Origin of the sequence: Streptomyces sp. NPDC048473 (assembly GCF_043200155.1) — a bacterium.
In the GTDB taxonomy this organism is placed as follows: Bacteria; Actinomycetota; Actinomycetes; order Streptomycetales; family Streptomycetaceae; genus Streptomyces.
Map to the genome: position 1 here is coordinate 56863 of NZ_JBICXE010000023.1, position 54520 is coordinate 111382.

Annotated in this window: 55 protein-coding genes, 1 pseudogene and 2 riboswitches (2 of these 58 running past the window's edge); of the genes and pseudogenes, 27 read left to right on the forward strand and 29 right to left on the reverse strand. The window is 69.8% G+C overall.

Going from position 1 to position 54520, the window contains the following annotated elements; translation table 11 throughout:
• Positions 1 to 326, reverse strand: partial view of a zf-HC2 domain-containing protein gene (locus ACGFU7_RS30070; protein ID WP_393700028.1) — the 5' portion only. It extends 274 nt beyond the left edge of the window; 326 of the gene's 600 nt are visible here — the first part of the coding sequence; the start codon lies at positions 324 to 326; the stop codon falls past the left edge of the window.
• Positions 327 to 445: 119 nt separating this feature from the next.
• Between ACGFU7_RS30070 and ACGFU7_RS30075 the strand changes: the two genes are divergently transcribed.
• The 4 genes from ACGFU7_RS30075 to ACGFU7_RS30090 all read left to right on the forward strand — a co-directional run bounded on the left by ACGFU7_RS30075 (position 446) and on the right by ACGFU7_RS30090 (position 4329).
• Entirely contained in the window at positions 446 to 1198 is a 753-nt protein-coding gene (locus ACGFU7_RS30075; protein WP_393699886.1) for a LytR/AlgR family response regulator transcription factor, read from the forward strand.
• 64 nt (positions 1199 to 1262) lie between these two features.
• Positions 1263 to 1625, forward strand: a complete 363-nt coding sequence (locus ACGFU7_RS30080) for a hypothetical protein (protein ID WP_389793782.1) — start codon at positions 1263 to 1265, stop codon at positions 1623 to 1625.
• Positions 1622 to 3103: a cation acetate symporter gene (locus ACGFU7_RS30085; RefSeq protein ID WP_393699887.1), complete on the forward strand. Its 1482-nt coding sequence runs from the start codon at positions 1622 to 1624 to the stop codon at positions 3101 to 3103. The genes ACGFU7_RS30080 and ACGFU7_RS30085 overlap by 4 nt, the downstream gene beginning before the upstream one ends.
• Positions 3100 to 4329: a sensor histidine kinase gene (locus ACGFU7_RS30090; protein WP_393699889.1), complete on the forward strand. Its 1230-nt coding sequence runs from the start codon at positions 3100 to 3102 to the stop codon at positions 4327 to 4329. The genes ACGFU7_RS30085 and ACGFU7_RS30090 overlap by 4 nt, the downstream gene beginning before the upstream one ends.
• A 19-nt stretch (positions 4330 to 4348) precedes the next feature.
• Here ACGFU7_RS30090 and ACGFU7_RS30095 read toward each other — a convergent pair whose 3' ends face one another.
• Positions 4349 to 4858 (reverse strand): hypothetical protein, encoded by a 510-nt coding sequence (locus ACGFU7_RS30095; protein ID WP_393699891.1) that lies wholly within the window; start codon positions 4856 to 4858, stop codon positions 4349 to 4351.
• Positions 4859 to 4983: 125 nt separating this feature from the next.
• Here ACGFU7_RS30095 and ACGFU7_RS30100 point away from each other — a divergent pair, with 125 nt between their 5' ends.
• Positions 4984 to 5181 carry a zf-HC2 domain-containing protein gene (locus tag ACGFU7_RS30100; RefSeq protein ID WP_393699892.1) on the forward strand — a complete coding sequence of 66 codons (198 nt, stop codon included), beginning with the start codon at positions 4984 to 4986 and terminating at the stop codon, positions 5179 to 5181.
• On the opposite strand, the gene ACGFU7_RS30105 is transcribed toward ACGFU7_RS30100, so the two are convergent.
• The 7 genes from ACGFU7_RS30105 to ACGFU7_RS30135 all read right to left on the reverse strand — a co-directional run bounded on the left by ACGFU7_RS30105 (position 5115) and on the right by ACGFU7_RS30135 (position 10167).
• A complete protein-coding gene (locus tag ACGFU7_RS30105) occupies positions 5115 to 5684 on the reverse strand; it encodes a sigma-70 family RNA polymerase sigma factor (RefSeq protein ID WP_393699894.1) in 570 nt (189 codons plus the stop codon). The genes ACGFU7_RS30100 and ACGFU7_RS30105 overlap by 67 nt on opposite strands.
• Positions 5685 to 5951: 267 nt before the next feature.
• Positions 5952 to 7400 (reverse strand): amino acid permease, encoded by a 1449-nt coding sequence (locus ACGFU7_RS30110; protein ID WP_393699896.1) that lies wholly within the window; start codon positions 7398 to 7400, stop codon positions 5952 to 5954.
• 109 nt (positions 7401 to 7509) lie between these two features.
• Positions 7510 to 7971 (reverse strand): universal stress protein, encoded by a 462-nt coding sequence (locus ACGFU7_RS30115; protein ID WP_393699897.1) that lies wholly within the window; start codon positions 7969 to 7971, stop codon positions 7510 to 7512.
• 149 nt (positions 7972 to 8120) lie between these two features.
• Positions 8121 to 8384, reverse strand: a complete 264-nt coding sequence (locus ACGFU7_RS30120; RefSeq protein WP_393699898.1) for a hypothetical protein — start codon at positions 8382 to 8384, stop codon at positions 8121 to 8123.
• A 159-nt stretch (positions 8385 to 8543) separates the two neighbouring features.
• Positions 8544 to 9077, reverse strand: a complete 534-nt coding sequence (locus tag ACGFU7_RS30125) for a hypothetical protein (RefSeq protein WP_393699899.1) — start codon at positions 9075 to 9077, stop codon at positions 8544 to 8546.
• A 175-nt stretch (positions 9078 to 9252) separates the two neighbouring features.
• Entirely contained in the window at positions 9253 to 10020 is a 768-nt protein-coding gene (locus ACGFU7_RS30130; protein ID WP_393699901.1) for a hypothetical protein, read from the reverse strand.
• 15 nt (positions 10021 to 10035) lie between these two features.
• A complete protein-coding gene (locus tag ACGFU7_RS30135) occupies positions 10036 to 10167 on the reverse strand; it encodes a hypothetical protein (RefSeq protein WP_393699903.1) in 132 nt (43 codons plus the stop codon).
• A gap of 561 nt (positions 10168 to 10728) precedes the next feature.
• On the opposite strand from ACGFU7_RS30135, the gene ACGFU7_RS30140 reads away from it, so the two are divergent.
• The 3 genes from ACGFU7_RS30140 (at position 10729) to ACGFU7_RS30150 (ending at position 14910) form a co-directional block, all read left to right on the forward strand.
• Positions 10729 to 11718 (forward strand): SCO0930 family lipoprotein, encoded by a 990-nt coding sequence (locus ACGFU7_RS30140; RefSeq protein ID WP_393699905.1) that lies wholly within the window; start codon positions 10729 to 10731, stop codon positions 11716 to 11718.
• 202 nt (positions 11719 to 11920) lie between these two features.
• Entirely contained in the window at positions 11921 to 12739 is an 819-nt protein-coding gene (locus ACGFU7_RS30145; RefSeq protein ID WP_393699906.1) for an SAM-dependent methyltransferase, read from the forward strand.
• Positions 12736 to 14910, forward strand: a complete 2175-nt coding sequence (locus ACGFU7_RS30150; protein ID WP_393699908.1) for a putative bifunctional diguanylate cyclase/phosphodiesterase — start codon at positions 12736 to 12738, stop codon at positions 14908 to 14910. The genes ACGFU7_RS30145 and ACGFU7_RS30150 overlap by 4 nt, the downstream gene beginning before the upstream one ends.
• Positions 14911 to 15068: 158 nt before the next feature.
• Here ACGFU7_RS30150 and ACGFU7_RS30155 read toward each other — a convergent pair whose 3' ends face one another.
• Positions 15069 to 15959, reverse strand: coding sequence for a LysR family transcriptional regulator (locus tag ACGFU7_RS30155; RefSeq protein WP_393699909.1), 891 nt, complete (start codon positions 15957 to 15959; stop codon positions 15069 to 15071).
• A 95-nt stretch (positions 15960 to 16054) separates the two neighbouring features.
• On the opposite strand from ACGFU7_RS30155, the gene ACGFU7_RS30160 reads away from it, so the two are divergent.
• The 3 genes from ACGFU7_RS30160 to ACGFU7_RS30170 are packed head-to-tail and all read left to right on the forward strand — an operon-like array spanning position 16055 to position 19456.
• Positions 16055 to 16762 (forward strand): succinate dehydrogenase, encoded by a 708-nt coding sequence (locus ACGFU7_RS30160; protein WP_393699911.1) that lies wholly within the window; start codon positions 16055 to 16057, stop codon positions 16760 to 16762.
• 1 nt (position 16763) lies between these two features.
• Positions 16764 to 18713, forward strand: a complete 1950-nt coding sequence (locus ACGFU7_RS30165; RefSeq protein ID WP_393699912.1) for a fumarate reductase/succinate dehydrogenase flavoprotein subunit — start codon at positions 16764 to 16766, stop codon at positions 18711 to 18713.
• On the forward strand, positions 18710 to 19456 hold the full coding sequence (locus ACGFU7_RS30170; protein ID WP_393699913.1) for a succinate dehydrogenase/fumarate reductase iron-sulfur subunit: 747 nt from the start codon (positions 18710 to 18712) through the stop codon (positions 19454 to 19456). The genes ACGFU7_RS30165 and ACGFU7_RS30170 overlap by 4 nt, the downstream gene beginning before the upstream one ends.
• A 72-nt stretch (positions 19457 to 19528) precedes the next feature.
• Here the strand turns inward: ACGFU7_RS30170 and ACGFU7_RS30175 are convergent, their stop codons facing one another.
• The 3 genes from ACGFU7_RS30175 to ACGFU7_RS30185 form a co-directional block, all read right to left on the reverse strand.
• Entirely contained in the window at positions 19529 to 21292 is a 1764-nt protein-coding gene (locus ACGFU7_RS30175) for a glycosyl hydrolase family 18 protein (protein ID WP_393699915.1), read from the reverse strand.
• Between the two features lie 251 nt (positions 21293 to 21543).
• Complete coding sequence (locus tag ACGFU7_RS30180) at positions 21544 to 23967, reverse strand: ABC transporter (RefSeq protein ID WP_393699917.1); 2424 nt, start codon at positions 23965 to 23967, stop codon at positions 21544 to 21546.
• Positions 23968 to 24135: 168 nt separating this feature from the next.
• On the reverse strand, positions 24136 to 25506 hold the full coding sequence (locus tag ACGFU7_RS30185; RefSeq protein ID WP_393699918.1) for a polysaccharide pyruvyl transferase family protein: 1371 nt from the start codon (positions 25504 to 25506) through the stop codon (positions 24136 to 24138).
• 261 nt (positions 25507 to 25767) lie between these two features.
• On the opposite strand from ACGFU7_RS30185, the gene ACGFU7_RS30190 reads away from it, so the two are divergent.
• A complete protein-coding gene (locus tag ACGFU7_RS30190; protein ID WP_393699920.1) occupies positions 25768 to 26847 on the forward strand; it encodes a hypothetical protein in 1080 nt (359 codons plus the stop codon).
• Positions 26848 to 26860: 13 nt separating this feature from the next.
• The gene (locus ACGFU7_RS30195; RefSeq protein ID WP_393699921.1) at positions 26861 to 27349 is read left to right on the forward strand and encodes a hypothetical protein; all 489 of its coding nucleotides are present in this window, start codon (positions 26861 to 26863) and stop codon (positions 27347 to 27349) included.
• Positions 27350 to 27400: 51 nt separating this feature from the next.
• Here the strand turns inward: ACGFU7_RS30195 and ACGFU7_RS30200 are convergent, their stop codons facing one another.
• Positions 27401 to 27616, reverse strand: a complete 216-nt coding sequence (locus tag ACGFU7_RS30200; RefSeq protein ID WP_393699923.1) for a dodecin — start codon at positions 27614 to 27616, stop codon at positions 27401 to 27403.
• Positions 27617 to 27817: 201 nt separating this feature from the next.
• On the opposite strand from ACGFU7_RS30200, the gene ACGFU7_RS30205 reads away from it, so the two are divergent.
• From ACGFU7_RS30205 to ACGFU7_RS30215, 3 genes are all read left to right on the forward strand, one after another.
• Complete coding sequence (locus ACGFU7_RS30205; protein ID WP_393699925.1) at positions 27818 to 29074, forward strand: extracellular solute-binding protein; 1257 nt, start codon at positions 27818 to 27820, stop codon at positions 29072 to 29074.
• Positions 29075 to 29268: 194 nt separating this feature from the next.
• Positions 29269 to 30084 carry a GNAT family N-acetyltransferase gene (locus ACGFU7_RS30210; RefSeq protein ID WP_393699927.1) on the forward strand — a complete coding sequence of 272 codons (816 nt, stop codon included), beginning with the start codon at positions 29269 to 29271 and terminating at the stop codon, positions 30082 to 30084.
• Entirely contained in the window at positions 30081 to 30989 is a 909-nt protein-coding gene (locus ACGFU7_RS30215) for a lysophospholipid acyltransferase family protein (RefSeq protein WP_393699928.1), read from the forward strand. The genes ACGFU7_RS30210 and ACGFU7_RS30215 overlap by 4 nt, the downstream gene beginning before the upstream one ends.
• On the opposite strand, the gene egtD is transcribed toward ACGFU7_RS30215, so the two are convergent.
• From egtD to egtA, 4 genes are read right to left on the reverse strand one after another with little or no spacing between them, the layout of a single operon-like run.
• On the reverse strand, positions 30932 to 31894 hold the full coding sequence (gene egtD / locus ACGFU7_RS30220) for an L-histidine N(alpha)-methyltransferase (RefSeq protein ID WP_393699929.1): 963 nt from the start codon (positions 31892 to 31894) through the stop codon (positions 30932 to 30934). The genes ACGFU7_RS30215 and egtD overlap by 58 nt on opposite strands.
• Entirely contained in the window at positions 31891 to 32646 is a 756-nt protein-coding gene (egtC, locus tag ACGFU7_RS30225; RefSeq protein WP_393699931.1) for an ergothioneine biosynthesis protein EgtC, read from the reverse strand. Before egtC ends, egtD begins: the two co-directional genes overlap by 4 nt.
• On the reverse strand, positions 32646 to 34007 hold the full coding sequence (gene egtB / locus ACGFU7_RS30230) for an ergothioneine biosynthesis protein EgtB (protein ID WP_393699933.1): 1362 nt from the start codon (positions 34005 to 34007) through the stop codon (positions 32646 to 32648). The genes egtC and egtB overlap by 1 nt, the downstream gene beginning before the upstream one ends.
• A complete protein-coding gene (gene egtA / locus ACGFU7_RS30235) occupies positions 34004 to 35323 on the reverse strand; it encodes an ergothioneine biosynthesis glutamate--cysteine ligase EgtA (RefSeq protein WP_393699934.1) in 1320 nt (439 codons plus the stop codon). The genes egtB and egtA overlap by 4 nt, the downstream gene beginning before the upstream one ends.
• Positions 35324 to 35473: 150 nt before the next feature.
• Between egtA and ACGFU7_RS30240 the strand changes: the two genes are divergently transcribed.
• Complete coding sequence (locus ACGFU7_RS30240; protein WP_393699935.1) at positions 35474 to 36310, forward strand: TIGR02452 family protein; 837 nt, start codon at positions 35474 to 35476, stop codon at positions 36308 to 36310.
• On the opposite strand, the gene ACGFU7_RS30245 is transcribed toward ACGFU7_RS30240, so the two are convergent.
• From ACGFU7_RS30245 to ACGFU7_RS30255, 3 genes are all read right to left on the reverse strand, one after another.
• Positions 36295 to 36762 carry a type II toxin-antitoxin system PemK/MazF family toxin gene (locus ACGFU7_RS30245; RefSeq protein ID WP_393699937.1) on the reverse strand — a complete coding sequence of 156 codons (468 nt, stop codon included), beginning with the start codon at positions 36760 to 36762 and terminating at the stop codon, positions 36295 to 36297. The two genes, ACGFU7_RS30240 and ACGFU7_RS30245, sit on opposite strands and share 16 nt — an antisense overlap.
• Before the next feature lie 124 nt (positions 36763 to 36886).
• Positions 36887 to 38401, reverse strand: a complete 1515-nt coding sequence (locus tag ACGFU7_RS30250) for a flotillin family protein (RefSeq protein WP_393699939.1) — start codon at positions 38399 to 38401, stop codon at positions 36887 to 36889.
• Between the two features lie 138 nt (positions 38402 to 38539).
• Entirely contained in the window at positions 38540 to 38758 is a 219-nt protein-coding gene (locus ACGFU7_RS30255; protein ID WP_393699941.1) for a hypothetical protein, read from the reverse strand.
• A gap of 49 nt (positions 38759 to 38807) precedes the next feature.
• Between ACGFU7_RS30255 and ACGFU7_RS30260 the strand changes: the two genes are divergently transcribed.
• Both ACGFU7_RS30260 and ACGFU7_RS30265 read left to right on the forward strand, forming a co-directional pair.
• A complete protein-coding gene (locus ACGFU7_RS30260) occupies positions 38808 to 39830 on the forward strand; it encodes a LacI family DNA-binding transcriptional regulator (protein WP_393699942.1) in 1023 nt (340 codons plus the stop codon).
• A 71-nt stretch (positions 39831 to 39901) separates the two neighbouring features.
• Entirely contained in the window at positions 39902 to 40195 is a 294-nt protein-coding gene (locus ACGFU7_RS30265; RefSeq protein ID WP_393699944.1) for a hypothetical protein, read from the forward strand.
• Positions 40196 to 40298: 103 nt separating this feature from the next.
• On the opposite strand, the gene trxA is transcribed toward ACGFU7_RS30265, so the two are convergent.
• The gene (trxA, locus tag ACGFU7_RS30270) at positions 40299 to 40670 is read right to left on the reverse strand and encodes a thioredoxin (RefSeq protein WP_393699945.1); all 372 of its coding nucleotides are present in this window, start codon (positions 40668 to 40670) and stop codon (positions 40299 to 40301) included.
• 115 nt (positions 40671 to 40785) lie between these two features.
• Between trxA and ACGFU7_RS30275 the strand changes: the two genes are divergently transcribed.
• Entirely contained in the window at positions 40786 to 42228 is a 1443-nt protein-coding gene (locus ACGFU7_RS30275) for a dihydrolipoyl dehydrogenase family protein (RefSeq protein ID WP_393699947.1), read from the forward strand.
• Here the strand turns inward: ACGFU7_RS30275 and ACGFU7_RS30280 are convergent.
• The 5 genes and pseudogenes from ACGFU7_RS30280 to ACGFU7_RS30300 all read right to left on the reverse strand — a co-directional run bounded on the left by ACGFU7_RS30280 (position 42182) and on the right by ACGFU7_RS30300 (position 47344).
• The gene (locus ACGFU7_RS30280) at positions 42182 to 42547 is read right to left on the reverse strand and encodes a hypothetical protein (protein ID WP_393699949.1); all 366 of its coding nucleotides are present in this window, start codon (positions 42545 to 42547) and stop codon (positions 42182 to 42184) included. The two genes, ACGFU7_RS30275 and ACGFU7_RS30280, sit on opposite strands and share 47 nt — an antisense overlap.
• Positions 42507 to 42758 carry a hypothetical protein gene (locus ACGFU7_RS30285; protein WP_393699950.1) on the reverse strand — a complete coding sequence of 84 codons (252 nt, stop codon included), beginning with the start codon at positions 42756 to 42758 and terminating at the stop codon, positions 42507 to 42509. Before ACGFU7_RS30285 ends, ACGFU7_RS30280 begins: the two co-directional genes overlap by 41 nt.
• 142 nt (positions 42759 to 42900) lie before the next feature.
• Positions 42901 to 43761 (reverse strand): annotated as a pseudogene (locus tag ACGFU7_RS30290) (family 16 glycosylhydrolase); the annotation flags it as partial.
• Positions 43762 to 43977: 216 nt separating this feature from the next.
• Positions 43978 to 46308, reverse strand: a complete 2331-nt coding sequence (metE, locus tag ACGFU7_RS30295) for a 5-methyltetrahydropteroyltriglutamate--homocysteine S-methyltransferase (RefSeq protein ID WP_393699952.1) — start codon at positions 46306 to 46308, stop codon at positions 43978 to 43980.
• Between the two features lie 163 nt (positions 46309 to 46471).
• Positions 46472 to 46690, reverse strand: a riboswitch (cobalamin riboswitch).
• Between the two features lie 60 nt (positions 46691 to 46750).
• On the reverse strand, positions 46751 to 47344 hold the full coding sequence (locus ACGFU7_RS30300; protein ID WP_393699953.1) for a histidine phosphatase family protein: 594 nt from the start codon (positions 47342 to 47344) through the stop codon (positions 46751 to 46753).
• 110 nt (positions 47345 to 47454) lie between these two features.
• A riboswitch (adenosylcobalamin (AdoCbl) riboswitch) is annotated at positions 47455 to 47603 on the forward strand.
• 3 nt (positions 47604 to 47606) lie between these two features.
• Here ACGFU7_RS30300 and ACGFU7_RS30305 point away from each other — a divergent pair.
• A complete protein-coding gene (locus tag ACGFU7_RS30305; RefSeq protein ID WP_393699954.1) occupies positions 47607 to 47822 on the forward strand; it encodes a CbtB-domain containing protein in 216 nt (71 codons plus the stop codon).
• A gap of 28 nt (positions 47823 to 47850) precedes the next feature.
• A complete protein-coding gene (locus ACGFU7_RS30310; RefSeq protein ID WP_393699956.1) occupies positions 47851 to 48624 on the forward strand; it encodes a CbtA family protein in 774 nt (257 codons plus the stop codon).
• A 113-nt stretch (positions 48625 to 48737) separates the two neighbouring features.
• Here ACGFU7_RS30310 and ACGFU7_RS30315 read toward each other — a convergent pair whose 3' ends face one another.
• Entirely contained in the window at positions 48738 to 49244 is a 507-nt protein-coding gene (locus tag ACGFU7_RS30315) for a GNAT family N-acetyltransferase (RefSeq protein WP_393699957.1), read from the reverse strand.
• A gap of 233 nt (positions 49245 to 49477) precedes the next feature.
• Here ACGFU7_RS30315 and ACGFU7_RS30320 point away from each other — a divergent pair, with 233 nt between their 5' ends.
• From ACGFU7_RS30320 to ACGFU7_RS30330, 3 genes are read left to right on the forward strand one after another with little or no spacing between them, the layout of a single operon-like run.
• Positions 49478 to 50224 (forward strand): SDR family oxidoreductase, encoded by a 747-nt coding sequence (locus ACGFU7_RS30320; protein ID WP_393699959.1) that lies wholly within the window; start codon positions 49478 to 49480, stop codon positions 50222 to 50224.
• 59 nt (positions 50225 to 50283) lie between these two features.
• Positions 50284 to 51174, forward strand: coding sequence for an SDR family NAD(P)-dependent oxidoreductase (locus ACGFU7_RS30325; RefSeq protein WP_393699961.1), 891 nt, complete (start codon positions 50284 to 50286; stop codon positions 51172 to 51174).
• Positions 51175 to 51187: 13 nt separating this feature from the next.
• Positions 51188 to 51916 (forward strand): TetR/AcrR family transcriptional regulator, encoded by a 729-nt coding sequence (locus ACGFU7_RS30330; RefSeq protein ID WP_393699963.1) that lies wholly within the window; start codon positions 51188 to 51190, stop codon positions 51914 to 51916.
• Here ACGFU7_RS30330 and ACGFU7_RS30335 read toward each other — a convergent pair.
• Positions 51913 to 52278 (reverse strand): tetratricopeptide repeat protein, encoded by a 366-nt coding sequence (locus tag ACGFU7_RS30335; RefSeq protein ID WP_393699965.1) that lies wholly within the window; start codon positions 52276 to 52278, stop codon positions 51913 to 51915. The genes ACGFU7_RS30330 and ACGFU7_RS30335 overlap by 4 nt on opposite strands.
• Before the next feature lie 175 nt (positions 52279 to 52453).
• On the opposite strand from ACGFU7_RS30335, the gene ACGFU7_RS30340 reads away from it, so the two are divergent.
• Positions 52454 to 53419, forward strand: a complete 966-nt coding sequence (locus ACGFU7_RS30340) for a pirin family protein (RefSeq protein ID WP_393699966.1) — start codon at positions 52454 to 52456, stop codon at positions 53417 to 53419.
• 597 nt (positions 53420 to 54016) lie between these two features.
• Positions 54017 to 54520, forward strand: the 5' portion of a protein-coding gene (locus ACGFU7_RS30345) for a GNAT family N-acetyltransferase (RefSeq protein WP_393699968.1). The gene runs 15 nt beyond the window's last position; only the first 504 of its 519 coding nucleotides appear in the window; the start codon lies at positions 54017 to 54019; its stop codon lies beyond the right edge, outside the window.

Here is a 54520-nt window from a genome sequence, read left to right on the forward strand (position 1 = left end):
CGGTCCGCCCCCGCCCACCGCTGCGTCGCCGCCCCGCCCGACCCCCCGGCCACCGCGAACGGCCCGCCCACCGCCAGGACCACCGCGACCGCCACCAGCGCGATCCGCCGCCCCCGGCTCCGGCGCCGCCGGGCCGCCGCCGCACCCACCGCGCGCCGCAACAACTCCGGGCCCGCCCGCTCCACCGGACCGACCCCCGGCGGTGTCAGCCGGGCGTACCGTTCAAGCACGGCCGCCACCCCGGCGAACTCCGCCGCCATGAGCCGGCACCGGGCACACTCCGCCAGATGCTCCTCGAATCGGAAGGCATCGGCGGCGCCGAGCACACCCAGTGCATGGGCGCCGACATCGCGATGAGGTTCCAGGGTGCGCATGCTGTCCGGTACGGAAAGAAGCGGTGAATCACTCAGCCCGCCACCCCCGTGTACGCCCTAAACTCCGGCCCATGCTGCGCGTACTCGCCGTCGACGACGAAGAACCCGCCCTGGAGGAACTCCTCTACCTCCTGCGCGCCGATCCCCGCATCCGCAGCGCCGAGGGCGCCACCGGTGCCACCGAGGCGCTGCGCCGCATCGGCAGCGCCGTCGAGGCGGGCCCCGACGACCCGTCCGCCATCGACGTCGTCTTCCTCGACATCCACATGGCCGGCCTCACCGGTCTCGACGTCGCCCAGCTGCTGGCCGGATTCGCCGCACCCCCGCTCATCGTCTTCGTCACCGCACACGAGGGCTTCGCCGTCCACGCCTTCGACCTGAAGGCCGTCGACTACGTCCTCAAGCCGGTACGCCGCGAACGCCTCGCCGAAGCGGTACGCCGCGTGGCCGAACAGGTCGGCGACCGCTCCGCACCCGTACCCGACACCGCGAACGACCAGATACCGGTGGAGCTCGGCGGAGTGATCCGGTTCATCCCGATCGACGACATCGCCTATGCCGAGGCCCAGGGCGACTACGCCCGGCTGCACACCGACAACGGCAGCCACCTCGTCCGCGTCCCCCTCACCACCCTGGAGGAACGCTGGCGCTCGCGCGGCTTCGTACGCATCCACCGCCGCCATCTCGTCGCCCTGGGGCGGATCGACGAACTCCGCCTCGACGCGGGCAGCATGAGCGTGCGCATCGGCACCGCGGAGCTCGCCGTCAGCCGTCGCCACACCCGCGCGCTGCGCGATCTGCTGATGCGCCGGACCGGCCGCTGACCAGGGCCTACCCGGGCCCGAACCCCTTCCCACGGGGGACCGGTGCTGCGTACACTCCGGGCCCATGTCCGCAGAGCCAACGCCCCGGCGTGAAGTGGTGACGGGGGAGCCCCGGCGGGTGCGCCCGCTGCCGCGCTACCGCACCCAGTCGGAGATCGACGAGCAGACCGCACTCGGCGGCGCGTACGTGCGTTCGCTGATGCGCAGCCAACTGCGCGCCGGGCTCACCGCGTTCACCGTCCTCGCCGTGGTCGTCGGCACACTGCCGCTCGTCTTCGAAGCCCTGCACAGCGCCGCGCTCGTCTGGGCCGTCCTCGGGTTCGCCGCCTATCCGCCACTGACTCTGACCGCCTGGTGGTACGTGCGACGGGCCGAGCGCAACGAACGCGACTTCGCCCGGCTCGTGGAAGGCCGCCCCGCACAGTGAGCCGTACGTACGCGGTGACGGCCGTCGCCGTCGTCGTTGTCGCGACCGTCCTCGTCGGCGGTTTCGGGCTGCGCATCTCCCGTACCACCTCCGACTTCTACGTCGCCTCACGCACCGTACGGCCCCGGCTCAACGCCGCGGCGATCAGCGGCGAATACCTCTCCGCCGCATCCTTCCTCGGCATCGCCGGCCTGGTGCTCGTGCACGGCCCGGACATGCTCTGGTATCCGGTCGGATACACCGCGGGCTATCTGGTTCTGCTGGTCTTCGTCGCTGCACCGCTGCGTCGCTCGGGGGCGTATACCCTGCCCGACTTCGCCGAGGGGCGGCTGGAATCGCGGCAGGTGCGCAGGCTGGTGAGCGTCTTCGTCGTCGCGGCGGGCTGGCTCTATCTCGTACCGCAGCTCCAGGGCGCGGGACTGACGCTCAAGACCCTGACCGGGGCGCCCGGCTGGCTCGGTGATGTGCTCGTGGCGTCCGTCGTCGTCATCGCCGTCGCAGCGGGCGGCATGCGGTCCATCACCTTCGTGCAGGTCTTCCAGTACTGGCTGAAGCTGACCGCACTCCTCGTTCCCGCGATCTTCCTGGTGCTCGCCTGGCAGGGCGACGGGCAGCCCCGTGTCGCCTTCCACGAACAGCTCTCCGTCTTCCGCGCCGACCATCCGCTGTACGCCACCTACGGGCTGATCGTCGCGACCTTCCTCGGCACCATGGGCCTCCCGCATGTCGTCGTCCGCTTCTACACCAGCCCCAACGGCCGCGACGCCCGACGCACAACGGTCGCCGTCCTCGCCCTCATCGGCGTGTTCTATCTGCTGCCGCCGGTCTACGGCGCACTGGGCAGGCTGTACGCCCCCGAGCTGATCCACGGCGGGGATGCGGACGCCGCCGTCCTGCTGCTGCCCGGACGGGTCATCGGCGGGCTCGGTGGGGATCTGCTCGGCGCGCTCATCGCGGGCGGCGCCTTCGCCGCGTTCCTGTCGACCGCCTCCGGCCTCACGATGGCCGTCGCCGGAGTCATCACCCAGGACGTCCTCCCGTCGCGCGGGGTACGGCACTTCCGGCTGGCCACCGTCCTCGCCATCTGCGTACCGCTGGCCGGTTCGCTGATGGTCAGCCGGGTGCCGGTGGCCGACTCGGTCGGAATGGCGTTCGCCGTCTCCGCGTCCTCCTTCTGCCCGCTGCTGGTCCTCGGCATCTGGTGGCGGCGGCTCACCCCGCCCGGCGCGATCGCCGGGCTGCTGCTCGGCGGCGGCTCCGCGTTCCTGTCCGTCGCCATCACCGTCAGCGGCGCGGTACGCCCGCCCGGCTGGCCGCACGCCCTGCTCGCCTGGCCCGCCGTCTGGTCGGTGCCGGTCGGCTTCCTCGCCATGGTTCTGGTGTCCCTCGCCACCTCCGGCCGGATACCTCCCGGTACGAACGCCGCCATGACCCGCTTCCACCTGCCGGAAGCGCTGACCTCGGGGAGACACCGATGACCGGGGCCGGATACGCCGCAATCCTCCTGCTCGTCCTCCTGCTGCTCGGCGCGGGCTTCCTGCTCGGCCGCCGCACGGCCCGCCCCGTCCGTACCAGCGATGTCGGAACCCCCGTCGAGCACGCCACCTTCGAGACCCTGCACACCGCCTCGCTGGCCGCGCCGCCACTGCGCGCCGGACTCACCGAGGAGAGCGCCCGCAAATCCGCCCGCAGGCTCCGCTCCCTGCTCGGCACCGACGCCCTCTGCCTCACCGACCGCGACCGGGTGCTCGTCTGGGACGGCGAGGGCGAACACCATGGCCGGCACGTCATGGACCAGGTGCAGGGCCTCCTCGCCAGCGGCCGCGACACCGCTTTCCACAGTGACTGCGACGACCTCGACTGCCCGCTGCGCTGGGCCGTCGCCGTGCCGCTCACCGTTGACCACCGGGTCCTCGGCACCCTCATCGCCTACGCCCCGCGCGAATCCGCGGTGCTGGCCAGAGCGGCCGGCGAGGTGGCCCGCTGGGTCTGCGTACAGCTGGAACTCGCCGAACTCGACCGATCCCGCACCCAGCTCATCGAGGCCGAGATCAGGGCGCTACGGGCCCAGATCTCCCCGCACTTCATCTTCAACTCACTGGCCGCCATCGCCTCGTTCGTCCGCACCGACCCCGAGCGGGCCCGCGAACTCCTGCTGGAATTCGCCGATTTCATCCGCTACTCGTTCCGCAGCCACGGCGACTTCACCACCCTCGCCGACGAACTCCACTCCATCGACCAGTACCTGGCACTCGTACGGGCCCGCTTCGGCGAACGGCTCGCGGTCACCCTCCAGGTCGCCCCCGAAGTGCTGCCCGTCGCCCTGCCGTTCCTCTGCCTCCAGCCCCTGGTCGAGAACGCCGTCAAACACGGCCTCGAAGGAGCCGTCGCCCTTCCCCGAGCTCTCAACTCCGTTCGAGCAGGGGAGACCCCGACCCGCATCACCATCCGCGCACTGGACGCCGGCTCCGAGGCCGAGGTCGTCATCGAGGACGACGGCACCGGAATGGACCCGGAACGCCTGCGCCACATCCTGCGCGGCGAGGGCGGCCGTTCCACCGGAATCGGTCTGCTGAACGTCGACGAACGGCTGCGCCAGGTGTACGGGGACGACTACGGACTCGTCATCGAGACGGGCATCGGCGCCGGGATGAAGATCACGGTACGGCTGCCGAAGTACCGTGCGGGGGTGCACGGTTCCTGACCACCGGGCGGAGCGGCGATCAGTGGAGATGGATCGCCAGATGCCCCAGCGGCAGCCCCAGCTGCCAGGCCGGCGTCCACACCTGGGCCGCCTCCTCCGCGTCCGCCTTGCCGCCCATCGGTTCCCAGGGCGGCGGACCGATCGCATCGAGGTCGGCCGCGAGCAGCTCGGTCTCCTCCAGCCAACGCCAGGCCACGCGGGCCAGCGCCAGGTCGGTATCCGCCCCGGGCCCCGGCGCCGCCTCCAGCACGTCGAGCCGCTCGCAGACCCAGCCGCGCCAGGCCGCCCCGTACGCCGTCAACAGCCGCAGCTCATCCATCCGGGCCGCGGGCAGGGCATCGGGCACCCCGCCGTCGGAGAGGAAGACGGTGAGCGCGAGCGCGTCCCGCCCCGCGCGGTACTCCAGCGTGGACGGCTCCATCAGATCGCCGGTCCGCAGCAGCTCGTCGGCGATGTACTCGGCGTACATCCAGGCCATCGGGACCAGCAGCCCGCCCCCACTGGTTCCATCCTGACGTTCCGGGCACATCCCGTATCGCCTCTTTCTCTTCTCGGCTCCGGGCTTCACGGAGCATTGAACCGGGGGAGCGCGCCCCGCGTGGCCAGAAGGACAGGATCCGTCACGACCCGATCCGTCCACGACACGAGGATGCGATGACCGCCGATCCCGGGGAGGGCCCGCACGTGCGGCAGTTGCTCGGCGCCTATGTTCTCGATGCGCTCACGGCCGGCGAGACCCGCACGGTCTGTCGCCATCTGCAGTCCTGCGACCGCTGCGCCGCCGACTATGTGGAGGTCGCGGAGGCCGTGTCGCTGCTCGCCCTGCTCAGCGAGGAGGACCTGCTGGAGTAGCCCGGCAGGTTACGGGAGAGCTGACGCAGCGCGTAGTAGGACCGGGACTTGACCGTGCCCGCCGGAATACCGAGAGCCCGGGCCGTCTCGCCCACGCTCAGCCCGCGGAAATATATCTGGACGAGGACCGCACGGTGTTCCGGGCCGAGGGCGCGTACCGCATCGCGCACATCGAGGGCGGAGACCGTGGACTCGGCGGTGTCCTCCTCGCCCGCGGCGGCCTCCAGCACGACGTCACTGACCTCGGTCGGCCGGGCCTGCCTGGAGCGGCGCGCATCGATCGCGAGGCGCCGCGCGACTGTGAAGAGCCAGGGCCGCATCGAGTCGTACGGGGCGTCGAATGCCTCCGGATGCTGCCAGGCCCGCACCATCGTCTCCTGGAGCAGATCCTCGGCCCGCTGCCGGTCGCCGAAAGTCAGCCCGAGCAGGAAGTGGTACAGGGCGGGACCGTGCTCCCGCTGGAGGTCCGCCAGGGCCCGCTCATCGGTCGTCGTGGTGGTCATCGTGAACGCCCTTCCCCGCAGTGGCCCTGCCGCTTCGCTGCCGACTGCCGTATACGAACGCATCGGGGCGCCGAGGAACAGGCGAAGGGCGGCTCCGTGCGACGAGCGGTCGCACAGTGCGGCGAATGGTGCGGTGAACGGTCGGGCGGCGGTCGACGGGGTGTTCGTGGGCGGTGGGCGGCACGGTGTTCGTACGGGCGGCGGGCGGGCGGTGCGCTGCCCCTGGCCGCCTGGCCGCCTGGCCGCCCGGGCGCCCCGGGCGTCAGATCAACCCGTTCCCGTTCCCGCTCCCGTGTCCGGCGTCTTCGCCATCTCCGACTTCCGGTATGAGTATCCGAAATAGATCACCAGACCGATCAGGAACCACACCGCGAACCGCACCCACGTCTGCCACTGGAGGAAGGTGATCAGCCAGATCGAGAACACCACACCCAGGGCCGGCACGAACGGCATGCCGGGGGTGCGGAACGTACGCGGCAGATCGGGCTGCTTGTAACGCAGCACGATCACCGCGATGCACACCACCACGAACGCCAGCAGAATGCCGATGTTCGTCAGCTCGGCGGCCTGGCCGATCGGCAGGAATCCGGCGATCACGGCTGAGGCCGCGCCGACGATCCAGGTCACCCGGGTCGGTACGTGCCGGGTCGGGTGGGTCTTGGCGAACCACTTCGGCAGCAGCCCGTCGCGGCTCATCGAGAACCACACCCGGGTCACGCCGAGCATGAAGGTGAACATCACCGTGAGGATGCCGATGATCGCGCCCACCGCGATCACATCGGCGAGCCCGCTGAGCCCCACCGACTTGAAGGCCGTGGAGAATCCGGACTCCGGGTCGATGTCCTTGTAGCTCTGCATCCCCGTCAGCACCAGACACGCCGCCACATAGAGCACCATGGAGATCGCGAGGGAGTACAGGATCGCCTTCGGCATGTGCCGCTGGGCGTCCTTGGACTCCTCGGCGGCCGTCGACATGGCGTCGTACCCGAACACCGCGAAGAACACCGTGGCCGCACCGGTGAAGGCGCCGCTGACCCCGAACGGGAAGAAGGGGTTGTAGTTGGCGGTGTTGATGTGGAACACGCCGACGCCGATGACCAGCAGGACGACCAGGACCTTCAGGACGACCACGACGGTTTCGAAGCGGGCCGCGTTCTTGATGCCGAGGGTCAGAAGGTACGCCACGAGCAGACAGAGCAGCGCGGCGAACAGGTCCACCCGATGGCCCGACCCGGTGCCGGGCGCTCCCAGCATCCACTTCGGCAGTTCGACCCCCATCTCCCCGAGCAGAAAGCTGAAGTAGCCGGAGATGCCGATCGCGACCACGGCCACGATCGCCGTGTACTCCAGCAGCAGGTCCCAGCCGATGAACCAGCCCACCAGCTCGCCGAGTACCGCGTAACCGTAGGTGTAGGCGGAGCCGGCCTTCGGGATCAGGCCGGCGAACTCCGCGTAGCTGAACGCTGCCGCCGCGCTCGCCACACCCGCGATCAGGAAGGAGATCAGGACCGCGGGCCCGGCGGTGCCGTTCGCCACCGTGCCGGCGAGGGTGAAGATTCCCGCACCGATGATGCCGCCCACGCCGATCGCCGTGAGCTGCCACAACCCCAGCGTTCTGGTGAGCTGAGTGGTGGCGTCCCCCGCCGGCCCCTTCTCGTCGATCTGCTCGATCGGCTTGCGGCGCAGTACACCCTCGCCCACTCGGAGCCTTGCCATGAGTCACCTCTCCGCTGACGGCCGTCTCTGACGGGCGCTCATGATGGCCCAGGCGAGGCCGGTACGAAAGACGGCGTGCCGTCTCACGGAGGTGAGGGTTCCGCGACGGTTACGGGACTACCGTGACGGGCCAACGGCCTGCCTTCACCAGCCGGATCGCCACCGATCCGATGAATCGGTGCCCGGCCGACTCCGACGCTCCCACCACGACGGCATCGGCCTTCAGCTCGTCCGCCGCGGTCACGAGCCCGTTGTAGGGATCACCGCGGAAGGTGTGGAACTCCCAGCGCACATCCCATATGTCCTTCATCCGCTCCGTCGCCTCCCGGATCTCGCTCACCAGCCCCTCCGCGACCTCTCCGGTCGTATCGGCGACCGGTGCACCGAGCGCGGCCCCCGCGGGCAGCACGGGCTGGACATAGACGAGGGCGAGCATGGCCCCCTGACGACGGGCGAGCCCCGCCGCGTACGCCGCGGCATGCATGGAGGAATCGGACCCGTCGAGGCCTGCGACGATCACTCTCGGGCCGTCTGTGCCACGTTCGAACTGGTGAGGCTGTTGGTCTGTCACGGCAGTGAGGCTATCCGCTCCTGGCGCCGGCCCAGGCCCGGGCTGCGGCAAGGTCCCGGACGGAGCTGCCGGTTGCCTCGGAAGCGGTCCCTCCATCGGGTGCAAAACCCTCCGTAGCCGGTGTCGTCGACCGGAGAGGGGCTACCGGATCAGGGTGCCGCGGCGCCGATGAGTGTGCGGCTGCCATGGAGAGGCACCGGCCCCGCCGGATCCGGCTTCGCGGCGGCACCCGCCACAGGTACTCCGGGAGCTGCCCGATGGAGGTCGACCGAGGTTGCGGCGACCAGCCGGGGAGGGCCCAGGGAAAAGTCCGCGCCGCCTTGCGTCAGTGCCAGGCCGGTGAGCAGCACCAGGGCGAGGGCGCCCCACGGCGACTGCCTGGTCCGTTCGACGCGCCAGTTGTCCCGGCCCATGATTCTCCCTTCGTCGCGACGCTTGGAACGCTAAGCGCGGGACGGCCGGGCGGCGATCAGGGAGGGGCGAACGGGTGGCGCGGGCCCGTTACGCCCGTCGCCCCGAGTCCTGCAACAGGACTCGGGGCGACGGGCGTAACGGGCCGCACTGCCCTGCTCTCAGTGCGGGCGGCTCTCCTTGCGCTCACGTACGACATAGATGGTGCCGGTGGCCGTGACCACCGCCAGCGCCGTTCCGGCGGCGATCTCCGCGGCGTTCATCCTGTCGACGCTGCCGCCGAGTCCGCCCTCTGCACCGGCAGACGAGACCGGGGTACCCGTGGTCGGTGCGCCGGAGGCCGCGCCGACCGTGAGACCGGCCTTCGCCGTGGAGCCGGGTGATGTGTTGCAGATGAACGTCACCTCGTAGGCGGCGCCAGGTTTTGCGTCCCAGTCGACCGTGGCCGCGACGGCCCCGCCCCTGGGAATGGTGACCGTGTCGAACACTCCGGAGCCGGCCGTGGCGGTTGTAGAGCACCCCCGGGCGGCCAGGGTGACCTGGCTCCCCGGCGCGATCACCGACGGAGTGACGGTGTATCCGGTCGCGGAGGACGCGCCTCCCGACGTCTCGGCGTATGCGATTGCAGCCGGAGCGGTCAGGGCGAGAGCGGCGGCGCCGAGCAGGGCGACGGGTGCGACACCTATTGCGCGCATGGGTGAATCCTCCGGGTCCCCGAGGAGCAGTTGCGGAACGAATTTCCACATGGCGTCAGAAATGCACCTCGACGCGCCAAACGCTAGAAGTCGCGCATTTCGCTCGCGATCCGAGTGCGCCGCACGGGGCACCGGTTTCCCCCGAGCGGCGCACCGACCGCATTTCGGCGGACCGCTATCCGCCCGCCGCGCCGGGGAACAGATCGAGGAACGGCGCCGCGGTGGCCGAGATGCCCCGGCCGAAGGGGGAGTCGAAGTCCCAGATCAGGAAGAGCAGAAAGGCGATCAGGACGCTGAAGAGGCCGGCCAGGAGCAGTTCGCGGAAGGTTCTGCGGATCTGCAGCGTGAAGATCAGCCCGACGGTCACCAGCGCCCCGGTGATCAGGCCGAACCAGACCACGCCCGGCATGGTCGCACCGGCGCTCTGTCCGCGTGCACTGCGCGCGTCATCGGCTGCGGCGACCTGATCGACCAGTGGCTGATAGGCCTGCCCCTCGTGATCGTTCCTCGGCCGGTAGTCGGTGACGTCGGTGCGTACCTTGCCGAGGAGCCGGGCCCCCTCGTCGGTGAGTGAGCCGTGTTCGGTCATCGACCGCCACTCGTCGTGGACGACGTGGTGGACGTAGGCGTCGACATCGGCGCGGATGCGCGTACGTACGCCGGCCGGGTAGACGGAGGAGCGGACGTTCACCTCGTGCAGCGCCTGGGCCTCCTGGCGTACGTACTCCTGGGCCGCGCTGCGGCCCTCCCAGACGCCCGCGATGGCGAGGCCCAGCACGATCGCGTAGACCACGCCGATCATCATCGTCATGTACTCGATGACGTCAGGTGTCTCGGACGGGTCGTCATCGTCTCCGATCCGGCGATTGTTGAGTACGGCGATGGTCAGGACGACGGCGCTCGCCGCGACCATGGCGAGGGTGAGAACAAGCCATTCCGACATGGGTTCCTCCGGAGGTCATCGGGAGCGGGGACGCAGCACGGCGACGGCGAACACCGCGGGGGCTGTGATCAGCAGGGTGAGGGTGACCAGGGAGGAGCCGCGGCGCGGGACCTTGCGCGGCGGCTTGCGGTAGGCGGGGAGCGCCACGGGCCGGGGCGCGGGAGGTGCGGGGCGTACGGAGGGCGAGGGCGAGGGTGAAGGGGGCGGTGGCACAGGCTCCGGTTCCGGACGCGGCGGTGCGGGGGGCGGTGGTGGGGGTGGCGGTGGTGGGGGTGGAGGTGGTGGAGGTGGCGGGGCGGGCGGTGGCGGGGCGGGCGGTGGAGTCGGCTTGGGCGCCGGGCCGGCGTGACAGTGACCGTTGCCCGATGTGGCGACCGCCGAACTCCCGCCGTCCTCCCCGATGGAGGCGTACGCGCAGTTGTCCGCCACCGCGGGTGCCGGGGCGGTCAGCATCCAGAGAAGTACGACGGCTGCCGTGAGCCGCCCTATGAGTGATCCGTACACGACGGGGAGCATGTTCCGGCCGGTCGCGCGGCACGCCCTGGGCGGACCGGATTCCCCTGATGGTGGGGACATGGGCCGCCGGGGGTTTGCGGCTCAGGGAAATTCTGTGAACGCGTTGAACAAAGAGGGGTCCGCCGCCCGTACCTAGGGCCATGGACGGCGCGAGGGCGCGTCACAACTGGCTTCATATGAACGGGAGTTGACATGAACACCTGGCGGAACGCCTCGCTCGCAGTCACGGCGGCGGCCCTGTTGGCGCTGACGACGGCGTGCGGTCAGGACAAGGGGACCGAGACCCCCAACGGGCAGAACGTGGGCAACGCCAGCCCGGCCGGCCAGGAGGCGGGAAGCGGCTACGGATCGGACAGCGGCTACGGCTCCGGCAGCGGCTACGGCTCGGACGGCACGGACGGCACGGACCAGGGCGCCACGGGCAAGCAGGCCGGCCGGCTCGGGGTGTGGAACAGCAAGAAGCTCGGCAAAGTCCTTGTCGACAGCGAAGGATTCACGCTCTACCGTTTCGACAAGGACACCGCGAGTCCGCCCCAGTCGAATTGCGAAGGCGACTGCGCGAAGATCTGGCCGGTGGTGCCCGCGGGCAATGTCACGGCGGTGGCCGGTACCGATCCCGCTCTGATCGGCAAGGTCACCCGCTCCGACGGCACCCAGCAACTCACCATTGCGGGCTGGCCGATGTACCGCTATGCCAAGGACACCGCGCCGGGCGACGCCAATGGGCAGGGCGTGGGCGGCACCTGGTTCGCGTCCGCACCGGACGGCAAGAAGGCCGCGGTGAACGCCGACAGCCCGGCCGGCGCCGAACCGGCCGAACTCGCGGGGCTTTCGGTCCGCGAGGATCCGAAACTCGGAGAGATCGTCGTGGACAAGCGCGGCATGACGGTCTATCGGTTCAAGAAGGACGTCGCATGGCCGATGAAGTCGGCCTGCACAGGTGCCTGCCTCTCGAAGTGGCCGGTCGTTGCCCCATTGGCAAAGAATGACGTCAAAGGCGTCACCACCAAGGGCTTTGTCACCTTCAATCGGCCCGACGGAATCAAGCAACAAGCCATCGACTGCTGGCCGATCTACACCTTCTCCGGCGATGTGAAGCCCGGAGACACCAACGGCCAGGGCGTCGGGGGGACATGGTACGCGGTGTCACCCGACGCCAAACTGGTGGGCGCCCCCAAGTAGCCGGACAACACCTGTCCGGGGCCGGTCCGTCGTCGAATGTCACACGCAGCGACGGGCCGGTTGCACATGCCACTGGTGTGTGACCAATAACGGACGACTAATTTCCGTTTCCGCTCGCTCTCCTGGCGGTCGATCAGTAGCCTCTGGTCAACACTGACCATGAACATGGCCGGACCGCCGTGGCGACTTGTTGGAGACATCGATGGAGCGTCCCGCCTGGGCACCGCAAGGCATAGACATTTCGGTGCCGAGCGTGTCTCGCATGTACGACTTCTATCTGGGCGGATCGCACAATTTCGAGGTGGACCGGGAAGCGGCTCGCAAGGCCATGGAGTTCATGCCGGGACTCCCCAAGATCATGCAGGCGAATCGCGCCTTTATGCGCAGGGCCGTGCGTTATGCGGCGAGCGAGGGCATCACCCAGTTTCTGGACATCGGTTCCGGAATACCGACTTTCGGCAATGTGCACGAAGTCGCACAGGCGGCCGCCCCCGAGGCCCGGGTGGCGTATGTCGATCACGACCCCGTTGCTGTCGCGCACAGCCGGGCCGTACTCGAAGGAAACGACCGGGCGGTGATCGTCGCCGCGGATCTGCGCCGCCCGCAGGAGATCGTGAAAAGCCCGGCGATCTGCGAACTGCTCGACCTGGACCGACCGGTGGCCCTGCTGCTCGTCGCCGTACTCCACTTCATCGAGGACTCCGACGACCCGCACACCGCGGTCGCCGAGCTGCGCGAGGCACTCGCCCCCGGCAGCCTCATCGTCATCACCCACGCCTCGTACGAGGGGATTCCGCTGACCCAGGAGCAGGCGGGCGGCACCGTCGGCGTCTACAAGAACATCCGCAACCCCCTGGTCATGCGATCGCGCGACGAGGTCGCCCGCTTCTTCGAGGGGTACGAGATGGTCGAGCCCGGACTCGTGTCGATGCCGAACTGGCGCCCCGACACCCCTCTTCCGGTGGAGCACGAGGACCCATTTGCCTTCTCGGGCTTCGCAGGAGTGGGACGCAAGGCGTGAGCATTCCCGCCCAATCGTCCGGAGCGCCCGACACGGAGCCCGACGGCCCCGAGGACCGGCTCCGAAGATTCGCCACGATCTGGAGCCGGGCCATCTTCCCCTCGACGGCCACCTCCATGACGCGCTCCGAGTTCGAACAGCATCTGCTGCCGCTGGCCCGTGGGCTCAGCGACATCCTGCACGCCCGGCCCTTCGACTCGGCGCCCGCGAGCGAGGTGGGCGTCGCCCTCGTCACCGCGCACTGCACGGACCCGGACGCGCTCAGCAGCACGCTCGGCGTCATCGACTCGTACCTCGTGCTCTACTGCGGCAGCAACGGTGCGACGGCGCTGTCGACCGAGGACAGCAGGGCCCGCTGCGCCCGGATACAGCACGCCCTCGCGGGCGGCTTCACCCAGGCGCTGCGCGAGCGGACCCTCGCCGAACAGGAGGCCATCGCCCGCTCGGCGCTCACCGCCCGCTCGGACGCCGAGCAGGCTCTGCACGCCACCGAGGCACGCTTTCGCGCCGTCTTCAAGGACGCGGCCGTCGGCATCGGGATCGCCGACCTGGACGGCAATGTGCTGGAGGTCAACGACACGCTCACCCGGATGTTCGGCGGGCTCGAACACCATGTGCGCAGCCACAAGGTCAACGAGTGGGTCCACCCCGAGGACTCGCCGCAGGTCTGGAAGTACTACAACGAGCTGGTACGCGGCGAACGCGAGCACTACCGGGTCGAGAAGCCGTACTACCGCAACGACGGCACCGTGCTGTGGACCAATCTGACGGTGTCACTGTTGCGTGACTCCGAGGGCAGACCGGAGTATCAGCTGGCGCTGTTGGAGGACACCACGGAGCGCCGGCTGCTCAACCTGCGGCTGCGGTACGAGGCCACGCATGACGCGCTCACCGGGCTGCCCAACCGGACGCTGTTCTTCGAACGGCTGGAGAAGGCGCTCTCCGCCGACGACGGCAGCCGCTTCGGCCTGTGCTACCTGGACCTCGACGGCTTCAAGGCGATCAACGACAGCCTCGGCCACGCGTCGGGGGACCGGCTGCTGGTCGAGGTGGCCGACCGGCTGCAGAGCTGTGCGACCGCGCCCGGCGAGATGGTGGCGCGGCTCGGCGGCGACGAGTTCGTGGCCCTGACCACCGGCCCCGACACCCGGACGGAGGTCGACGAGCTGGCCTGCCGCATCCTCGGCGTGCTCGGAACCCCGATCCGGCTGGAGGGCCGTGAGCTGACCGTACGCGGATCCATCGGGATCGTCGAAGGGCCGGCCGGCGAACGCAGCGCCGCCGAGGTGCTGCGCAGCGCCGACATCACGATGTACCGGGCCAAGTCGGCGGGCGGCAACCGCTTCGAGCTCGCCGACGCCGAGGCGGATGCCCGTGCCATCACCCGGCACGGGCTGACCACCGCACTGCCGGCCGCGCTGGAGCGCGGTGAGTTCTTCATCGAGTACCAGCCCCTCGTGCACCTCGGCGACGGCACGGTGCACGGCGCGGAGGCACTGGTGCGCTGGTGCCACCCGCAGCACGGGGTGCTCGGTCCCGACCGGTTCATCCCGCTCGCCGAGCACACCGGGCTGATCGTGCCGCTCGGCCGCTGGGTGCTGGAGGAGTCCGTGCGCCAGGCCAACTTCTGGCAGGAGCGGCACACCGACGGCGGTCCGCTGCGGATCAATGTCAACCTCTCGCCGACCCAGCTGCACCATCCGCGGCTGGTCGCCGAGACGGTCGACGTGCTGGAGCGGTCGGGGCTCGAACCCGGGGCCCTGTGCCTGGAGGTCACCGAGTCCGCGCTCATCGGTGCGGACGACGATCTGCTCAAGCCGCTGCGGCAACTGGCTGACATGGGCGTCGACATAGCGCTCGACGACTTCGGCACCGGGTACTCGAACCTGGCGAACCTGCGCCGGCTTCCGGTGAGCGTGCTCAAGCTGGACCGTTCCTTCACGCAGGGCATGCAGCGGCATCCGGCGGACCCGGTCGATCTGAAGATCGTCGAGGGAATCGTCTCGCTGGCGCACAGCCTGGACCTCGCGGTCACGGTGGAGGGCGTGGAGACCGGGGCCCAGGCGGAGCAGCTGCGGGAGCTGGGGTGCGACACGGCCCAGGGGTGGTACTACGCCCGCCCCGGTGCGCCCGACCGGATCCACTCACTGCTGCTGGCTGACGCGGTGTGAGGGCCGGACGGGCGTGACCGGCCCGTCCGGCACCCGCAGGAGAAGGCCGGTCCGGGAAAATCAAGCCCGCCGAGGGGGTCTCCCATGCCCTTGAGGCCATGGGGGAGATCGAGGACAAAGCGCGGCCGGCGGCCGCGTGACCGGCGGCCCGGGCCGACTCAGCCCGTCCGGCTCGCGAGCAGCACCTTCTGCAGCTCGCGTGCCGCGCGCGGCGGAGCCACATCGCTGCGGTGCGCGAGCGCGATCGTGCGCCGCAGGCCCGGGCGGGCCAGCGGTGTGGTCCGCAGGTCGTGGCCGGCCCGGACGGCGACCATGCTGGGCACCACCGCGATCCCGAGCCCCGCCCGGACGAAGCCGAGCACCGCGTCCATCTCCCCGCCCTCCACCGTGAACGACGGCTCGAAGCCCTCCGCCCGGCAGGCGGCGACCGTCAGTTCGCGCAGGTCGTAGCCGTGCCGGAACATGACCAGGGATTCCCCCTGAAGGTCGGCGATCCGCACGCTCCCGCCCCGGCCGGGCCGCGGCGCCCGTGCCGACGACACCACGACCAGGTCCTCCTGGAGCAGCTCGACCGTGGTGAGCGCGGGGGACGCCGCGGGCAGCGGCAGCACGACGAGGGCCAGATCGAGTGAGCCCCGCGCCAGCTCCCGTACGAGGTCGAGCGAGCCGCCCTCCTCCAGCAGCAGCTGGATCCCCGGATGCCGGTCGTGGAAGGCGCGCAGTACGTCGGGGAGCAGGCCCGTGCAGAGGCTGGGCGTCGCGCCGAGCCGGACCCGGCCCCGGCGCAGCTGAGCCAGCTCCTGCACCTCGTGGCGTGCGGTGTCGGCGTCCGCGAGGATGCGCCGGGCGAGCGGCAGCAGGGCCTCGCCCGCATCGGTGAGGGTGATGTTGCCGCGGGCCCGGCTGAACAGCTCCGCCCCCAGCTCGTTCTCCAGCGCCCTGATCTGCTGGGAGAGCGAGGGCTGCGAGACATGCACCTCCTCAGCGGCACGGGTGAAGTGACGGGTCTCGGCCACGGCCACGAAGTACGTCAGCTGCTGGAATTGCATACACTCAGCTTAGCGGTCACGATAGCCCATGCCTATGAAGATGAGCAGCTCCATGTCTTGGACTGATGGGGCCTTTCGGCCCTAGCGTCGTGTTCATGGCACTGGCAACACGGACGGACCGACGGCCGTCCATGACACGTACGCTCTGGGACTCGTCCGTCGGCAAGAAGACGATCATGGCCGTGAGTGGCCTGATCATGCTCCTGTACTTGGTTGTCCATATGATCGGCAACCTGAAGATCTTCTTCGGATCCGGCGAGTTCAACCATTACGCGCACTGGCTGCGGACCATGGGCGAGCCCTTCCTGCACTACGAGTGGGCCCTGTGGATCGTCCGCGTCGTGCTCGTCGCCGCCGTGGTGCTGCACGCCACCTCCGCGTACCAGCTGAGCCGCCGCGACATCAGGGCACGCCCCGCCAAGTACGTTCACAAGAAGCCGCGCGCCACCTATGCCACCCGGACCATGCGCTGGGGCGGGATCATCCTCGCCCTGTTCATCGTCTGGCACATCCTCGACCTGACGACGGGCACCGTGCACTCCGGCGGATTCCAGTCCGGGCACCCGTACCAGAACGTCATCGACACCTTCTCCACCTGGTACGGCAACACCGTCTACATCGTCGCCATGCTCGCCCTCGGACTCCACGTCCAGCACGGCTTCTGGAGCGCCGCCCAGACCCTCGGCGCGGGCAGAGCGACCCGTGACCGTGCACTCAAGACCATCGCCAACGTCCTCGCACTGGTGCTGACGGTGGGCTTCATCTCCGTACCCGTCGCCGTCATGACCGGAGTCGTGAGCTGACATGACCGACTACTCGCATTACGGGACGGGCGCGCCCGTCGTCGACACCAAGGCCCCCGAGGGGCCCGTCGCCGGACGCTGGGACACCCGCCGCTTCGAGGCCAGGCTCGTCAACCCGGCCAACCGGCGCAAGCACACCGTCATCGTCGTCGGCACCGGCCTCGCCGGCGGTTCGGCCGGGGCGACGCTGGCCGAACAGGGCTACCACGTCGTCCAGTTCTGCTTCCAGGACTCGCCCCGCCGCGCCCATTCCGTCGCCGCGCAGGGTGGCATCAACGCCGCGAAGAACTACCGCAACGACGGCGACTCGATCCACCGGCTGTTCTACGACACGGTCAAGGGCGGCGACTTCCGCGCCCGCGAGTCCAATGTCCACCGGCTCGCCCAGATCTCCGTGGAGATCATCGACCAGTGCGTCGCCCAGGGCGTCCCCTTCGCCCGCGAGTACGGCGGCCTCCTCGACAACCGCTCCTTCGGCGGCGTCCAGGTCTCCCGTACCTTCTACGCCCGCGGCCAGACAGGCCAGCAGCTCCTCCTCGGCGCCTACCAGGCGCTGTCCCGGCAGATCGCCGCCGGCAACGTCGAACTGCACGCCCGCACCGAGATGCTCGACCTGATCATCGTCGACGGCAAGGCCCGCGGCATCGTCGCCCGCGACCTCGTCACCGGGAAGATCGACACCTACTTTGCCGACGCGGTCGTCCTGGCCAGCGGCGGCTACGGCAACGTCTTCTACCTGTCGACGAACGCCATGAACTCCAACGCCACCGCCATCTGGCGCGCCCATCGTCGCGGCGCCTATTTCGCCAACCCCTGCTTCACCCAGATCCACCCCACCTGCATCCCGCGCACCGGCGACCACCAGTCCAAGCTGACGCTGATGAGCGAGTCGCTGCGCAACGACGGCCGTATCTGGGTGCCGAAGGCCAAGGGTGACAACCGCCCCGCGAACGAGATCCCCGAGGACGAGCGCGACTACTACCTGGAGCGCATCTACCCCGCCTTCGGCAACCTCGTACCCCGGGACATCGCCTCCCGCGCCGCGAAGAACGTCTGCGACGAGGGCCACGGCGTCGGCCCCGGCGGACAGGGCGTCTACCTGGACTTCGCCGAAGCCATCCAGCGGATGGGCAGGGCCAAGGTCGAGGAGAAGTACGGCAATCTCTTCGACATGTACGCGCGGATCACCGCGGAGAACCCGTACGAGACCCCGATGCGGATCTACCCCGCCGTGCACTACACGATGGGCGGACTCTGGGTCGACTACGACCTCCAGACCACCATTCCCGGCCTCTTCGCCATCGGCGAGGCCAACTTCTCCGACCACGGCGCCAACCGGCTCGGCGCCTCCGCACTGATGCAGGGCCTCGCCGACGGCTACTTCGTCCTGCCGTCGACCATCAACGACTACCTGGCCCGCAACCCCCACCACGACGAGGTCGACGCCTCGCACCCCGCCGTGGAAGAGGTCGTCGCGGACACCGAGGACCGGCTGAACCTGCTGCTCTCCGTCGACGGCGACCGCACCCCCGACTCCTTCCACCGCGAGATCGGCGAACTCATGTGGGAGTACTGCGGCATGGCCCGCACCGAGGAAGGGCTGCGCAAGGCGCTCGACCGGATCCCGCAGATCCGCGAGGAGTTCTGGCGCCGCATCAAGGTCCCCGGCACCGGCGAGGAGTTCAACCAGTCGCTGGAGAAGGCCAACCGCATCGTCGACTATCTGGAGCTCGCCGAGCTCATGTGCCTCGACGCCCTGCACCGCGCCGAGTCCTGCGGAGGCCACTTCCGCGAGGAGTCACAGACCCCGGACGGCGAAGCCGCCCGCCGGGACGAGGAATTCTCCTACGCCGCCGCCTGGGAGTTCTCCGGCACCGGCGAGGCCCCCGTCCTGCACAAGGAAGACCTCGTCTTCGAGTACGTCCACCCCACTCAGCGGAGCTACGCATGAAGCTCACCCTGCGCGTCTGGCGCCAGAAGAACGCCGACGCCCCCGGCGCCATGTCCACCTACCAGGTGGACGGCATCTCGCAGGACATGTCGTTCCTGGAAATGCTCGACACCCTCAACGAGGAACTCATCCTCGCCGGCGACGACCCCGTCGCCTTCGACCACGACTGCCGCGAAGGCATCTGCGGCGCCTGCAGCCTCGTCATCAACGGCGACGCCCACGGCCCCGAGCGCACCACCACCTGTCAGCTCCACATGCGGTCCTTCGAGGACGGCGACACGATCGACATCGAACCGTGGCGCGCCTCTGCCTTCCCGGTCGTCAAGGACCTGGTCGTGGACCGCTCGGCCTTCGACCGGATCATCCAGGCGGGCGGCTACATCTCCGCCCCGACCGGCACCGCCCCCGAGGCGCACGCCACACCGGTGCCCAAGCCGGACGCCGACTTCGCCTTCGAACACGCCGAGTGCATCGGCTGCGGCGCCTGCGTAGCGGCCTGCCCCAACGGCTCGGCGATGCTCTTCACCTCGGCGAAGATCAACCACCTCAATGTCCTGCCGCAGGGCGCCCCCGAGCGCGAGACCCGGGTGCTCGACATGGTCGGGCAGATGGACAGCGAGGGCTTCGGCGGCTGCACGCTCACTGGGGAGTGCGCCACAGCCTGCCCGAAGGGCATTCCGCTGCCGTCGATCTCGGCCATGAACAAGGAGTGGCTGCGGGCGACCCGCAAGGTGCACCGCTGAGCAGGCGGACGGGTTCCCGGCCCCGGAGGCCGCCCGCCTCCGGGGCCAGGAAGTCTCAGATGCTCCGGCAGGTCAGGACGTCACCGAGATGTCGTCGCCGTAGACCGTGCCCTGCGCGTACCAGCCGTGCAGATAGACGGTCACCGTGCCGGTCGAGCCCGTGGTGAACGCCACCGACTGCTTGGCATAGCCGCTCGACGAACCCCAGGTGCTCGCCGAGGCGTCGCCCCGCACACCGAGGTAGCCGTAGTTGCCCTGCACCCAACCAATCAGTGTGTACTTGGTGTTGGGAGACAGGGTGAGCGTCTGTGTGCACTCGCCCGTCTGCGACGAGCCGGCTGCCGCAGCGAGCGCGTGCGAACCGCCGTGCACCGGGGTGGAGACGACTGCGCCACCGGACTCACAGGTCCAGGGACTCAGCGAACCCGTCTCGAAGTCGCCGTTGACCAGGGCGCCGGTGCCGCCACCCGGACCCGACACCGCCAGGGTGAAGGCCGCCGCGCGGCTGAGCGTGCCCGAGGTGCCGGTCACATTGATCCTGTACGTGCCGGGCGCCGCGGAAGCCGACGCGTTCACCGTCAGCTTCGACGTACCCCCTGCGGTGACCGAGGCCGGGCTGAGCGTCGCCGTCACCCCGGCGGGCGCCCCGCTCGTCGTCAGCGCGACGGTCTTCGCGTTGCCGGAGGTGACCGCGGTGTTCACGGTCGCCGTGGTGGAGCCACCGGGGGCGACCGTGGCCGAACCGGGCGCGACGGCCACCGAGTAGTCGTCCGTCACCGGACCGGCGCCGCTCGTGAAGGGCTCGAAGGTGTGGGAGAAGTACCACGTGTCCTGCGCGATGCCGGAGCAGCTGTCACTGCCCCCGGTGCCGGGGCAGCCTCCGTTGTCGCGCTGCAGCGCCCAGAACGACAGGGTGCTGACGCCCTTGGACACGGCCCAGTTGTAGACCGAGGTGGCGTCGGCCGTGGTGAACGTCTCGGCCGGGCCGTAGTCGTCGATGCCCGGCATCTCGATGATGCCGGTCATGCCCCACAGTTGGGCGTCGGTCTTCGCCGGGTACAGGCCGGCCAGCTGGCCCTTCAGGCCGGTGATCGCCGTCTGGGTGTCCTGTGCCATGGTGTGCGAGGCGCCGTCGTAGTAGTCGAACGTCATCAGGTTCACGACGTCGACCCCGGTGCCGTTGGACACGGCGTTCTCCAGCACCGCCAGACCGCTGTCGGCGAGGCCGCTCGTGGTGGTGGGCAGGGTGTAGGAGATCTGCACCGGGCGCCCGTTGGCGGCGGCCCAGTCCTGCACCTTCTTGATCGCCTTGTTGCGGCGGTCGATTCCTGCGCTGTTCTCCAGCGAGTTGTCCTCGATGTCCATGTCGAGGCGGGACACGTCGTAGGTCGTGATGACCTTCTCGTATGCCGCAGCGATGGAGTCGACGCTGGTGCAGCTGTCGGCGATCTCGGTGCCGCCGTTGTCGGCCGCGTAGCCGCCGAACGACGGGATCACATCGCCGCCGCGCGACCGGATGGTGGTGAAGTCGGCGCCGAATTCGGACTGGGCGATGGGCTGGCCCGAATCGCCGTTCCAGTACGGGGTGCAGGAACCGCGGGCCTCCGTCTGGACGAAGGCCATGGTCAGATACTTGGCACCGGACTGCTCCGAGAGAGCGGCCGGGCTGTCTGCGTTGTACGCCTCGAAGTACGGGGCGAAGACATGCGCGGGCAGGGGAGTGGCGGCGGTCGTGGCGGCCTGCGCGCCGGCGCCTGATCCGAGGACCAGGCCGGCGGACGCGACGGTCGTTGCCAGGACACTCAGGACTGCGCCGAGTGTTCTTGGACGTCTCATGGGGTGCTCCCAGCGGGGTGGGACAACGGGCGGATCGCACGGCTCAACCGCGCCGCCCGGTCGGGGGCGCGGCCCGTTCCTGTGAATCCCGGCCGGGGGTCACATGCCGCACGGCATGGAGCGGCCGTGAGGCATGCCCATAATTGGTCTGGACCAGCCTGCGGTCAATGTTCTTTGCCTTTTCATTTCCCATTGCTTGCCTGATGCGGCAACTCTCAGTGGAAATAGTGGAGTTGAACCCGATTGAGCCCTCAGGTGATACGGAGGGCCGCCCTGAGGTAGGCCGCCGTACGGCTGCCCTCCGTACGCGCGACCTCGGCGGGTGGTCCCGCCGCCACGATCCGGCCGCCCCGGTCGCCGCCACCGGGACCGAGGTCGATCACCCGGTCGGCACCCGCCACCACCGCCATGTCGTGCTCCACGACCACCACCGTGTTGCCTGCGTCGACCAGACCGTGCAACTGCCGCATCAGCACCTCGACATCGGCGGGGTGCAGCCCGGTCGTGGGCTCGTCGAGCAGATATACGGTGTGGCCTCGGCGGGTTCGCTGGAGTTCGGCGGCGAGCTTGATTCGCTGGGCCTCGCCGCCCGACAGCTCCGTGGCGGGCTGACCGAGCCGCAGATAGCCGAGCCCGACGTCGAGCAGTGTCCGCAGGCTGCGCTCGGCGGCGGGCGTACCGGCGAAGAACCCGGCCGCCGACTCCACCGTCAGATCCAGCACCTGCGCGATGTCGAGACCGCGCAGGGTGACCTCCAGGGTTTCCGGGTTGTACCGCGCACCGTGACAGTCCGGGCAGGGCGCGTACGTACTGGGCAGGAAGAGGAGTTCAACGGAGACGAACCCCTCGCCCTGGCAGGTCTCGCACCGCCCGCCCGCCACATTGAAGGAGAACCGTCCGGCCTTGTAGCCGCGCTCGCGCGCCGTGTCCGTCTCGGTGAACAGCTTCCGCACGACATCGAAGAGCCCGGTGTATGTGGCCAGATTGGACCGAGGGGTACGGCCGATCGGCTTCTGGTCGACCTGAACGAGACGGTCCACCGCCTCCAGCCCCTCCGCCGACGCACACCCGGCCGTGGGACGCTCCGCAGGCAGATCGGCGGTGGCGGAGGCCTGCCGGTCGGCGAGGACACCGGCCAGCACCTGACCGACCAGGGTCGACTTCCCCGACCCCGAGACGCCGGTGACGGCCGTGAAAACCCCGAGCGGGAACTCCGCGTCCACACCCCGCACATTGTGACGGTCGACCCCGTTCAGCTTCAGCCACCCCGACGGCGTACGCACCTCCCGCACCGGAGCGGGCCCGTCGTCGAAGAGGAAGCGCCGGGTCGCCGACTCCGTCACCTCCGCAAGTCCGGCCGGGGGACCGCTGTGCAGCACTCGGCCCCCGTGCTCACCGGCCAGCGGTCCCACATCGACCAGCCAGTCCGCCCGGCGCACCACATCCATCTGATGCTCCACGACGAAGACCGAGTTCCCGGCCTCCTTCAGCCGCCCGAGCACCCCCAGCAGCGACTCGGTGTCCGCCGGGTGCAGACCGGCCGACGGCTCGTCCAGCACATAGACGACACCGAAAAGACCGGAGCGCAACTGAGTGGCGAGCCGCAGCCGTTGCAACTCGCCGGAGGACAGTGTCGGAGCCGTACGGTCCAGGCTGAGGTAGCCGAGGCCGAGCTCGGTGACCGTCTCGATCCGGGCGAGCAGGTCCGCCGTCAGCACCCGCGCCGTGTCACTGCCGCCCGCCGTGCGCAGCACCTCGGCGAGAGAGGTGAGCGCAAGCGCGGCCAGTTCGGCGATCGAGTGGCCGGCGAACGTGACCGCCATCGCCTCGGGACGCAGCCGGCTGCCGCCGCAGACCGGGCAGGGGGCACTGGTCAGGAAGCGCTCGGCCTTCGCCCGCAGCGTGCGGCTCTTGGAGTCCGCGAAGGTGTGCATCACATAGCGGCGGGCACTCATGTACGTTCCCTGGTAAGGGCGTTGGATGCGCCCGGCATCACGCACCGGATGGACCGTCACCACCGGCTGCTCATCGGTGAACAGGATCCACTCCCGGTCCGCGGCGTCGAGCTCACGCCACGGACGGTCGATGTCGTAGCCCAGCGCGTCCAGCACATCGCGCAGGTTCTTGCCCTGCCAGGCCCCCGGCCAGGCGGCGATCGCACCGTCCCGGATCGGGAGCGAGGGATCGGGAACGAGCAGCTCCTCGGTGGTGCGGTGGATGCGGCCGAGACCGTGGCACTGCGGGCACGCCCCGGCGGCGGTGTTCGGCGAGAAGGAGTCGGAGTCCAGCCGTTCGGCACCGGCCGGGTACTCCCCGGCGCGGGAGAACAGCATGCGCAGGGAGTTGGAGAGCGTGGTGACCGTCCCGACGGACGAACGGGCACCGGGCGCCGAGCGGCGCTGCTCCAGCGAGACTGCGGGCGGCAGCCCGGTGACCTCACCGACCGCGGGCGCACCCACCTGATGGATCAGCCGGCGGGCGTACGGGGCGACGGACTCGAAATAGCGGCGCTGCGCCTCGGCGTAGATCGTCCCGAACGCGAGGGAGGACTTTCCGGAGCCCGAGACGCCGGTGAACACGGTGAGAGTGTCGCGCGGGATGTCGACCGAGACGTCCTGGAGATTGTGCTCACGGGCGCCGCGCACCCGGACGTACGGATCGTGGGGGGTGGACATGTGAGCGGGGACTCCGTACGGATCGGGGCGGGGCCGACGGCCTGGGGACAAACACTCCGATTCTAGGCGTCAGGAGTCGCTCAGGAGCGGCGAGGCCTGTAGGTGCGGGCCCCGAACGACCGGAGGCCGGCCCTGCCGGACCGGCCGCGGATCAGGTCGGGGCAGGCCCTAGCGCGACGGACGCAGGGCGCGCTTGATGGGCCTTCCCACGACACTGCGGGCCCGCTGGTACGTGGAGCGCTGGACGGGCAGCGCGGGGTTCTTCGCGAGCTTCCGCTTGAGCTGGGTGTTCTGGGTGGTGAGGTCCGTCAGCTGGGACTGGAGCCAGTTGAGTCGCGCACCCATCGTGGAGGCGTCGGCGCCGACCCAGGGGCGGACGCCCGGAGGGAAGGCCAGTTGGCTCATCCGTGTCTCGAAGGCCGCACCGCCGTCGCCGTGGGTGAAGGTGTTCTCCAGGCCGTTCTTGTCCAGGAAGTTCATGAACCGGTCGAACCGCTCCTGGTGACCGCGCATCAGCGGCCCGAAGTCCGCCTCGGCACGGAGGTCGGCGGGGTCGAGGTCGGAGGGGACCTCGGTGAGCATCCGGTGCGGGATGTCGAAGTAGCGGCACAGCTCCAGCGTCCGGGAGTCGCCGCAGAGCACGGTGGCGGGCGTTCCGGCCAGTAGCGCCGCGATGTTGCCGTGGATCCGGGAGCCGAAGGAGAAGTCGAAGCCCCGCAGGTCGTCCATCCAGGTGACCGGGTCGATGTACACCCGGACCTTGTCCTCCCCGTACATGGGGTGGTCGGGGTGGGTGGGGATGTCGGTCAGCGAGGCGTTCTGATGGGACAGGTCGCGCCAGTGCAGCTGACGCGCCTCGGAGAGGTTCTGACCGATGAACCGGAGGTGGGGGTAGCGTGCGTGGGTACGGTTGATGATCTGCCCGAGCTTGTGCTTCCGCACCGCGTCGTGCGATCCATTGACGGCGATCCGGGACTCGGGCCCGAGTGCCCGGCCGCTCTCCCGGATGTCGAGCCTGCTGCCGTTGAGGAACAATGAGGGACAGCCGATGACGTCCACGTCACGGAAACCCATGTCCCGCAGATACCGCTCGGTGAACTCCCCGCGCACGCCGATGGAGGCGCTGTGGTCGAGCACGGCCGAGACGAACGCGTGGACCGTCGGCTGCATGGCCCGCAGCCGGTCCGCGGAGTAATTGACCCCGGTCTGGGCGCCCACACCCGGGACGACGACCGGGATCTTCAGTTTCGAGATGAGCTGCGTCAGGCGCTCCAGCTGGCGCTCGAAGGACGGCCGGAAGGCGTTGGCGAGCGGGATGACGAAGACGTCGTACTCGCTGTTGATCCGGTCGGCGTCGGTGACCCTGGTGGTGATGCCGTTCGACACCACCTCCGAACGTGGCGTCTGAAGGATCTTGTGAGCGGCGTCGCTGAAGATCAGATTGCCCGAGTTGGTGGCGAACACGTCCTCATGGAGAGCGCGCTCGACAGGGACGACGTCGTAGGGGCTCTTCCCTGAACGCAGGAGTATTCGCTTCACATGATTAACGTTGGATGCCACAAACCTGAATATAGCTTTACAAACGCTTTTGATTCCATGTGCATCCGGTACAACCTTTTGCGATCTGCGCGGAACGTAAGTGCATGATCACACATCCGCGCGCGCGTGCGCGTCGTGTAACGGACGCCTCAAGGCGGTCCCCGTGAGGCCCTCGTGACGCCCTCTTGAGTGCCGGACGGTCCCGCCCGCACGCTGCGTCCTGCGCACGGGCGCGCCTACCGGGGAGGTGGAAGCGCCGTCATGGCCGACTCACTGTCCGAGGACGACATCCTCGAAGCGATCGCCCGGCACACCGGCCGGCCCGGACAGGGGCCGCAGCTGCGGCGGACCGGCGCCGACATCACTCAACTCCCGATGCTCGACCTGCGGATCGTCCGGTGCGTGGAGACCCGTACCATGCGGCCGGAGACCAGGCCCGGTACGTACGACACATCGGGACTGCCCATGTACGAAGGCGATCTGCGCGACCATCCGGTCGAACCGCCGAAGGACCCGACGGTTTCGCGGGCGATGGAGCTCGTGCTCCGCGGCTCGGTGAGAACGGTGCCCTGCGGCTGCGACGACGGACGGCAGCCGTGCTCGCGGTGCCGGGCCAAGGGGAAGCTGCGCTGCGACACCGGCCCGATGTGCCCGGCCTGCAAAGGCGTCGAACCGTGCACCTGGTGCGACGGCACGGGTGAACGCCGCAAGGGCCGCGCGACGGCCGAGTCGGCGCGGGGGAAGTCCGCTGCCGGCCGGACCACCTGCTTGAAGTGTCACAAACCCCGCACCGCTTGTCCGGAATGTCGCGGATGGGGCACCAAGAAGTGTCCGCAGTGCGACGACACGGGCTTCAGGCCCTGCCCGGTCTGCGAGGGCGAGAGGTCGACGGAACATACCCCGTGCGACGGCACGGGCCTGGTCACCCTGTGGACCGGGGGGTCGGTCGGACACGCACCCGAACGGACCCCGTTGAAACTGCCGGAGCCGGCGCCGCCGCTGCGCGTCCGGCAGCAGACCGGACGCGCCGGTGCGTGGGAACGGGTCACTCTGACCTCGGCCGGCGATCCGCTCCCCGACGGTCTGGACCCCGCCCACATCGAGGCCATCGAATCGGCCCTCGTGCCGCGCCAGGGTGAAGTGGCCAGACGTGTGGACATCGGCCGGCTGCAACTGGCCGCGGTCGCGATCCCCGACGATCCCGACCATGTCTTCTATGTATTCCCCGGACGCGATGGTCCCGAGGTCCTCCCGATCTGGTCGCGGCGCCGGTCCCTGCGGGTCGCCGCAGTGGTGGCCGGGGTGGTCGTGCTGGTGCTCCTGGTGGTTGCGCTGGTCTGATTTGCTGGGGGGTGTGAGAAGCGACCACCGGCCCCTGGCCGTATTCGACTTGGACGGCACGCTCGCGGACACCGGCCACCGGCAGCACTACCTGGAGGGGCGGCGGCGCGACTGGAGCAGCTTCTTCTCCGCCGCCGTCGATGATCCGCCGCTTCCCGAAGGGGTACGGCTGGCGCTGAGCAGCGCCGAGGAGTGCGAGGTCAGGTATCTCACCGGGCGGCCCGAGCGGTGCCGCCGGGACACCGTGGCATGGCTGGCGGAACAGGGGCTGCCCGAGGGACGGTTGTACATGCGCCGCAACGACGACCGCAGGCCGGCCCGGCACACCAAGCTGGAGATCCTGAAGCGGCTTGGCCGGGACCACGAGGTGCGGATGCTGGTCGATGATGACGAACTCGTCTGCGATGCGGCGGAGCAAGCAGGCTTCGCCGTGGTGCGGGCCCGCTGGGCGAAGGTGTCTCCCGCGCTCAAGGACGCGCAGGAGCGTGAGGGCCGTACGTGAGGGCGACGTGGCGAAGCCGGCCGGTAGCGACCCTGATCCGGTCGCGCCGGATCAGCTCGTCTCGTCGAGCCGGAAGCCCAGTTTCAGGCCCACCTGGTAGTGCTCGATTCGGCCATCCGTGATCTCGCCGCGGACCTGCGTGATCTCGAACCAATCGAGATTGTGCAACGTTTCCGAAGCTCTTGCGATGCCTCTGCGGATGGCGTCGTCGACGCCTTCATGGGAGGTTCCCACGATTTCCGTGACCCGATAGGTGTGATTTGACATCTTATGTCTCCTCTCGTCCCTACCAAGGTGCCCTACCCGGCGCGGGTGCGCGAGAGATCGGTGTGCAGAACGTGTGGTGAACGGGACTTGACCAGAGCAATGGTCCATACCAAAATCCAGCCACGCCCGTGCGAGCGCCGCCCGCAGTCCCCCACACCGGGTTCTGGATTTCGTCGTGCCGTTTCGCAGAAGGTGAACCTGGTGAAGAACCGCATACTCGTCGGAGCCGTTGCGCTCGTTTCCACCTTTGCACTGGGCGGATGCGGCTTTGTTTCGGGCTCGGGTGCGTCCAGCAGCAAGAAGGTCACGATCTGGCTGATGAAGGACAGCGTCTCCGCCGATTTCCTGAAGCGCTTCACGAAGGCGTACGAGGACGAACACCCCTCCATCGAGCTGGAGTTCAAGATCCAGAGCTGGAGCGGCATCGGCCCGAAGGTCACCGACGCGCTCAAGGGCAAGGACACCCCGGACGTCATCGAGGTCGGAAACACCCAGGTCCCCCAGTACGCGGAGAGCGGCGGGCTGCGCGACCTCACCCTGGAGTCCATGCGCGACCTCGGCAGCGAGGACTGGCTGCCCGGTCTCGCCGACCCGGGCAGCATCGACGGCGTTCAGTACGGCATCCCCTGGTACGCGGCCAATCGAGTGGTGATCTACAACAAGGACCTCTTCGAGCAGGCCGGTATCAAGACCCCGCCGAAGACCCGGGGCGAGTGGATCGCGGACAGCGAACAGCTGAACCGGAACGGCAATCAGGGCATCTATCTCGCGGGCCAGAACTGGTATGTCCTCGCCGGATTCATCTGGGACGAGGGTGGCGAACTGGCCGAGGAGAGGGGCGGCGAATGGGAAGGCGCCCTGGAAAGCCCCGACGCAATCAGGGGTATGGGCTTCTACAAGGAACTCCAGGCGCTCGGTGACGGCCCCAAGAACGCGGACGAGGAAAGGCCCCCGCAGGCCAAGGTCTTCGCCAAGGGCGACGTCGCGCAGATCATTTCGGTGCCCGGCGCCGCCGCGCAGATCGAGCAACTGAACCCCGAACTCAACGGAAGGCTGGGCTACTTCCCGATCCCGGGCAAGACCGCGAAGGCCCCCGGTTCCGTATTCACCGGCGGTTCCGATCTGATCGTTCCGGAGAAGGCGGGTCAGGGCACCGCGGGTATCGATGTGATCAAGGCACTGGCGGGCCGGAAGTGGCAGGAAGAACTCGCCAGGACCATGAGCTACGTGCCCAACAAGCCCAGCCTCGCGCGTGTCATCGTGGGGCAGGAGGGCACCGCGGCGATGGCCGAGGGCGCCACGAGGGGGCGTGCGACGCCCAACTCGCCGCAGTGGGCGAATGTCGAGGCCGTCAACCCGATCAAGCCGTACATGACGGCCGTTCTTGAGGGCGGCGACCCGCAGCAGGAGGCGAAGGCCGCCTCGGAGAAGATCACCGGACAGCTCACGGTCGGCTGACCGATACGGCACCGGTCCGTAGCCGAGGCTCCGGTCCCCGCTCGGACACACCCGGGATTCAGCCTTCGCACATCCCGGCTCTCCCATGCGGTCATATCGAATCCAGCCGGTCACGGAAGAAGTAAGGGGCCGGGCCTTCGCAGCAGTGCGACGGCCCGGCGGCCGCCCTTGCCGATCCGTCCCCGGAGACCGTCATGAACGCGCTGCCCGTCACTTCTCTCCCCGCCGCCCCCGTTGTTCCCACGCAGTCCGTCCCGCCCGCCCCGTCGCGCTACCGGGTGTCCCTCGCCGTCGACCAGGAAGAGGTGCGTGCGGCCCAGCGCCTGCGCCATCTGGTCTTCGCCGGCGAGCTCGGCGCCAGGCTGGAAGGATCCGAACCCGGTCTGGACAGCGACGCGTTCGATGCATACTGCGACCATCTGCTGGTACGGGAGGAGACCACCGGCGATGTCGTCGCCACCTACCGTCTGCTGCCGCCCGACCGGGCACGGATCGCCGGGCGCCTCTACGCGGAGAGCGAGTTCGACCTCGGCCGGCTCGGCCCGATCCGTGACGACCTCGTCGAGGTCGGCCGGTCCTGTGTCCACCCGGCCCACCGGGACGGCGCCGTCATCGCGCTGATCTGGGCCGGACTCGCCCGCTACATGGAACGCACCGGGCACAACTGGCTGGCCGGCTGCTGCTCGATACCCCTCGCCGACGGTGGCGTCGCCGCGGCCGGGGCATGGGAAACCGTACGGACGAAGCACCTGGCACCCGAGGACCACTGGGTCAGCCCCCACCGCCTCTGGCAGCCCACCGCCACAGCCGCAGGACGGGGAGACGTGCCCACCGGACTCTCCACGCTCCCGCCCCTTCTCCGCGGCTATCTGCGACTGGGTGCCTGGGTCTGCGGGGCGCCCGCGTACGACCCCGACTTCAACGTCGCCGACCTGTACGTACTGCTGTCGCTGCGCCGCACCGACCCCCGCTACCTGCGCCACTTCCTCGCGCTCGCCCCACTGCGATGAACCCCTGGCTGCCCACCGCACCCTGCACCCCGCTCACCTGCGCCGGTCACGACGGCCGCGCGCGGGGCCGCGTGGCGGCCGTGGCCCTGCTGCTCGCCGGGTGCACGCTCATCCTGGCCGGGGTGCTGGGTGTCCCGTTCGTGGTGCTGCTCGGCGCGGCACGGCGGGAGCGGCTGATCCGGCGCTGGGCGTACGGGGTCGTGCGGGCCTTCGGGGTACGTGTGCGGGTCATCGGTGCACCCGGGGCAGGCGCACCGGGCGCGCTCGTCGTCGCGAACCACATCTCATGGCTGGACATCCCGCTCGTCGCGGCCGTGCTCCCCGGCCGGATGCTGGCCAAGAGCGAGATACGGAACTGGCCGCTGCTCGGCCGGCTCGCCGCCGCCGGCGGCACGCTCTTCGTCGAACGCGACCGGCTGCGCTCACTGCCCACGGCCGTGAGCGACATCGCGGCGGCGCTGCGCGGCGGTTCTCGGGTGGTCGCCTTCCCGGAGGGCACCACCTGGTGCGGTCGCGGCGGCGGCCGGTTCGGGCCCGCCGTGTTCCAGGCCGCGATCGACGCGAACGCCACCGTTCATCCAGTACGCATCACCTACCGCACCGCGCCGCCGCGCAGCACTGCTGCCGCACAGGCGGCCGGTGCGGGCAGTCGGTCGCCCGGCCACGAGGGCTCCGCACCGGCGGAGCACACAGCCCCGGCCGGTGCGGCCGCGTTCGTCGGCGACGATCCGCTCATCGCCTCACTGTGGCGGGTGGTGACGGCGGCCGGGCTGACCGCCGAGATCCGCGTCCTGCCGCAGATCCCGGCGGGCCACTGCCCGGACCGCCGCACCCTGGCCCGCCTCGCTCAGACCGCCGTCGCCAACGACAGCGCGAACCGGTCCCCGGAATCCGTCCACCACTGATCCATCCTCAGACCGGCCGCGGCGAGCTCGGCCCGGACGCCCTCCTTGCGGAATTTGGTCGACACCTCCGTGCGCAACTCCTCGCCGGCCTCGAAGGCCACCACCAGATCCAGATCCGGGACCTTCACCGTGAGCGCCTCGCGGGCCCGCAGCCGCATCTCGATCCATTCCCGCTCCGGATCCCAGAGAGCCACATGATCGAAGTCGGCCGGGTCGAAGTCCGCGCCCAGCTCCCGGTCCACGACCCTCAGGACGTTCTTGTTGAACTCCGCCGTCACCCCGGCCGCATCGTCGTAAGCGGCAACCAGCACCTTCTCGTCCTTCACCAGATCCGTGCCGAGCAGCAGTGCGTCGCCGGGGGAGAGCAACGACCGTACCGACTTCAGGAACACCGACCGCTCGTCGGGCAGCAGATTGCCGATCGTGCCGCCCAGGAACGCGATCAGCCGCGGCCCCGGGGTGCCCGGCAGTGCGAGACCGCCCGTGAAGTCGGCGATCAGGGCGTGCACGGAGAGGTCGGGCCGCTGCGCGAGCAGGGCCTCGGCAGCGCCGCGCAGCGCGCTCTCGCTCACATCGACCGGTACGTAACTGTGCAGCGCGGGCAGCGCGTCCAGCAGATGCCGGGTCTTCTCCGACGACCCCGACCCCAGCTCGATCAGGGTCTGCGCCCCGGACGCCCCGGCGATCTCCTCGGCGCGGTCGATCAGGATCTCGCGCTCGGCGCGGGTCGGGTAATACTCGGGGAGCCGGGTGATCTCCTCGAACAGTTCACTGCCGTGCGCGTCGTAGAACCACTTGGGCGGCAGTGTCTTCGGATGCCGGGTCAGGCCGTGCAGCACATCGGCGCGCAGCGCCGCGTCCGTCGCGTCCATCGGCAGGGTGCGGGTCAGCAGAAAGGGACTCACTCAGTGGGCTCCTTGAGCGGGGTCAGCAGAACTTCGGCGCGGGTCGCCGTCAGCAACGTCCGGTCGGGGACCGTGCGCCAGTGCGGATCGTCGTCGTACGGCTCCGAGGCCACGACCGTGCGCAGGCCGGGCTCGGCGAGATACCACAGGGTGTCGCCCCAGGCCGTTGCCACGATCGTGGTGCCATCGATGAGCAGCAGATTCAGCCGCGATTCCGGCGCCGCGGCCGCCACGTCGAGCACGGTGTCGGCCACGGCCTGCGGCAGTTCGTCGCCGTCGGCGAGGCGGTGTCGTACGAGAGCCCAGACCAGGGCCGAGTCGCAGCGGGCGGCGAGGGTCAGCAGTTCGGCCGGGGGCAGCGCGGCGGCCAGCGGTGCCAGGGACTGAGGCCAGCCCTTCACCGCGCCGTTGTGGCTGAACAGCAGCGGTCCGGCGGCGAACGGCGCGGCCGCCGCCTCGCCGTCCGCGTCCGCCTCGGTGGCGTCACGCACCGCCGCGAGCAGCGCCGGACTGCGCACCACTCGGGCCAGATCGGCGAACGTCCGGTCGCCCCAGACCGGGCCCTGGCGCCGGTAGCGGCCGGGCACCGGATCGCCGTCCGCGTACCAGCCGACGCCGAAACCGTCGGCGTTGACGGTCCCATGCCGCTGGTGTCTCGGCGCCCAGGACTGGCGCACAAGGCCGTGGGGCGGCCCGGTCAGCAGCTCGCCGAGAGCCACCGGCGGTCCCAGATACGCGATATGGCGGCACATCAGAGATCCCTCGCGGTACGGAACCCGGAGAAGATCTGACGCCGCACCGGCAGGTCCCAGTTGCGGAACGTCCCCCGGCACGCCACCGGTCCCACGGCGAACGAACCGCCGCGCAGCACCTTGTGCGCCGGTCCGAAGAACACCTCGGAGTACTCGCGGTACGGGAACGCCGAGAAACCGGGATAGGGCAGGAAGTCGCTCGACGTCCACTCCCATACGTCACCCATCAACTGCCGTACACCGAGCGGCGACCGGCCTGCGGCGTACGCCCCCGCAGGTGCCGGTCGCAGATGGCGCTGACCCAGGTTGGCCCGCTCGGGGGTCGGGTCCTCGTCGCCCCACGGATAGCGCCGCGAACGCCCCGACGCCGGGTCGTGGCGCGCTGCCTTCTCCCATTCCGCTTCCGACGGCAGCCGGCGCCCGGCCCAGCGGGCGTACGCATCCGCCTCGTACCAGCTGACATGGAGCACCGGTTCGTTCTCGGGCACCGTCTCGGTCACTCCGAAGCGGCGGCGCAGCCACTGACCGGCGTCCCGGTGCCAGAACAGGGGAGCGGCCAGTTCGTGCTCGCGGACCATCGCCCAGCCCTCGGGGGCCCACCATCGCTGCTCGGTGTAGCCGCCGTCCTCGATGAACCTCCGGTACGCACCGCAGGTGATGGGGGTCGTGTCGATGAAGAAGTCCGGTACGTCGCGCACATGGGCGGGGCGTTCGTTGTCGAGGGCCCACGGCTCGGTGGACGTGCCCATGGTGAACGGGCCGCCCGGGACCAGGACTTCATCGGGCAGGCCCGCCGCGTCGGCGGGTGCGGGCGGCACGGGCGCGGTCAGGACGGCAGGACCCGATCTGAGCTGATGGGTGATCAGCATCGTTTCGTCGTGCTGCTGTTCATGCTGGGCAATCATGCCGAAGGCGAAACCGGCCCGCACCAGCGGACGGTCACCGTGCAGTGCCGTGCCGTCGAGTACGTCCAGCGCGCGACCACGTACCTCCGCCGCGTAGATACGAGCCTCGGCGGGCGCCAGCAGCGGCAGCGAGGGACGGGACGCCCGGGGATGCTCGAAGGCGTCGTACAGCCCGTCGATCTCCGGGCGCATCGCCTCCCGCCCGGCCACCCCGCGCAGCAGCCACAGCTCCTCCTGATTACCGATGTGCGCGAGGTCCCAGACCAGGGGGGACATCAACGGTGAGTGCTGGGCGGCCAGTTCATGGTCGTCCACGCTGTCGGTGAGAAGCGTGGTGCGTTCACGGGCGGTGAGCAGCGCGGCGAGGGCGCGCTGCCGGAGCGCCTCGGTGTCCGCCTCGCCCGGTCCGGCCGGAATGTGCGGACCGGATGCGGCGGGCGTGGGGGATTCGGTCATGAGCGGGGCCCCTCGAAGTGGTGGCCCGAATCACCCGCTGAACCCGGCGCGAGCAGTTCGGGAAGATCGTCGGCCGGACATCGGCCCCGGGCGACGAAGCGGTCGTTGAAGTCCGCCACCGCCTCCTGCACGGCCGTGGTCGCTCCTATCCGGGGCAGCGCCTCCAGCGCGAGTTCGAAGCAGGTGGTGGCCGCCGACCGCAGTTCGGGATCGGTCAGGCCGTCGCGGGCGGCGCCCACCCAGAGGGGATTGCGCGGCGCGGGCTGCGGCCCGGCCGTCTCGGCCAGTGGTTTGACGGTGCGGTACACGGTCTCGGCGGCCTCCGGGTCGTCGAACAGGGCGGTGGTGACGGCGAGCGGCACCAGCCACCCGTCCGCGCCGTGCTGCGCGTCGATCATGCGCAGCTCAAGATGTCCGCGCGGGCGCACGGGCGGAAAGAGGGTGCTGATGTGGTAATCGAGGTCGGCGCGCACCGGTGGTCTCGGCGCGCCGGTACGGATCCAGTCGCGGAAGGTCAGCCCGTCCGGTACTGCCCACGGCCCGTCGTCGTCCCGGATGCACATCACCGGGGTGTCCAGGACATGCGTGGCCCAGGCGTCGCGCGGTGGCAGATGGCCGGGCGGTGCCAGGGACCGCCAGGGATCGAGGTCGGCCCAGAGCGACTGCCGGGTGGACCGCCACGGTGTCGGGCGGCCGAACTGGAACGGCGAGTTGGCGAAGACCGCCACCAGCACCGCGCCCAGCAGATGGCACAGCTGCCAGCGCCGCCCGTAGCCGAGCGGACCCGGTTCCTCCTCTCCTGCGTCCAGGCATACCTGAACGGATGCGGTGGTGCACATCATGGCGCGGCCGGCCGGTCCCGACCGGTCGAGCGAGGTCTCCATGGCGTCGTAGCGGGGCTCGTGCAGCAGACGGCGCGGTGGATGCCACGGATCGACCCCGAGACCCACCGGTACGAGATCCACCCGGTCCAGGGCGTCACGTACCGTGGCGAGATCGGCGGTGGTGGCGTCGATGCACGCCATCAGGGAGTCGGCGGGGCGCGAGCTGAGCTCCAGCTGGCCGCCGGGTTCGAAGGTGAGCGCCGCACTCAGGGGCAGGGCCCGGAGGATGTCGGCGGCCGCGTCGAGACGGTGGTGGGGGACAGGGACGCGGGGCTGATCCCGGTGGTGAATGAGCCATTCGAGTTCTACACCCACCGTGCGGGGCGGTCCGGTCTTGAAGCAGATGCAGCGCAGTAAATCCTCCGCCTCGCCCTCGCCGAGGGGCGGGGCCTGGCCGGGCGGACCGTGGTCTCCGGGTGTGTCGGATGACATGCCGGGGCCTCCTTCTGCTCGGTTCGTCCCTACCACCCAAACCCCTGCGGGGGGATCGCACAAGAGTGCCCCTGTGCGTCGGAAATTCGGTTGCATCCATGCCGCTGGAGCGCCGAGCATGCCCCGTATGCACCACACGGGGGAGTACCGATGAGCGCACGCCTGCGCGGCATCGCGCGAGAGACCGAGGCCATCGTCGAGGCCGGCCGCTACCGCACGCGGGAAGGGCGTGAGGTGAGCATCGAGCGTGCGCTGACCACCGCGTTCTCGGGTACCAGGCTGTACGGACCCGAGCCGGTACCGGTCGCGGCACTCGACTCCGACCGCGCGCCGGTCGTCGAGGTCACCGACGAGAGCAGTCTGCAGGCGGCGCGCCGGATGACCGGCGAGGGGCCCGGCAAGGTCGCCGTCCTGAGCTACGCATCCGCCCGCAATCCCGGAGGCGGCTATCTCAACGGCGCGCAGGCCCAGGAGGAAGCCCTGTGCCGGGGATCGGCCCTGTACGCCACGCTGCTGCGCGCCCCCGACTACTACGCCCACCACCGCGCCGAACGCAGCGCCTTCTACACCGACCGGGTGATTCACTCACCCGGCGTGCCGGTGTTCCGCGACGACCGGGGGCGGCTGCTCGACACCCCGTACACCGCGGGCTTCCTCACCTCCCCGGCACCCAACGCCGGAGTCATCCGCAGCCGCACCCCCGAGGACGCGCACCGCATCCCCGCCGCGCTCGCGTCCCGGGCCGAGCGGGTGCTGGAGGTCGCGGCGGTGCGCGGGTACCGCAGGCTGGTGCTGGGCGCCTGGGGCTGCGGCGTGTTCCGCAACGAACCGGCGCAGGTGGCCGGTGCGTTCCGGACACTGCTTCTGGACGGCGGCAGGTTCGCCGGGCACTTCGAGCAGATCGTCTTCGGCATCCTCGACCGCAGCCCCGAATCCGCCACCAGGGCCGCCTTCGCCCGGACGTTCAGCGGTCAGTTCCAGCCGTAGCGCTCCCGCAGCCGGCCGGCGACCAGATCGAACCGGTCCGGGTCCAGAGCACACGCCTCACGCCGCATCCCGTCCTCGTGCACTCGCAGTACCCGGTCCAGATCGACCCAGGACGGGCGGCCCGAGCTGTCCCACGGTCCGGCCCCGAGCGCCACCCACTCGCGGTCCCGGTCGTGCTGCTTGCTGGAGAGCTGCACGGCGAGCAGCGTGCCCGCCGCCTCACGGGCCACCACCAGAACCGGACGGTCCTTGCCGCGCCCGTCGTTCTCCTCGAACGGCACCCAGGTCCAGACGATCTCGCCGGGGTCGGGGTCGCCGTCCCGGTCGGGGGCGTACGAGGTGCGGACCGGGCCCACGTCGAGCGGGTCGGCCTCGGATGTCGCGGTAGGTCCGGTGCGGCCGGGGAAGACGGCCGGGCTGTCGGTGCTGTCGTCACGTTGCTGGATGGCCATCCCCACACCGTAGGACCTGTACGGCCCATTCCGTGGAGCGGGTCTCGACTTCGAGGACCCGGAGCCGTGGCCGGTGCTCGCCCGAGGCCGAGGGGCGTGCACCGGCCACAGCCGGCCGGGCCGGTCAGGAAGGCGTGTCGCCCTCCTGACCACCCGTCACCGGAATCCGCTGCTTGCGCGGCGAGGACTGGGCGGCCGGTGCGGCCCCGTTGACCTCGGGCGCCGGTTCCGCCGGGCTGTCCTGACTCATCGTCGCCAGCAGCTGCCGGGCCAGTCCCAGACCCGTGCCGCCCATCGTCAGCGCCTTCGCGAACATGTCCGACATGCCGTCGGCCCCGTTCAGCAGCACCATGTGGTCCACGCTGCTGAAGGCGCCCGCGCCCGCCTCGACGATCTCCGGCCACTTCTCGGCCAGCTGCTGTGCGACGACCGCCTCCTGATTCTCCGCCAGGGCCGCGGCCCTGGCCTTGATCGTCTCCGCCTCGGCGAGGCCCTTGGCGCGGGTCGACTCGGCCAGTGCCAGCCCCTTGGCCTGGGCCGCGGCGGCCTCTGCCTCACCCGTCGCCCTGGTCGCCGTCGCGGCGGCGGCACCGCGCGCCTTCGTCGCCTCGGCCTCCGCCAGCGCCGCCGTCTTGACCCGGTTGGCCTCCGCGACCGCCGCGAGCTCCGTCTCCCGCGCCTTCGCCTCGGCTGCCGAGATCCGGGCGTCGCGCTCGCCCTCCGCCAGGGTGCGCTTCTCGTACGCCTGGGCGTCCGCGGGCTTGCGCACATCGGCCTGCAGCTGCTGCTCACGCCGCTGGGCCTCCAGTTCGGCGACCCTGGTCTCCTGGACCACGACCTCCTGCCGGGCCGCCGCGTCGGCCAGCGGACCCGCCTGCCGGGAGCTGGCCGCCGCCTTGTCGCGCTCGGCCTGATACCCGGCCTGCAGGATCTCGCTGTCGCGAGTCGCCTCCGACATCCGGGCGGCGGCCTGCTGCTCCGCCTCGGTGGCCCGCCGGTTGGCCTCGGCCTGCGCTATCCGGGCATCCCGCTGCACCGCCGCCGCATGCGGCATCGCCAGGTTCTTGATGTAACCCGTCGGGTCCTCGATCTCATGGATCTGGAGCGAGTCGACGATCAGTCCGAGCTTCTCCATCTCGGTCCCGCACGCCGCCCGGGTCTGCCCGGTGAGTTTCTCCCGGTCCCGGATCATGTCCTCGACCGTCAACCCGCCCACGATGGACCGCAGATGACCGGCGAACACGTTGTGCACCCGCTCCGACATCATCTTCTGCTGGTCGAGGAAGCGGCGGGCCGCATTGGCGATCGACACGAAGTCGTCGCCCACCTTGAAGATGACAACGCCCCGCACCCGCAGCGGAATCCCCTGATGCGTGACGCAATCGACGGACAGCTCGGTCTCGTTGAGGTCCAGGGACATCTTCCGCACCGCCTGGACCCCGGGCAGGACGAGCGTGCCGTGACCGGTGACGATCCGGAACCCCATGCCCTGCCCGAGACCCTCGGTCTTGTGCTTGGAGCCGGAGATGACCAGTGCTTCGTTCGGCTCGGCCACTCGCCACATCAGCTTGAACAGGCCGATCAACACAATGATGGCGGCGAGTACGAGACCCGCCGTGACGCCGATGACCATCGGCATGCGCCCCCTTATCGCAGTGCCCCGTCGGCACCGCTGAACAGGAGGAGTCTTCTCCTGCTCGCGCCGGTGGAGAAGACGCGTGCGGATCCTTGCCGCATTCTTGACGACGAAAGGTGTCAAGACCCTCCCGCGGAAGCCTCAACTGCCGTATGCGGGAGCCACATACACCGTGCGCGGCGGCAGATACTCGATCACCGTCACCACCGTGCCGACCTCGATGCGTTCCTTCGCCGACGCCGGATGCGCGAGGAAGTGCTCGGCGCCGCCCCGGATCCGTACGATCACCTCGCCGACCAGCCCCGGCCCCACCGTTCCGGTCACGCGGCCGATCAGTCCCACCATCGAGGAGTCATCCATGCCCCGGAGCGTACCCACGCCGCACGGGTCTGGAAGACTGCCCGACGCCATGAGCCAGTTACCGAACCAGCCCACCGAAGGCCCCGTCCCGACCAGTGCCGATGTGGCACGGCTCGCCGGAGTCTCCCGGGCCACCGTGTCGTACGTACTGAACAACAACGCGGCCGTGCGGATCAGCGAACCCACCCGCCGCCGGGTCAGGGAAGCAGCCACCGAACTGGGCTACGTACCGCACGCGGCGGCCCGCAGCCTGCGTGCCGGACACACCCGCATGGTGCTGCTGCCCACCGTGAACTTCCCGGCCGGCCCGCTCCACCACCGCTTCTTCCACCAATTGGAATCCGGGCTGCGCCGCCTCGACTACACCGTGGTCCAGTACGGCAGCACCGGCTTGGACGCCGACGATGCGCCCCGTGCCTGGGCCGAACTCCGTCCCGTAGCCGTCATCGCACCCGGCACGATCGCCCTCACCCCGCAGGGCATATCCGTACTCAGGCGATCCGGAGCCAAGGCCGTGATCACCCTCGGCCCCCGGCCGGTGGCCGGTGCCCATGCGCTGGTCATGGACCAGCGGGAGGTCGGCAGCTGTGCGATCGGACATCTGCTGGAGCGCGGCCGGCGCCGCATCGGCGTCGTCATGCCCGAGGAAAGCGGCCTCGGCCTGTTCGCCGAACCCCGGCTGGCCGGGGCCCGGCAGGCCGCACAGAGCCACGGGGCCCGTATCGAACCGCTGCCGCTGCGGTACGAGGAGGAGTCGGCCGCCCGGCTGGCCACCCGCTGGCGCACCTTGGGCCTCGATGCCGTGTTCGCGTACAACGACGAATACGCGATGCTCCTGATGCGGGCCCTTCAGGACGCGGGCATCGAGGTGCCCCGCGAGACGGCCGTGGTCGGCGCCGACGACCTGATGCTCGGCAGACTGCTGCGGCCCCGGCTCAGCACCGTGCGGATGGAGCTGGCCACGCCACAGCCGCTGGCGGACCTTGTCGACCGGCTGGTGCAGCACCCCGGCGGCGCCCCCGAGCACCACGACCTGCTGCGGGCCGGGGTGGTCCACCGCGAGTCCAGCTGAGCCACCGGCTCCGCACGGTGCAGCAGCGCGGCAACGTGCGCACCGCGCGCCGCTTGCTTAGCGTCATGACCATGAGCCATCCGCAGAGTTACGAGATCCTGCTGGTCCCCGGATTCACCGAGGACACCAACGATGCCGCCGAGCCCGGCGGGGCCATCCGTTCGGCGGTCGTGGTGGCGACCGGCGAGACGGGGGCATCCGGCTACCCCCGGTATTCGGGCGAAGGCATCGTGGCGGACATCGACCCGGCGACGCACACGGTCGAGGCCCTGCTGGTCGACGGCGCCGAGCTGGACTACGGCCTCTCGGTCCGGATCAAGGAGAAGGACGCCGAAGGCAAGGCCGACAGTGACGCCGACAGCTGAGGCCGGGCCGCCCGTTTCCGGCCGCGGAAGGCGATGGAAGGCCACGGAAAGGGGCCCGACCGGTCCGGTCGGGCCCCTCACCCTGCTCATGCGCGCGCGGAGCCTACTTCTGTTCCTTCTGCTGGTCCTCGATGGACTTGCGGACCTCGTCCATGTCCAGCTTCCTGGCCTGTCCGATGATGTCCTCCAGCGTCGCCTCCGGCAGCGCTCCGGGCTGGGCGAACACCGCCACATTTTCCCGGACGATCATCAGCGTGGGAATGGAACGGATCTCGAAGGCCGCCGCCAGCTCCTGCTGCGCCTCCGTGTCGACCTTGGCGAAGACCAGGTCGCCGTGGCGCTCCGAAGCCGCGTCGTAGACCGGCGCGAACTGCCGGCACGGGCCACACCAGGAAGCCCAGAAGTCGATCAGGACGAACTCGTTGTCACTGACGACCTGATCGAAGTTTTCCTTGGTGAGCTCAACGGTGCTCATGCTCTGCTACCTCTTCCTGTGCCCGTTCGGACCTGTCCGACACAACCGTGCTTGTACTTGCGCTATTCCGCCTGCCCATGTGGCCGCCGCGCACACGCACGACCAGACTGTCCCCATGACAGATGCTTCCCTGAACACCGAGTACGACGTCGTGGTGATCGGAGCAGGTCCGGTAGGTGAGAACGTCGCCGACCGGGCCCGTGCCGCCGGGCTGAGCACAGCGGTCGTCGAGGCGGAACTCATCGGCGGCGAGTGCTCCTACTGGGCCTGCATGCCCAGCAAGGCCCTGCTGCGCCCGGTCGTCGCCCGCGCCGACGCCCGCTGCGTCCCGGGCCTCAGCGACGCCGTGCAGGGACCGCTGGACACGGCAGCGGTCCTCGCCCACCGTGACGAATACGCCTCGCACTGGAAGGACGACGGACAGGCCGCCTGGCTGGAGGGCGTCGGAGCGGATATCTACCGGGGCCAAGGCCGGCTCACCGGTAAGAAGACGGTCTCCGTCACCGCCCCCGACGGCACGGAACACCGGCTCACCGCCCGGCAGGCCGTCGCCGTCTGCACCGGCAGCCGCGCCGTCGTCCCGGCCCTGCCCGGCATCGGCGGGGTCCGCCCCTGGACCAGCCGGGAGGCGACGAGCGCCAAGAAGGTGCCCGGCCGCCTCGTGATCGTCGGGGGCGGCGTGGTCGGGGTGGAGATGGCCACCGTCTGGCAGGCCCTCGGCGCCCGGGTGACGATGCTGATCCGCGGCAAGGGGCTCCTGCCGAAGATGGAACCCTTCGCGGGCGAGCTGGTCGCCCGGGCGCTGACGGAGGCGGGCGCCGACATCCGTACCGGAGTCTCCGCGACCTCCGTACGGCGTGCGGTGCCGGACGGCCCGGTCGCCGTGGAGCTGGCCAACGGCGAGCGCGTCGAGGCCGACGAGATCCTCTTCGCCACCGGCCGCGCCCCGCGCACCGACGACCTCGGCCTGGAAACGGTGGGTCTGAAGCCCGGCTCCTGGCTCACCGTCGACGACAGCTGCCGCGTCGACGGCACCACCTGGCTCTACGCGGTCGGCGACGTCAACCACCGGGCGCTCCTCACCCACCAGGGCAAGTACCAGGCACGCATCGCGGGCGCCGCGATCGTTGCCCGCGCCTCCGGTGTCCCGCTGCTGGAGACCGACCGCTGGGGCGCCCACGCGGCCACCGCCGACCACGCGGCCGTCCCCCAGGTCGTCTTCACCGACCCGGAGGCCGCATCGGTCGGCCTCACCCTCGCCGAGGCCGAGCAGGCCGGCCACCGCGTACGCGCAGTCGATTACGACCTTGCCGCGGTGGCGGGCTCCGGTCTGTACGCGGACGGCTACCGCGGCCGCGCCCGCATGATCGTGGACCTCGACCGGGAGATCCTGCTCGGTGTCACCTTCGTCGGACCGGGCATCGGCGAACTGCTGCACTCGGCGACGATCGCGGTCGCGGGCGAGGTCCCCATCGACCGGCTGTGGCACGCCGTCCCCGCGTATCCGACGATCAGTGAGGTCTGGCTGCGCCTGCTGGAGGCGTACCGGGACGCGTAGGGCCCGGCCCGCCCGTCTCCAGCAGCTCCCCGGGCGGGGCGGCATCTGTACCGACCGTGACGACGGCCACGAGCAGCGACTTCGAGTACGGATGCCGCGGCGCGTCGAACACATCCTCGGCCGGCCCGTCCTCCACCTCCGCGTCCTGCATCACCAGTACCCGGTCACTGATCCGCCGCACCACCGACAGATCGAGTGAGACGAACAACAGGGCTGTTTCCAGGCGATGTCGGAGATCTTCCCGGTGGCCGGGGGCGGCGTGCTCGGAGAGCCGGATGTCACCCGCGTCGGGGCCGCGCAGCACCGTGGTGTCGGTCATGGCCCGCACGGCCTCGGCCTCGGTCCGCAGCGTGATGCGGACCGAGGCGGGCGGTGGCGGCCCGCCCGATCCCGCCCTCCGGCAGATGCAGCCTCACCTCCTCGCACGGCACCCGCCAGGGCGCGACCCAGCCGGGTCCGTGGTGCAACGACACCGCTCCACGGAAACGCAGTACGGGATCGTCCCCGGCCACGACACGTTTCGCCGACATTCCGCCACCTCCCGAGTCGGTCGACGTCCTCGGTGGGTGCGGGGCACCGCAACCAGTCGTTGCGGATGCTGGGACCAGGACTCACCGGCACGGCCGAGGGCCCCGGCGCGGCGGGGCGGGGCGGTCAGGCCGGCGGCTGAAGGTTGCTGGTGGTGACCCGCACATGGTCGACGACGAGTTGCTGCGGGAAGGAGGTGCTGCCGTCGGGGTCGCCCGGCCAGTAGCCGCCGACCGCGAGGTTGAGGATCAGGAAGAAGGGCTTGTTGAACACCCACGTGTTGCCGCCGAGATCGGCGGGTGTGCGGCGCTGATAGACGTTGCCGTCCACCGACCAGGTCACCGAGTCGGGGGCCCAGTCGACGGCGAAGGTGTGGAAGTCATCGGCGAACGTCTGCCCGCCCGGCAGGGTGTACGCGGCACCGATCCCCCCGGAGCCGGAGTAACCGGGGCCGTGCAACGTGCCGTGGACCGTGGACGGTTCGAAGCCGACGTTCTCCATGACGTCGATCTCGCCCGAATTGGGCCAGCCGACCTGACCGATGTCGTCGCCCAGCATCCAGAAGGCGGGCCACATGCCCTGACCGCGCGGCACCTTCATCCGGGCCTCGACGTGTCCGTATGTCTGGGTGAACTTTCCGGATGTGTTCATCCGTGCTGAGGTGTACTCGCAAGTTCCGTACCAGCACTGGTAGTTGTTCGGATTCTCCCTGCGTGCGGTGATGACGAGGTGGCCCTGGCCGTCGAGTGCGGCGTTGTTGTTCCCTGCCGTGTAGTACTGCCGTTCGTGGTTGTTGACGTTGTCGCCGGTCTCGATCTGCCACTTGCCGCCGTCGACGCCGGAGCCCGCGGGGCCGTCGAAATCGTCGGTGAACGTCGCTGCCGCCGCTGTGGCCCGCGGTTCGGGCAGAGGCACCCCGGCCGCGAGACCGGAGGAGGCCGAGACGAGGGCGAGCGCGGAGAGTGCGGACACCAGGAGGCGTCGCGTGAGGTGGGGGGAGGTCATGGGGGGTCCTTCCCGTGCGGGATGGCATGTGTCGTCATGTATATGACAAGCACTCGCCGTGGGGGAGCGGGGAGAGGGTTTGGTTCTGTATGCGATTTAAGAAGTGAACCAACACCGTGTCAAGACTCTGGTACGGACCATACTTCTTGCATCCACCCGGCGATTGGGCGGCCGGGACGGGCGCCCGCGCGGACACCCGTCCCGGCCGCGGCGCGATCAGTGCGCGGTTGTCGTACCGGGCAGAGCTGCCCGCACCTCGGCGGCCGCCGAGACCAGGTTCTCCAGCGAGGTGCGGACTTCCGGCCAGCCCCGGGTCTTCAGACCGCAGTCGGGATTGACCCACAGCCGTTCGGCGGGAATCGCTTCGAGCCCCTTACGCAGCAGAGCCGCCGCCTCGTCGGCGCTCGGTACCCGTGGGGAGTGGATGTCGTACACGCCGGGACCGACCTCCCGCGGGTAGCCCGCCGAGGCCAGCTCGTCGGCCACCTGCATATGGGAGCGCGCCGCCTCCAGGCTGATCACATCGGCATCCAGGTCGTCGATGGCCCTGAGGATGTCCCCGAACTCCGCGTAGCACATATGCGTATGAATCTGGGTCCGGGGGCGTACGCCACTGGTGGCCAGCCGGAACGACTCGGTGGCCCAGGCCAGATACCCGGCGCGATCGACGGCCCGCAGTGGCAGCGTCTCGCGCAGCGCGGGTTCGTCCACCTGGATGACCGAACTGCCCGCCGTCTCAAGGTCGTTCACCTCGTCCCGCAGTGCGAGGGCGACCTGGCGCGCGGTCTCGCCGAGCGGCTGGTCGTCTCGGACGAAGGACCAGGCGAGCATGGTGACAGGACCGGTCAGCATGCCCTTGACCGGACGGGCGGTGAGCGACTGCGCGTACGCCGTCCAGCGCACCGTCATCGGCTCCGGGCGGGAGATGTCCCCGGCCAGGATCGGCGGCCGGACATACCGGGTGCCGTACGACTGGACCCAGCCGTGCCGGGTGGCGAGGTAGCCGGTGAGCTGTTCGGCGAAGTACTGCACCATGTCGTTGCGTTCGGGTTCGCCGTGCACCAGCACATCGAGGCCCGCCGTCTCCTGGAACGCGAGCACCTCCTGGATCTCTGCCTCGATGCGCTTGTCGTACGTGACGGTGTCGATGCGTCCGGCCCGCAGATCTGCGCGTGCGGTGCGCAGCTGGGTCGTCTGCGGGAACGAACCGATCGTGGTCGTGGGCAGCAACGGAAGCCGCAGACGCTCGCGTTGGGCCACTGCCCGCTGGGGATACGACGCTTCGCGGCGCCCGTCGGACTCCGTGACGGCCGCGGCCCGTGCCCGGACCGCCGGGTCATGGGTGATCGCCGAACCGGCCCGCGAGGCCAGATCGGCACGGTTCGCGGCGAGTTCGGCGGCGATCGCGTCCGTACCCTGTGCGAGGCCCCGAGCCAGGGTGGCGATCTCGACGGACTTCTGCCGGGCGAAGGACAGCCAGCGCGCCACCTGCGGGTCGATGTCACGCTCGGCGGTCGCGTCGAGGGGGACGTGCAGCAGGGAGCAGGAGGCCGCCACATCGACGCGGCCGGCGAGGCCGAGCAGGGTGCCGAGCGTGGTGAGAGACTGCTGGTAGTCGTTGATCCATACGTTGCGCCCGTCGACGACCCCGGCGACCAGCCGCCTGCCCGGCAGACCGCCGACCGCGGCGAGATCCCGCAGATTGGCGGCTGCCGGACCGGTGAAGTCGAGCGCGAGCCCGTCGACCGGCGCCTTCGCCAGCACGGCGAGGGCCTCACCGAGCCGGTCGAAGTAGGAGGCGACGAGGAGCTTGGGCCGGTCGGCGAGCGCACCCAGGTCGCGGTAGGCGCGCGCGGCGGCGTTCAGCTCCGCCGGAGTGCGGTCCTGCACCAGGGCGGGCTCGTCGAGCTGCACCCACCGGGCACCGGCCGCATGCAGATCGGCCAGCACCTCGGCGTACACCGGCAGCAGCCGGTCGAGCAGCGTCAGCGGCTCGAAGTCGGCGGCGACGCCCGGAGCGGGCTTGGCCAGCAGCAGATAGGTCACCGGACCGACGAGCACCGGCCGAGGGCTGAGCCCGAGCGCCAGCGCTTCCTCGAACTCCGCGACCTGCTTGGTGGAATCGGCGGCGAAAACGGTGTCGGGGCCGAGCTCCGGCACCAGGTAGTGGTAGTTCGTGTCGAACCACTTGGTCATTTCGAGCGGCGCCACGTCCTGCGTACCGCGCGCCATCGCGAAATAGCCGTCCAGCCCGTCGGTTTCGACGGCTTCGCGATGCCTGACCGGTACGGCACCGACCATCACGCTGGTGTCCAGCACATGGTCGTAGTACGAGAAGTCGCCGGTCGGGACCTCGTGGATGCCGTCGTCGGCGAGCCGGCGCCAGTTGGCGCGGCGGAGGTCTGCGGCGGTCTCCCGGAGTGCGGCTGCGGTGACGCGGCCCTTCCAGTACCCCTCGACGGCCTTCTTCAGCTCCCGGTCGCCCCCTTGGCGGGGATAGCCGTACACGGTGGCCCGGGTTGCCGCGGCTGCGGACTTGCTGGTCACGGAACTCTCCTTCGCGAGCGTGTGTCCTGATACGACCCCGGGACGTATCGAAGGCGCGAAGGGATGACGGACCGGGCGGAACCGCAACGCCGTACCGGCGCGCATGCCCTGCCCGATATGTACGCCGACCCGCCCACGAGGTCACCGAGATCACCGTGTGCGTCCGACGCGCACGGGCAGTGGCAGGTCTTCGGACTCGCGGGCACATCTCGTGTACGAGACACCTACTGGCCGTCGCTTCCCGAACCCGTATCGGGTCCAGTGCTTGATGACGGCGGTCGTTCCCACTCACCGCTGCGGGGCAGTCCCGGATTCCCACCGGGTTCCCTCTTGCGACGCGCCTGTCTGGCGGACAGGGCGAACCAGCTGCACCACCACAGTAGGCGCTGACCGGCGGCGGCGGCACCTCAGTTGTTCATGCAGTGTGGGCCACGGGAGTACGTCAGTCCCCCGGAGCGGGGGACAGCGGCTGCCCACAGCGCAGGTTCCACCGCCCGGACCGGCCGCTGAGCCCGGTCAGTGTCAGCGGGGCGACGTCCAGCCGCCAGAATGCCTCCGTCGGCAGAGCGAGCGCCCGTACGATCACCGCCCGCACCACCGCAGGCTCGACGACCCCCAGCACACGGCCGCCCTCCTCGCCGTACAGGGACTCCACGGACTCCAGCCAGCGGCCGGCCCGGGCGCAGAACTCCAGCAACGATTCGCCGCCGTGCGGAGCCGCCGAAGGATCGGTCATCCAGGCCGAAACCGCCTCCGGCTCACTCCCGCTCACCTCCGCCAGCCGCTGCCCGCTCCACCGGCCCATGTCCCAGCCACGGAGCGTGAGTTCGGGCTCTGCACGCAACCCCAACACGTCGGCGGTCCCCGCGCACCGCTCGGACGGCCCGCACATATACCGGTCCGCCGCGGGCACCGCCGCCGCAGCGGCCCGGGCCCACCGAGCCCCGACCGCGTCGAGCGGCGCATCGCCGTCGAAGCGGGCCTCGCGCAGCGCGGCGTTGAGCGCTGGTGAGATCAACATCACCTGTACCGTCATGACCGGGTCAACTCCCTGAACTATGGCCCCTCCAGTGCGCCCACCATGGCATCCGGGCGTTCCGGCCCCGCCGACGGCACCATGGCCGCGCCCGCTCCCAGGCGGTATGGTCGCGACGAACATGACGAAGGTGTGACGGAAGTCCGGTGAGAATCCGGCACGGTCGCGCCACTGTGAACCCGTACCCGTACGGGAAGTCAGACCCGGCACCTTCGTCTCAGGCACCACGATCGGGACGCGTGTTCCCTCAGGAGGTTCTGTCATGGCACAGATTGCTGCCCCCGCCACCGCCGTACCGGCGATCACCCCCATCTCCCTGAAGGCCATTGCCCCTTGGGCGGTCTTCTTCGGCATCCTCATGCTCGTACTGCTGTACTTCGTCGGTGCCGAGCAGGGCGCCACCGCGGTCATCTCCGGCGAAGGTGTCCACGAGTGGGTCCACGACGGCCGCCACCTCCTCGGTTTCCCCTGCCACTGACGTACCGTCCGATCCAGGGGAAATCCTCATGAACTCCATATCTGTCAGAGCTCTGCTCGTCCGCGGCATGCTGGCCGGCCTCGCCGCGGGCGCGCTCGCTCTGGTCGTCGCCTACTTCCTCGGCGAGTCCCGGGTGGACGCGGCCATCGCTCTCGAAGAGGCGCACAGCCATGACCACGGCGGCGGCGAGGAACTCGTCAGCCGTACCATGCAGTCCACCGCCGGCCTTGCCACCGGTGTGCTCGTCTTCGGCGTGGCGATCGGCGGCATCGCCGCGCTCGTCTTCTGTTACGCCCTCGGCCGGATCGGCAGATTCGGCCCGCGGGCCACGGCCGCCCTGATCGCGGGCGCGGCCCTGCTGACGGTGTACATCGTGCCGTTCCTGAAGTACCCGGCCAACCCGCCGGCCGTCGGCAACCCCGACACCATCGGCCAACGCACCGCCCTGTTCTTCCTGATGGTCGCCCTCAGCGTGCTGTTGGCCGTCGCCGCCGTCATCCTCGGCAAGCGGCTGGCTCCCCGCCTGGGCACCTGGAACGCGACGATCGCCGCATCCGCCGCCTACGTCCTCGTGATCGGGCTCGCGTACGCGTTCCTGCCCTCGTTCAACGAGGTCGGAAAGGACTTCCCGGCCGGCCTGCTGTGGGAGTTCCGCCTGGCCACGCTCGCCGTGCAGGCCACTCTCTGGATCACCTTCGGCCTCGTCTTCGGCTGGCTGACGGAACGGCTTCTCGTGCCGAGGGCCGACTCCGTCAGGACCGGAAACGGCGCGGCGAACCGGGCAGCCACCGCGGCCGGCTGACCGACGCACCGCTGCCCAACAGAAGACATCGGAACCCGCCGGGAGCTTCCCGGCGGGTTCCGTCGTCCTGCCCTGCGCAGTCCCGCCCGGAGGGATGAGCGGCTGCGGGCTCTCTACTCCTCGGCCTGCCGGCTCCAGTCGATCCGGTAGTGCTTCAGCAGCGCGTCCTCCTTCACCAGGCGCATGCCGACGGCTGTCATGACGTGCTGGGAGGCGAGGTTGTCCAGGTCGGTGTCGCCGTGCACGCAGCTCACACCCTGGTCGCGGGCGAACAGGAGCAGTGCGCGCAGCGCCTCGGTGGCGTAACCCATTCCCTGCGCCGAGGGCACGAGGCCGTAGCCGATCGTGACGTGCCCGTTCTCGTCCGGAGCGCCATGGAATCCCAGGCCGCCGATCACCTCTCCGTCCTCGCGGCGGCGTATTTCGTACGAACCGAAGGGGCTGGGATCACCTGTCGTCGCGCATGTGCCGAGGAAGCGCTCGGCCGCGGCCATCTCGCCGGGGGACGGGTATCCGGGCGCCCAGTGGGCACCGTCTCCCGGCTTGCCCGCCATCACCTGCAAGGCATCGGAGGCGCGCATCAGGCGGAGGAGGAGGCGGGGAGTCTCAAGGTCGGTCATGACCGACCGAAGTATCACGCGGGGCGGGTGGAAGGCATCCGGATTGTCCGACGGGAGCGTCCGAAGCGGGGCGGGGACTCTGGTGGGGCCCTGCTGAGGCCTTGCAGGGCCCGGGGTAGCGCTGAACGTAGCGCTGTTACGCGAGAAAGGTAGCATCGATACTGCGTTGGTGTTAGCGTTGCTCTCGTCCGGTTACGGAATCCACCGGCCCACCTGAAACAGGGAGCACCGTCATGAGCGAGCAGAAAACCACCACGTGCCGGGTGGCGATCGTCACCGGAGGATCCCGGGGCATCGGCCGCGAGAGCGCCGAGCGACTGGCGTCCGAGGGATTCGCCGTCGTCATCAATTACGCGGGCAACCAGGCCGAGGCCGAGTCGGCGGTTGCGGCGATCACCGCGGCGGGCGGGCAGGCCATCGCCTTCCGCGCCGACGTGGCCGACGAGGTCGCGGTCTCGGCACTCTTCGACACGGCCGAGGAGACCTTCGGCGGAGTCGACGTGGTCGTGCACGCGGCCGGCGTCATGACGCTGGCGCCGCTGGTCGACACCGATCTGGACGCGTTGGACCGGATGCACCGCACCAACATCCGCGGGACGTTCGTCGTCGACCAGCAGGCGGCCCGCCGCCTGCGCAAGGGCGGGGCGATCATCAACTTCTCCAGCTCCGTGCTGTCGCTGGCCATGCCCGGCTACAGCGCCTACGCCGCCACCAAGGGCGCCGTCGAGGCCATGACCCTGATCCTGGCCCGTGAGCTGCGCGGGCGGGACATCACGGTCAACGCCGTGGCCCCCGGACCGACCGCCACCGCCCTGTTCCTGGACGGCAAGGACGAGCAGACCATCGCGAAGCTGGCCGGTCAGGCACCGCTGGAACGGCTGGGCACCCCGCAGGACATCGCCGAGGTGATCTCCTTCCTCGCCGGTCCGGCCCGCTGGGTCAACGGCCAGGTGCTGCGCGCCAACGGCGGCATCGTCTGAGCCGCCGCCACGACACGGCCCCGCCCACCCCACTTTCCGCACACCCCAGGAGGACAGCCATGAGCAGGACCATCGTGATCACAGGGGCGGGCTCCGGCTTCGGAGCGCTGGCCGCACGCGCACTGGCCGCTGCCGGACACACCGTCTACGCGGCCATGCGCAACACCACCACGCGCAATGCCGACCGGGTCGCCGAAGCGGCGCGGTACGCCGCCGAGCACGGCGTGGACCTGCGTACCGTCGAACTCGACGTGCTCTCCCAGGAGTCCGCCGACGCCGCCATCGCCACGATCCTGTCCGAAGCCGGCCGCCTCGATGTGATCATCCACAACGCCGGGCACATGGTCACCGGCCCCACGGAGGCATTCACCCCCGAGGAGCTGGCAGCGGTCTACGACACCAACGTGCTCGGCACCCAACGCGTCAACCGCGCGGCCCTGCCGCACCTGCGGGCCCAGGAGAACGGCCTGGTCCTGTGGATCGGCTCCACCTCCACCAAGGGCGGCACCCCGCCCTACCTGGCCCCCTACTTCGCCGCCAAGGCCGCCATGGATGCTCTCGCCGTCTCGTACGCGGCCGAGCTCGCCCGCTTCAACATCGAGACCAGCATCGTCGTGCCCGGCTCCTTCACCTCGGGGACCAATCATTTCGTCACCGGCGGGCACCCCGCCGACCAAACGGTCGTCCCGGACTACGAGGAGCGCTACGAGGGTCTGATGGACCAGGTCTCCCAGCGCCTGGCCGCGCTGGCGCCGGCCGATGCGGATGTGTCCCAGGTCGCGGACGCGATCGTGGCCGTCGTCGAAACCGAGCACGGCAAGCGCCCTTTCCGCGTCCATGTGGACCCGGCGGACGACGGCAGTGAGGCCGTGAGCGCCGTCGCCGACCGGATCCGCGCCGAGTTCCTCACCCGGATCGGCCTCGACGATCTCCTGACCCCTCACGCTTGATAGCGTCCGTGCGATGAGCACACGAGCACGAATCCTGGAAGTGGCGGCGCGCCTGGTCGCGGAGTCCCCGAACGGGGACATCTCCACCCGGGCCGTGTGCGAGGCCGCGCAGGTGGGGGCTCCGGCGCTCTACCGCCACTTCGGTGACAAGGAAGGCCTGCTGTCCGCGGTGGTGGACCATGGCTTCGACAAGTACCTTGCGACGAAGCGGCAGCGCGGCGAGAGCGTGGACCCCGTCGAGGATCTGCGCAACGGCTGGGACAGCCACGTCGAGTTCGCCCTGCAGAACCCCAATCTGTACCGGCTGATGAATTCGCCGGCCATGCGTACCCCGCCGGCCGCGGCTCTGGAGTCCCACCGGATTCTCACCAGGGACCTGGAACGGGCCGCGGCTGTGGGCAAGCTGCGCCTGGCGCCCGAACTGGCCGCGCAGATGGTGATGTCGGCCAATGTGGGCGTGGCGCTGATGCTCGTCGCCCGCCCCGCGACCTTCAGCGACGCGGGCATGTCACGGCGGGTACGCGACGCCGTGCACGCGGCGGTCTTCACCCCGGACGTGACCGCCGCCTCGGCCGACGCGGGCGGCACGAGGGCCGGCGTGTCCGAGGCCCACGTGCCGTCCACCGCGGCCCGGCTGAACGCGCTGCTGCGGCAGTCGCCGGATCCGGCACTCAGTGCGGCCGAGGGCACCCTCCTGACGGAATGGCTGGACCGCCTGTCGAACGCCCCGGGCGGGCGTTAAAGCCCTGCCCGGTCCGCATCGGAGCCGAAGTCCCCGGAGAACGCCGCAGCCATTCGCAGATGGCCGGTCGCCTCCGCGCTCCGCCCCTGGCGCTCAAGCGTGCGGCCGAGCATCAGCCGCGCGTAGTGCTCCACCGGATCGCGCTCCAGAACCGCCCGCAGCTCCGTCTCGGCCCTGCCGAGCCGAGCCGAGTGGTAGTAGGCCCGGGCCAGCAGCAGACGCGGGGAGACCTGCTCCGGCGCCTCCTCGACCAGGCCTTCCAGAATCCGGGCCGCAGTCATGTACTCCTTCGCTTCGAAGAACATCTGCGCACGGTCCCAGCGGTCGGCGGCCGTACCGAACTCGAAATAGGTGTCGCTCACTTGACCTCCTCGTCCACGGACCGTCCCCGGACCCGCCCTACGCTGACCGGCTCACGCTCAGCCATCCGTCAGCCATCCTTCAGTCACCCGAACATGGCACACTGGTTGAATATTCCACTAAATTATCGGCGTGGGTACCGGCACCCCGGGCCCGCACGGGAATAGGTTGAGCGCCATGAGCAATCTCGATCGCCAGGCCACACTCTCCGTCTGCGGAGGACGGGGCTTCGTCGTCGCCGAGCCCGTACGTGAACTCCTCACCCCTCGCCATGTCCGGCTGGGCGAGTCCACCGAGGTCCGCAGACTGCTGCCCAATCTGGGCCGCCGGATGGTCGGTGCATGGGCCTTTGTCGATCATTACGGACCCGACGACATCGCCGGCGAGCCCGGGATGCAAGTACCGCCTCACCCTCACATGGGCCTGCAGACGGTCAGCTGGCTGCACGACGGCGAGGTCCTGCACCGGGACAGCCTTGGCAGTCTCCGCACGATCCGCCCACGCGAGCTGGGACTGATGACCTCCGGCCGGGCCATCAGCCACTCCGAGGAGAGTCCGAAGTCGCATGCGAGGTTTCTGCACGGCGCCCAGCTCTGGGTCGCCCTGCCGGACGCCCACCGTCACGTCGAGCCGCACTTCCAGCACCACACCGAACTGCCGGCCGTCACCGCCCCCGGCTTCACCGCCACCCTGATCCTCGGCGAACTCGACGGCGTCACCTCGCCCGGCACCACGTACACCCCGATCGTCGGCGCGGACCTGGCCCTGACCAGCGGCGCCGAGGCCCGCCTGCCGCTCGACCCGGACTTCGAGTACGCGGTGCTCTCGATGTCCGGCCAGGCCGAGGTCGACGGCGTGCCCGTGCTGCCCGGTTCCATGCTCTACCTCGGCTGCGGCCGCACCGAACTCCCCTTGCGCGCAGACACCGACGCGGGCCTCATGCTCCTCGGTGGCGAGCCCTTCGAGGAGGAGATCGTCATGTGGTGGAACTTCATCGGGCGGTCCCACGAGGATATCGCACAGGCGCGTGCGGACTGGGCGGACGGTGCCCGGTTCGGGGAAGTGTATGGCTACGACGGAGGCCGACTCCCCGCTCCTGAACTGCCGCCTGTGGCGCTGAAACCGCGGGGAAGGGTGCGCTGAGCTGCACTGATGTGGCCGGGTTCGGGCGCGCTCCTGGTCGCGGCAGCTCGGTCCCATGCTCAGAAGCGGAATCGGTCCAGCGCTTCTCCGGAAGCTTCCGCCGCACGTGCCCGGGATTCCAAAGTGTGGTCGTGTGTGAGTAGCTTTAGTAGACCTAATGCTGACCCAATGCTGACTTTACTGACGAGGTGTCAGGCGCTGTCGGGTCATGACCTGGCTGGTCTGCTGTCTGTGATGAGCAGGCTGGGCCCTTGGGGCTGGGGCCCAGCCTGACTCCTGGCGGTGGAGCGAGCGCGCGGGTGCTTGTGCACGGCCTACCGGGGGCGGGGGTTTCGCCTAGAGGAAGCAGGGCGTTGTGGTGATCCCACAATGCTGACCCGTCTGCTACCCCGGGGTCATAGGTGATGACGGGGCGGTCGTGAAGTCACTACCCATGCCGCCCAACGCGTCGTTGGTGATGTCGGAGTGAAGTGGATTCTTACGAGTTGCCGCACGATAACGATGCGATCTTGATCGTGTGGGAGCCCGCGACTTGTGTGCTGGTATTTGGCGATGCTGGCCTGACAGGATCGGCTCGTGATCAAAACCTCGGTGACTATGCGCGAGCTCGTTGTCAGTGACCGCCACGCTGTACATGCCTTCGCCAGCCTGCCGGAGGCTTGCCGCTACCAGGCATGGGGGCCGAACACCGAGGAACAGACGCGGGACTTCGTCCAAGGCGCGGTGGATGCCCGGTTGCAGTCCCCGCAGACAAGATTCGTGTATGCGGCCCGCCTCGACGGTGAACTCGTCGGTATCGGCGAGCTGAAGGTCCGTAACCTGGCCCACCGCCAGGGCGAGATCTCCTATCTCGTGCATCCTCGGGTGTGGGGGCGAGGCATGGGCACAGCCATCGGCAGGGAACTTCTCGGCAGAGGGTTTGGGCTGATAGGACTGCACCGGATCTATGCGACCTGCGATCCACGCAACGTGGCATCGGCCCGGGTACTGGGCAAGCTCGGCATGACCCACGAGGGCCGACACCGGCACACCACGCTGATCCGGGACGGCTGGCGTGACTCCGAAGTCTTCAGCATCCTCGACCAGGAATGGGCGCACCGG

What these genes read in the sequence shown, in the direction of transcription:
- ACGFU7_RS30160 (WP_393699911.1), top strand. Translation starts at nt 16,055, where the DNA reads ATGGCACTGGCAACACGGACGGACCGACGGCCGTCCATGACACGTACG.
- ACGFU7_RS30095 (WP_393699891.1), bottom strand. Translation starts at nt 4,858, where the DNA reads ATGTGCCCGGAACGTCAGGATGGAACCAGTGGGGGCGGGCTGCTGGTC.
- ACGFU7_RS30240 (WP_393699935.1), top strand. Translation starts at nt 35,474, where the DNA reads ATGAGCGCACGCCTGCGCGGCATCGCGCGAGAGACCGAGGCCATCGTC.
- ACGFU7_RS30330 (WP_393699963.1), top strand. Translation starts at nt 51,188, where the DNA reads ATGAGCACACGAGCACGAATCCTGGAAGTGGCGGCGCGCCTGGTCGCG.
- ACGFU7_RS30250 (WP_393699939.1), bottom strand. Translation starts at nt 38,401, where the DNA reads ATGCCGATGGTCATCGGCGTCACGGCGGGTCTCGTACTCGCCGCCATC.
- ACGFU7_RS30265 (WP_393699944.1), top strand. Translation starts at nt 39,902, where the DNA reads ATGAGCCATCCGCAGAGTTACGAGATCCTGCTGGTCCCCGGATTCACC.
- ACGFU7_RS30120 (WP_393699898.1), bottom strand. Translation starts at nt 8,384, where the DNA reads ATGGGCCGGGACAACTGGCGCGTCGAACGGACCAGGCAGTCGCCGTGG.
- ACGFU7_RS30325 (WP_393699961.1), top strand. Translation starts at nt 50,284, where the DNA reads ATGAGCAGGACCATCGTGATCACAGGGGCGGGCTCCGGCTTCGGAGCG.
- ACGFU7_RS30245 (WP_393699937.1), bottom strand. Translation starts at nt 36,762, where the DNA reads ATGGCCATCCAGCAACGTGACGACAGCACCGACAGCCCGGCCGTCTTC.
- ACGFU7_RS30105 (WP_393699894.1), bottom strand. Translation starts at nt 5,684, where the DNA reads ATGACCACCACGACGACCGATGAGCGGGCCCTGGCGGACCTCCAGCGG.
- ACGFU7_RS30340 (WP_393699966.1), top strand. Translation starts at nt 52,454, where the DNA reads ATGAGCAATCTCGATCGCCAGGCCACACTCTCCGTCTGCGGAGGACGG.
- ACGFU7_RS30260 (WP_393699942.1), top strand. Translation starts at nt 38,808, where the DNA reads ATGAGCCAGTTACCGAACCAGCCCACCGAAGGCCCCGTCCCGACCAGT.
- ACGFU7_RS30090 (WP_393699889.1), top strand. Translation starts at nt 3,100, where the DNA reads ATGACCGGGGCCGGATACGCCGCAATCCTCCTGCTCGTCCTCCTGCTG.
- ACGFU7_RS30320 (WP_393699959.1), top strand. Translation starts at nt 49,478, where the DNA reads ATGAGCGAGCAGAAAACCACCACGTGCCGGGTGGCGATCGTCACCGGA.
- ACGFU7_RS30180 (WP_393699917.1), bottom strand. Translation starts at nt 23,967, where the DNA reads ATGTCCACCCCCCACGATCCGTACGTCCGGGTGCGCGGCGCCCGTGAG.
- ACGFU7_RS30140 (WP_393699905.1), top strand. Translation starts at nt 10,729, where the DNA reads ATGAACACCTGGCGGAACGCCTCGCTCGCAGTCACGGCGGCGGCCCTG.
- egtB (WP_393699933.1), bottom strand. Translation starts at nt 34,007, where the DNA reads ATGACCGAATCCCCCACGCCCGCCGCATCCGGTCCGCACATTCCGGCC.
- ACGFU7_RS30130 (WP_393699901.1), bottom strand. Translation starts at nt 10,020, where the DNA reads ATGTCGGAATGGCTTGTTCTCACCCTCGCCATGGTCGCGGCGAGCGCC.
- ACGFU7_RS30315 (WP_393699957.1), bottom strand. Translation starts at nt 49,244, where the DNA reads ATGACCGACCTTGAGACTCCCCGCCTCCTCCTCCGCCTGATGCGCGCC.
- ACGFU7_RS30200 (WP_393699923.1), bottom strand. Translation starts at nt 27,616, where the DNA reads ATGTCAAATCACACCTATCGGGTCACGGAAATCGTGGGAACCTCCCAT.
- ACGFU7_RS30305 (WP_393699954.1), top strand. Translation starts at nt 47,607, where the DNA reads ATGGCACAGATTGCTGCCCCCGCCACCGCCGTACCGGCGATCACCCCC.
- ACGFU7_RS30170 (WP_393699913.1), top strand. Translation starts at nt 18,710, where the DNA reads ATGAAGCTCACCCTGCGCGTCTGGCGCCAGAAGAACGCCGACGCCCCC.
- ACGFU7_RS30145 (WP_393699906.1), top strand. Translation starts at nt 11,921, where the DNA reads ATGGAGCGTCCCGCCTGGGCACCGCAAGGCATAGACATTTCGGTGCCG.
- ACGFU7_RS30165 (WP_393699912.1), top strand. Translation starts at nt 16,764, where the DNA reads ATGACCGACTACTCGCATTACGGGACGGGCGCGCCCGTCGTCGACACC.
- ACGFU7_RS30300 (WP_393699953.1), bottom strand. Translation starts at nt 47,344, where the DNA reads ATGACGGTACAGGTGATGTTGATCTCACCAGCGCTCAACGCCGCGCTG.
- ACGFU7_RS30190 (WP_393699920.1), top strand. Translation starts at nt 25,768, where the DNA reads ATGGCCGACTCACTGTCCGAGGACGACATCCTCGAAGCGATCGCCCGG.
- ACGFU7_RS30125 (WP_393699899.1), bottom strand. Translation starts at nt 9,077, where the DNA reads ATGCGCGCAATAGGTGTCGCACCCGTCGCCCTGCTCGGCGCCGCCGCT.
- ACGFU7_RS30280 (WP_393699949.1), bottom strand. Translation starts at nt 42,547, where the DNA reads ATGACCGACACCACGGTGCTGCGCGGCCCCGACGCGGGTGACATCCGG.
- trxA (WP_393699945.1), bottom strand. Translation starts at nt 40,670, where the DNA reads ATGAGCACCGTTGAGCTCACCAAGGAAAACTTCGATCAGGTCGTCAGT.
- ACGFU7_RS30175 (WP_393699915.1), bottom strand. Translation starts at nt 21,292, where the DNA reads ATGAGACGTCCAAGAACACTCGGCGCAGTCCTGAGTGTCCTGGCAACG.
- ACGFU7_RS30080 (WP_389793782.1), top strand. Translation starts at nt 1,263, where the DNA reads ATGTCCGCAGAGCCAACGCCCCGGCGTGAAGTGGTGACGGGGGAGCCC.
- ACGFU7_RS30215 (WP_393699928.1), top strand. Translation starts at nt 30,081, where the DNA reads ATGAACCCCTGGCTGCCCACCGCACCCTGCACCCCGCTCACCTGCGCC.
- ACGFU7_RS30310 (WP_393699956.1), top strand. Translation starts at nt 47,851, where the DNA reads ATGAACTCCATATCTGTCAGAGCTCTGCTCGTCCGCGGCATGCTGGCC.
- ACGFU7_RS30155 (WP_393699909.1), bottom strand. Translation starts at nt 15,959, where the DNA reads ATGCAATTCCAGCAGCTGACGTACTTCGTGGCCGTGGCCGAGACCCGT.
- ACGFU7_RS30285 (WP_393699950.1), bottom strand. Translation starts at nt 42,758, where the DNA reads ATGTCGGCGAAACGTGTCGTGGCCGGGGACGATCCCGTACTGCGTTTC.
- ACGFU7_RS30255 (WP_393699941.1), bottom strand. Translation starts at nt 38,758, where the DNA reads ATGGATGACTCCTCGATGGTGGGACTGATCGGCCGCGTGACCGGAACG.
- egtC (WP_393699931.1), bottom strand. Translation starts at nt 32,646, where the DNA reads ATGTGCCGCCATATCGCGTATCTGGGACCGCCGGTGGCTCTCGGCGAG.
- ACGFU7_RS30110 (WP_393699896.1), bottom strand. Translation starts at nt 7,400, where the DNA reads ATGGCAAGGCTCCGAGTGGGCGAGGGTGTACTGCGCCGCAAGCCGATC.
- ACGFU7_RS30275 (WP_393699947.1), top strand. Translation starts at nt 40,786, where the DNA reads ATGACAGATGCTTCCCTGAACACCGAGTACGACGTCGTGGTGATCGGA.
- ACGFU7_RS30100 (WP_393699892.1), top strand. Translation starts at nt 4,984, where the DNA reads ATGACCGCCGATCCCGGGGAGGGCCCGCACGTGCGGCAGTTGCTCGGC.
- ACGFU7_RS30075 (WP_393699886.1), top strand. Translation starts at nt 446, where the DNA reads ATGCTGCGCGTACTCGCCGTCGACGACGAAGAACCCGCCCTGGAGGAA.
- egtA (WP_393699934.1), bottom strand. Translation starts at nt 35,323, where the DNA reads ATGTCATCCGACACACCCGGAGACCACGGTCCGCCCGGCCAGGCCCCG.
- ACGFU7_RS30210 (WP_393699927.1), top strand. Translation starts at nt 29,269, where the DNA reads ATGAACGCGCTGCCCGTCACTTCTCTCCCCGCCGCCCCCGTTGTTCCC.